We start from the raw sequence: 57,671 nt of genomic DNA, 5'->3' as shown, positions 1-57,671 counted from the left end.
GGAAGCAAGGAAAGCAGGTGAAAAGCAATGATAACAATGACAAAAAGCCGGTATATCTTATCTGACAAAGCTAACTGTACGTACTGTTACAAATGCCTCAGGAATTGCCCAGTAAAAGCTATCAGTTTCAGGCATGGTGAATCGTTTGTTATTGAAGAGGAATGTGTACTTTGTGGCACTTGCGTCAATACATGTCCGCAAAAAGCAAAGCAATACAGGAATGATATTGAAAAGTTTTTAAGTCTTGCGAGGAAACCTTTTATTTTGTCAATAGCTCCTTCTTTCTATGCTTATTTCAAAGAAGCTTTCAAGGTTTTGTCCTTGCTTAAACAATTAGGTTGTGTATACATCTCGGAAACCTCTATTGGGGCAGAATATGTGTCAGAAGAGTACGCCAAGATATTTTCACGTAGCGATAAACCTTTAATTACAACGGCGTGTCCCGTTGTTGTAGAACTCGTTGAGAAGTATTTTCCCGAATATGCGGATTATCTATTTAAAGTTAAATCTCCAGCGAGTGCTCATGCCGAGTTTTTGAAACATATGTTCGGAAATTTGCCAAAGGTTTTTGTCAGTCCGTGCATTGCGAAAAAGAAGGAACTTGAAGATGTGTTTGATGTAGTCTTGACTTTTGAAGAACTCGAAAGGGGATTAGAAAAAATCTTTCACGATGGTAATAATAATACCAAAGGGATTGACACCCTGTTAGAAAAGATGGCGGAAACCTATCCAGATTCGCCACATCCAAGCAGAGCAAGGTTTTATCCATCCTCTCGAGGAGTTGTTGATTCCGCTACTGCGTATGTTGGGGAGAATTTCCCGTACTACGTGCTTGAAGGTGTTGAAAACATAATAAATTTCTTTAAGACATTCAATGGTTTCAATGAAAAGATATTTATAGAAGCATCCGCGTGTGTCGGAGGCTGTATTAACGGTCCCACTATGAAAAGAGAAGACAACATACTATTACGGCGTTCAAGGCTACAAAACGCCATCCGTGTTTTAGAAAGTTTAAATGTAAAGAAAGTGGACAGATTTTCGGTTCCTATTGATTTGAAACATTCGTTGAAAATAAGAAAGGTGGAATACAATATACCCGAGTCAGAGATTGAACGGATTTTTGCCCAGATGGGAAAAACGAATCCCGAAAAGATATTAGACTGCACCGGATGTGGATATGAAACGTGTCGTGACAAGGCAATTGCTGTCGCCGTTGGTAAAGCAGAAAAGGAAATGTGTTTTGCATATTTAGTTGAAAAGGTTTCCTCTGTGAGTAACCTTGTTGTTGAGGAAACACCAAATGCAATTGTGATATTCAAAGATTCAAAGATTTTGTATATCAACAATTCAGCAAGAATTCTGTTTGCGAATTATACAGAAGATATGCTTATCAGTATTTGTCAAAGGGTAAAAGAAAGCTCGAATAGAATACATGAGCTTTACATTAATTCTAGAAAGGTCTATCTGTATCCAAAGGTCTTCGACTTACCAGACGATGGAGGCACAGTTGTCCTGTTTGTAGACCTTACAGAAATGGTCCAACAACGGGAACACATGAACGAGCTGAGAAGACGAACTATTGAAAAGATTGATGAAGTTTTGAACGAGCAGATGAAATTAGCTCAAAACATAGCAAGTCTACTTGGTGAATCGATAGCTGAAACAAAATCTAGGTTTGCAGAATTTAAGAAATTCCTGGGGGAAGAAAATGTTGACAAGTGATATATATTACGCACAAAAGAATAAGAGTGGAGAAGAAGTTTGCGGCGATACGATAAAATTGAAAAAGACCGAAGAAAAAACAGTTGTAAGTGTATCAGATGGACTAGGTAGCGGAATAAAGGCAAGTATACTTTCAACTTTGACCGCTTCCATGGCTACAACGATGGTACTCAACGATGTACCTATTTCTGAAGTCTTTTCATCTATTATTTCAACACTTCCAACGTGTAAAGTTCGAGGAATAAGCTACGCAACACTAGCCACTTGTTATGTTAACCATGTGAATGGAGATTGTCATATCTTTGAATACGATTTTCCTGTAGTTCTCTTTTACAGAGAAGGTGAGTTTGTTGAGCTTAAAAAGAAAGTGCACGAAATACAGGGTAGAAAAGTCCTCGAAAGCAGTATTCAAGTCAAACCTGGTGATATCGTTTTTTTGATGACAGATGGCATTTCACAGGCAGGTATGGGTAGCATTAAGTACCCATTTGGTTTTGGGGTAGATAACATTAGGAAAGAATTGAAGAATTTACTCGACAACAAGGTTGATTTGCATAGTATCACCAAACATCTTGTTAGACTTGCAGAAGCACTTGACAGAGACACAAAAGGCGATGATGCAACCGTCTGTGCTATAAAAATTAGGGAGAGAAGAAATCTGACAATCATGGTTGGACCGCCTGAAAACAAAGAGAATGACAAGATAGTTGTTGAGAAACTGATGAGTGCGGAAGGTAAAAAAGTGATTTGTGGTGGGACGACGAGTCAAATTGTTGAGAAAATACTTGGTAAAAAGGTTGAGATAGATTTCTCAAGTATATCAGAATATTCTCCACCCATAGGATATATGGAAGGTGTAGACCTTGTAACCGAAGGTATAATAACACTTTCACAGGTCTTCAGGTATTACGAAAACCAAGATTCAACTCTTGGCGTTGGTGCGCAAAAATTGATAGACCTGCTCGATGAATCTGATGTGATAACCTTTTTTGTTGGTAGGGCTATAAACCCCGCTCATCAAAATCCACTCTTTTCGCACGATATTTCACTCAAATTTAGGCTTATTCACGATATCTCTCAGATACTTGAGAAGCGTGGTAAAGTTGTTAAGATAGAGTATTATTGATTCTTCATGATACTTTTCAAAATAACAATGGAAAGAGGCTAAAAAACAGCCTCTTTTTTATTTATCGTTAAGTTGTTCGGTTACTCTCTAAAATTGCATCTTACACCAAGATTTTTACCTTTGACGAAATTTCTGTTGTTCGCGTAAATTTTAGTGAGATAATGTTGTTGTAAGTGATTAACATTCTAAACTGTAAAAGGTGGTGGAAGAAATGGATATAACATATAGGGAGATTATTGCAGGTGTGCTATTATTCACGTTTTTGTTTATACTTCTGCTGCCGACGGATTTTATGATTTCAAAGCAAAGTTCCTCCGAGGGATTAATTAAAATTCCAGTTTCAAATCCAGTTCTTAACATATTAGGTGCAAGTTTTAGTATACAGTTTGACAATGAGAAAGATGAAATTTTATACGGTCGAGGTGAGAAAATTGATATCTCTTCCAATACTGAAAGAACAGTACTAAACAAAGCCTCTGGGAGTATCATAATTGGTATTAGGGGGCTCAAGAACATTAATATTTCCGCCGCGAGCGTTCTTATATCAGGGGTCTTAGATAATGTTTTTGTTGATATTTCTTCGGTTAACGTTACATCTAAGAATCTTTTGATCAAAGGACCTGTAAAGATAAAGATTTCTACGGCAACGATTAAGGGTGAATTATACATCGATGAATTTTCGTCTGATGGAAAGGTCGAAATAATCGTTGATTCAGCATCAACAAATTTAACGGTATATGTCAAAAAGAGATACGAGAATAAAGTAACCATTCAGGGTAGAAATATCATTGTGAAAAACTGGTGATTTGACAGCAGCGGCTGTTTTTAGAGAGGGTATGTAGTGGGCGAACCTAAAGACTTTTGGAGGTGGATTGTATGAGGAAAAACGTATCTTTGGCGGTTGTTTTATGGTTGTCGCTGTTAGGTATTGTTGGGTTTGCGTTCGAGTTTGGTGGTGGTGGTCCGATAGTTGTTTACATTCCTGGTGGCACCCTATACGGACTGAAGAACATAAACATTCCGGTTGTAGACTTGCCAGAATTTACAGATGGTATAATTGCATTTGGTGGATATGGTTATGGTGGCGTTCCCGGTATGACTTACGGTGGTGGGTTCGGTTTTGGTGGAGAGAAAGAGGTCACAAAGGACGGAAAGAAGTACAAAATTGAAGTTGGCGGTGGATTTGGCGGTGGGCTCAAAAATATCTCTTTTGGTAATGTTAGCTTGCTTGCTGGCGTGTATTTTGGAAGTATTGACATAGTTCTTGGAAGAAAGGTGAATGAAAATAACACAAACGTTAGCAACCTCGAAGATGGAACCCTCGAAGGCTATCTCACCACTTCCATAGGTTACATTTCCATTGCAGCAAATCTTGCCATTGCTGTCAAAGTTACAGATTTTATGCAACTTGAAGTTGGAACAATTGCAATTGGTGGATATTCCCCAGACGGATGGCTTGTTAACGGTAAGCCTTTGCAAGGATTAACACAATACAACAATTTCTTGCTGACATACGGATTCTACGGAGGAGTTGGATTCGGATTTTGATGAGGTCTAAATCTTTGGAATTGTCACAAGTGTTAAAAGTATTGTTTGTTCGTACCTTAATTTGCACAATCTTTGCATACGTACTTCTAACGTTTGGTTTTGCTTCGACTGTGATTGAAGTTGCTAAGGAAGGTGCGCTCACACTTGAAAAGAGTGCGAGTGCACTTTTTCCATTTAACATTCTCTATTTCTACGTAGGGAGTGCACAACTTTCCAGAGCTGTAGAGCAAGAACCTTTTAATCTGGATATAAGGATAATAAGGATGGAGGCATTTTTCAGATTCATTGATACAAACCGACTTGCTCAAGACATGATTATCGAAGATGGAGAGTTTCTGTTGTTGTTGAAAGAGAAATCAAAGATAGACTTGGAAAGTGAAAAAAAGATCCTCTACATGATAACTTATGCCTATGGAATGAAAAGGAATACTGTAAAATTTGCATTTTATTTTGAAAAGCTTCAAAATATGAAAGATTCAAAGACCTACGTCGAAGATTTAAAGAAGAGGTTTCAAAACATGGTTTCTAAAAACTTCTAATTTCTTTAGAAAAGGAGAATATAAATGAAATGGAAAGTGAGTAGATCCATTTCTAAATTTATCGTAATCGAAACATCAATATTCATTCCCTACTTCTTTTTACTCAAATCAGTAGACTTCAAGGACTACTATACACCATTTGTGCTATCTTTTGTGCTGATAAACTTATGTATCTTCTTATACTCTGTCTTTTCAAAAGTCTACAGAACGGAGAAAAAAATATCTAAGATGTTGTTTTACTCCGTTATAAATATTGCATACAGCATTGTGTTAAGTGTATTTGTATCTGAGAGTATATTAAAAATTTCGTATTTCCAAAACAGTAATTTAGGAGTCAAAGACATATACTGGATAATTATCCTCTTAATATCCGTATCCGCTGCAAATTACCTCTCAGCTCTTAAGGAAAGGGTGAGAAGATTAGAATTGGAAAAGGAACTGCAAAATCTTCATATGGAACTACTGAGAGCGAAGCTAAACCCACACTTTGTATTTAATACATTCAACTTTCTTGCAGAAGCGGTCAGGCGAAATCCAGTGAGAGCAGAGGAATTCACTCTTAGAGTTTCCGATTATTACAGAGAAGTACTAAAATTTAAGAAACAGTGGTCGCTTTTTGAAGAGTTAGATTTCATAGAAAAGTACCTTGAAATACAAAAAGAAATGCTCCTACCGATTAAATTCGAATACAAAATAACAATTCAAGAGACAGTCAAAGATGCTATCATTCCTTCTGGTATTACTCAACCTGTTGTCGAAAATGCTATAAAATACGGTATTAAGATTAATTCCGGAGGAATTATAGAAATACATGCAGGCTTAGAGAATGAGAATGTACGAATCGATATACTTAACACAGGAAGCCCACAAAGAGAAATTAAACCAGAGCACTTTGGAACAGGTCTTTCTATAGTTAGTCAACAACTATCCTTTATTGAAGGTAAAATGTCGGTTAATGTGGAAAATGGTCTTACTATCTTTTCAATTCATATACCATTGATTAAATCGCATTGAAACAAAAGGGGTGGAGCAATGTTTACTTGTGGAATTGTGGAAGATGAACCCATGGCAATGGAACGAATTAAGAGACTAATCAACGAAATTGATAGTAATATTAAAATACTCTTTGAAGCATTTAATTGCGAAGAATTTATAAAAAAAGCCAATCTACTTCAACCAGATGTACTTTTTCTCGATATAAATGTTGGTGATAGACTCGTGTTTGAGGCTCTTGAGCACATAGAGTACGAACCACATATCGTATTTGTAACTGCGTACGATGAATACACGTTGAAAGCCTTCGAAGAATGTGCTATAGATTATGTGCTAAAACCTATTTCCAAAGACAGATTGAATAAAACTATTGAGAGAATATATAAACTAGGTTTGAAAAAGCAGAAACCAGAATACTACATATCTAAGCTTTCAAAACTTCCCGTGAAACACAACGATGAAATTTATCTTTTAGACACCGATGAAATTATCTATCTCGAGGCAAACAACAAAATCGTGCACATAGTAACAAAAGATAAGATATTTGAATGTACCATGCCTCTTCACGTACTACTTAAAAAACTTCCATCAAACAATTTTGTTCAAGTTCACAAAAGTTATATTATTTCCATAAAACATATTTCAAAGATAAAAAAATGGTTTCAAAATACATACATAGTACTAATGGACAACAACGATGAGATAAAAGTCTCAAGAAACTACCAGTACAACTTCTTCAAGATATTAGGTCTTAGGGAGTAATTTTGTTCCAAGCGATACTGTACAGTTGTATTTGAATTTTTCGCGCTTTGTACTGGGGGTGTATTAAAATGGAGAATGGATTATTACAGAGTGTCATACAAATCATTAATAAGGTGTTTACCAGGCTTGTTGTATTCTTTGTGCTTTCAATGACTTTAAATCTCTTACCTTCAAATTTACATGCTTGTACAATCGTATATCATAGGAATAACGACGGAACTATAATTATTGGAAAGAACAGCGATTTGGATTCACCAAAAGGCTTTTTATTGTTCATTCCGCCAAACAACGAAAAGTATGGGATGGTACTTTTGGAACAGCTGGGAGCCGATATGCCATATGAAGGTATAAACAGCTCTGGTTTGTATATCGCAATAACCGCTGTACCATTTTCCTGGAATATTCCAAATTTATTCAGACCAACGCGCATAAGTTTGCAAATACTAAGAGAAATTTTAGAAACTTCTAGCGATGTACAGTCGGCTGTAGCATTATTTAAAAAAAGGTCCATAATATTTGGAACTTTGTTTGGCAATCCGATGGTACACTATTTTTTGGCTGATAGATTTGGAAACACCGCTGTTGTTGAGTTTGTCAACAATCAACTGCACGTAATAGAAGGGGAAAACGTATTAACAAACCATTACCTGTCAGCTGATTATATCAAACCTGATAATCCAACATCTATAAGTCGCTACAAAAGAGCAAAAGCCTTACTTGAAAACTTAAAGGATGTAGAATTAACTCCGTATGATATTTTATCAATACTCCAAAATGTTAAACAGCAATCTACAGTTTGGAGCACATCATTTGTTGTTCGTAATGTATCAAACAAAGCAATTATAGAACTCTATGTAAAGGGACCAAACGAAGATGTTAAGAGCTTTAATGTGACAGCTGAATTAGAAAGAAATATGCATCTTTACAACCTGGAGACATTCGAAGAGCTCACCAACCATTCTGCTGACATAAAGGAGAATGAAACGCGGTTTTTAGTTAAAATCTCAAACAGTTATGGATATTTCTCTTCACCAACACTGACTACATTCTCGCTGCTTTTTAATTATGCAGGCTTTCCCAGAATTGGTGTGGAGTGCATTGTATCAAATCAAAGAACAGAAAATGAATCCCAAACAAAGTTATATTCTGGTATAAGTCTCGATTACCATTTTTTTGAACAATTTAATTTAGCCATCGGCATATTTTTCGAACTCACAACACCTTTAATTAACCTCCCTCTCTCTTTGCTCACTTTCGACATAGGTATTGAACCGGACAATTGGATTCCTTATAGGCCTCTACTATTTTTAAGGAGTGTGTTGGATCTTACAAAAAACATTCCTGAACTTTCTTTTTACCTCATGTTTGGAAGTGGTCTTAGATTTTAATTTTCTCAGTCGTTCTTAGTTGTCGAAAGAGGAGTTACGTTTCAAAAAAAGTAAATACTTTTTTATATTCCACTCTTTCTTTACCATTGTGAAATCATATCTGCAATGCTTAAAATAAGTATGCCTACCTTCTTAAATCAAGGCTTTTATGCATTTATATCGTGAAAAATTTCTAATCTGCCCCTTGACAGAGGCAATATTTTGTTTTATGATTTTCGTGAAAAGTATCACGAAAGAAAATTAGTTTAGCTGGATGAGTTGATACGTATTGATAAATAGATTCTATCCATTTAGCCCTGAATTTCCGTAGAACAATCTCATTTTTGTGGAGGTGTGGCGATGATTAGCAGAACCTACAGTAAAGTTGAAGAGATTTTAAAGAAGTACGAATACAAGAAAGAGATGCTCATCAAAATCTTACTCGAAGTCCAAAAAGAATACAGGCACATCCCAAAGGATGTTGTATACTACATCGGCACCGCGCTTGGTATCCCTCCTGCCAAAATCTATGGCGTTGCGACATTTTACGCCCAGTTTTCTCTAAAACCAAAGGGTGAGTACACAATTCTTATCTGTGATGGAACGGCATGTCACATGGAAGGTTCAATGAGTCTTGTAAAAGCTATAGAAGAAGAAGTAGGTATTAAGCCTGGTGAAGTTACGCCTGATTTGAAATTCAGCCTCGATAAAGTTGGTTGCCTTGGTGCATGTGCTCTTGCTCCAGCAATGGTAATAAACGATGAAGTTTATGGAAAACTGACTCCAGAACAAGTTAAAGAAATTCTGAGAAAGCTCAGAGAGAGAAAGGAGGAGGAACAATGAGCACAGTTGTTGTAAATGAACCAATATTGAAAAGTCCTCAAGAATTGCTTGATTATATAGAAAAGCTAAAAGAGAAAAGAGAAAAAAAGCTCCAAAAACCCTCCGTTTATGTATGTGTTGGAACTGGTTGTACAGCAAGTGGTTCAAGGAAGGTCTATGCGAAGTTTGTTGAAGTTGTTAAGGCAAAAGGTCTTGATGTCCAAATCGAAAAGGTTGATGACGATGATGAACCAGTAAAGAAAACAGGATGCTGTGGTCTTTGTTCACTTGGTCCGCTGGTAAAGATAATGCCATATGGCATCACATATAGTCATGTTAAAGTGGATGACGTGGAGGAAATCGTTGAGAAAACGCTTATAAAAGGTGAAGCTATTGAGCGCTTACTTCTCACAGACCCAATTACGGACAAAAAAGTAGAAAGACTGGAAGACGCTACATTTTTCAAGAATCAGACATTCTACATAATGGAAGCTGTTGGAACAAGTGAATGTGAAAGCATAGAAGATTACATGGCGCGAGGTGGTTATTCTTCACTTGCAAAAGTTCTCTCTGGGATGGATAGACTTGAGATAATAAATATGGTAAAAGCTTCTGGATTGCGTGGACGTGGTGGTGGAGGGTTCCCAACAGGTTTGAAATGGGAAGCCGCATATAAAAGCCAAGGCGATATCAAATACGTTGTTTGTAACGCGGACGAGGGTGACCCCGGAGCATTCATGAACAGAACACTTCTTGAAAGAGACCCACACTCGGTTCTCGAAGGAATGATTATCGCAGCTTATGCAATAGGTGCAAGGAAAGGTTACGCTTACATCAGGGCGGAATATCCGATTGCTGTTGATATGTTCAATAAAGCTATTGAGGATGCAAAAAGATACGGTCTTCTCGGCGAAAATATACTCGGAACGGATTTCTCATTTGAGCTTTACGTTAAAGAGGGCGCAGGTGCATTTGTTTGTGGTGAAGAGACAGCTTTGCTTGCCTCGATAGAAGGTAAACGTGGAGTTCCAAGACCAAGACCACCATATCCGGCACAAGCAGGTCTCTGGGGTAAACCAACACTTATAAACAACGTTGAAACATATGCAAACGTTCCAAAGATAATCAGGGATGGTGTTGAGAATTACAGAAAACGCGGAGTTGAGAATTCACCTGGTACGAAGATGTTCTCTGTTACTGGGCCATTAAAGTTGACGGGTATCATTGAGATTCAATTCGGTACTACGATTAGATACATTCTTGAAAATATCTGCGGTGGAACTTCAAACGGTAGAAAGATAAAAGCTATTCAGATTGGTGGACCATCGGGAGCTTGTTTGCCGGAGGAACTCTTCGACCTCCCACTTGATTACGATTCACTAATATCCGTTGGTGCAATGGTTGGCTCAGGAGGTATAGTCGCAATCACCGATGACAGATGTATGGTCGAAGTAGCAAGGTTTTTCCTAGACTTCACAAAACGCGAATCTTGTGGAAAGTGTGTTCCATGTAGAGAAGGAACAATGCAGGCTTACAATATACTCGAAAAATTCACACAAGGTAAAGCAACTTACGAAGACTTGGAAAGCCTCGAATACTTATCGGACATCATTAAGACAGCTTCTCTTTGTGGTCTTGGGAAAACAGCTCCAAACCCAATTATCAGTACCCTTAAATACTTTAGGTCAGAGTACATTGAACATATTGAGGGAAGATGTCCAAGCGGAATGTGTACTGCATTCAAGAAGTATGTAATTATACCAGAAAAATGTAAGAGCTGTAGTCTGTGTGCAAGAAGCTGTCCAAATGGCGCTATTAGCGGAGAGAGAGGAAAACCGTATGTAATTGACCAAGAAAAGTGTATCAAGTGCGGACTGTGTGTAACAAAGTGTAAGTTCGGTGCAATAGAACTTGTTGGCTGATTTGTGAGTCCTGATTGTCAGTTCGGGAGGGTGATGGAGAATGAAGATAGTAGTTAATGGCAGGGAAATAGAAATACGTGACGATGCAAGAAATGTGCTTGAAGCTCTCAGAGAAGTCGGTATCGAGATTCCAAACCTTTGTTACCTCTCAGAGACGTCGATATACGGAGCTTGTAGAATGTGTCTTGTTGAAGTCGATGGAAAAGATATAGTGACATCTTGTACATTACAACCAAGAGAAGGAATGGTAATAAAGACACATACACCAAAAATTTACGAGTTGAGAAAAGGTATACTTCAACTTCTGCTTGCATCTCACGACGGTGATTGTACAACATGTGAGATGAACGGAAAGTGTAAGTTACAAAAATATGCACAAGAGTTTGGGTTGACTAATAACAGATTTGAAAAGATTTCAAAGAAGACAATTACAGATACATCATCAGTTATTGTCAGAGATAATTCAAAGTGTATCCTTTGCGGAGATTGTGTGAGAGCATGTGATGAAATCCAGTCAATTGCTGCTATAGATTTCGCTTACAGAGGATTCGAAGCTCAGGTTGTTCCATCCTTTGAAGAGAAGCTAGAAAACACAGAATGTGTCCTTTGTGGCCAATGTGTTGCATATTGTCCAACAGGCGCATTAGCAATTAGAAACGATGTTGATAAAGTCTACAAGGCTATCGAAGACGGAAAATATGTAATTGGTATGGTAGCACCTGCAGTGAGGGCATCTCTACAAGAGGAATTCGGCTTGGAAGATGATGTAGCTGCAGCAGGTAGGATGGTCTCCCTACTGAAGATGATAGGATTTAAGAAGGTCTTTGACGTTGCGTTTGCCGCTGACCTCGTTACCTATGAAGAAGCACATGAATTCATTGAAAGATTGGAAAAAGGAGAAAAATTGCCACAATTCACATCTTGTTGTCCCGGATGGGTTAAATTCGCTGAACAATACTATCCAGAATATCTGGATAATTTATCAAGTGTGAAATCACCACAGATGGCACTTGGAGCAATAATTAAGAGGTTCTACGCGAAGGAAATAGGTGTCGATCCAAAAGATATCGTGCTCGTTTCAATAATGCCATGTACAGCTAAGAAGTTTGAAGCAGAAAGAGAAGAATTTAACGGTGATGTTGATATTGTTCTCACAACGAGAGAAGTTGTAAAGATAATTAAATCCACGGGAATTGATATAAGAATGGTAGAGCCTGAACCATTTGACAGACCGTTTGGACTTTCATCACAATCTGGTCTGAGCTTTGGTAAGAGTGGAGGAGTACTTGGAAGCGTTGTGAATGTCATTAACGAGATAATTGGAATAAAGAGCATAGAAACAAAACAAATTTCCGAAGGTGTTAGACTAACGACCATTGAACTTAGCAACGGTAAGGTCGTAAAAGGTATGGCGGTCTTCGGACTTGGAAACACCAGAAAAATTATTGATTCAATAAGAGCGGGAGAACTGGATGTAGATATTGTCGAAGTTATGGCGTGCAATTACGGTTGTATTGGTGGTGGCGGACAACCATATCCAAATGATTTTAGAACCAGAGAAAAGAGAGCAAGGATACTCAGAGAAGTTCAAAGTATCGATGTACTAATTTCACCAACAGAAAACTTCCACATGCTTCAACTGTATGAAAAATATCTCAATAAACCCCTTAGTCACGAGGCACATGAGGTAATTCACACACATTACAAACACAGAAGGAGAGTTCAAGAAGAAGAAATCGACATATTACCTCTTCCAGAAGAAGCCGAGGACAAAGTCAAGGTAAGTGTATGCTTGGGTACGTCTTGCTACTCAAAGGGTTCATATGAAATTCTTGAAAAGCTCATTTCAGTCGCAAACAAGGAAGAATGGGCAAGGAACTTAGAAATTAAAGGAACGTTCTGCGTAGAAAAATGTGGAAAAGCACCAAACGTCGTGGTAAATGATATAATAGTGTCCGAGGCAACAATCGAAAAGGTAAAAGAGGTGGCTTTGAATGAACTTAGAAGAACGAAAGGGGATTCTTCGGTTTCCAAAAGCAACGTTTGAACGTCTGAAACTATATCACGCACTTTTGAGCCAGCTTCTTGTTGAAGGAAAGCAGTATGTGTTGTCCGAAGAAATTGCAGAGTTACTTCGCATCACTCCAGAGCAAGTGAGGAAAGACTTTTCTTTCCTCGAGACTAAAGGAAAGCCAAAGGTAGGTTACGTGATTAAGGAATTACTCAATGAACTGGATGAGCTTTTTGGAACAGGGGTAGACGAGAACATTATAATCATCGGAGCAGGGCATCTTGGAAGTGCGCTTGCGAATTACAAGGGGTTCAAAAATATAGGCATAAGGGTCGCAGCAATATTCGATAACGATCCAAATAAGATAGGAACAATGGTTGGCGAACTTATGGTGCTTCCGTTAAAAGACTTGTCGAGGGTCATTCGAAGATTTAGAGTGAAGATTGCAGCTATCTGTGTTCCAGAAAATGCTGCACAGCAAGTTGCCGATTTACTGGTAAGCCATGGAATAAAGGCTCTCTGGAACTTTTCTACAAGGATATTGGATGTACCAGAAGATATAATTGTGCAAAATGAGGATATAACAAGGGGATTGCTTGGACTGAAACATATGCTAGCAGAAAAAGAAAGGCTAAAGGCTGAAAATGTAAACAAAACACAAAATCTCGCGTCTAAATGATAATTAAATAGTTTTCAAGCAGTTTTTAACCTTCGAACATTCGAACAATAATGCGCCACGCGCATATATATAGTGAGGAACGACCTCACAACGGCCAGCACACCTTCCCACCCCGGTTACCAAACCGGGGACTTTTTTTTTTACAAAAGAAAAGTGCCGGGTTATCCCGGCATTTTCCGTTGTTTTTCGTTAGTTTAATGCTCAGAAGTTCAAAGTTCTATTCCATACACCTTAGAGTATTTTTCTTTCACGTATCTAACAAATGGTTCATAAGATAGTGGCTTACCGGTTACCATCTTGATTAATTCAGCAGGTTCATACATCTTCCCTTTCGTGTGAATCTTTTCTCGCAGAAAGTCTTTAATAACGTCAAACTCACCTTTTGAAACTACACCATCAAAGTCAATTTCTTCTTTTAACTTCTCGAATATTTGGGCGGCATAGAGATTGCCAAGTGCGTACGTTGGGAAGTAACCAAAGTTTCCACCATACCAATGCGGGTCTTGCATACAACCAAGTGTGTTATTCGGAACCTCCAAGCCCATATAATCTTTAAATAGTTCAGCCCACTTATCTGGTATATCTTTTACATTCAACTCACCGTTGATTAATGCACGTTCAATTTCGAATCTTATGATTATATGTAAATTGTACGTTACCTCATCAGCTTCCGTTCTAATGTAGGACCTTTGGACTCTGTTTACTGCTCTCCAAAGCTCTTCAACCGTATACTCTTTCATTTCTGGAATAATTTCCACAAACTTTTGATATATTCCTTTCCAAAATGCCAGGCTCCTGCCCACTATATTCTCCCAAAATCGGGATTGACTTTCATCAAAACCATAAGAAGCGCTGCTACCTATTGGTAAACCGTAAAATTCTGCCGGAATGGAGAGCGCATACAACGCATGCCCAAATTCGTGAATGGTTGAATAGATAGAGTTCCTCATGTCGTTCACAATATACCTTGTTGTTATACGAACATCGTTTAGACCTATGGGATTTGTGAATGGATGGGTTGATACGTCTAACCTACCCTTGTTGAAGTCGTACTTAAGGTAATGCAATAACCAAATACTAAATTCCTTTTGTTTTTCAGCACTGATTTCTCTATCAAACGGGTCTTCTGCTTTTGGTAGGCTCTCTATTTTCTTAAGAACTTCGAGAATAAAGGTCTTAACACTGCTAAATATCTGTTCCACGTCGCTTGCTTTCATACCAGGTTCATAGAGGTCTAGCAAAGCGTTGTATGGTTCTTCTTCGTAACCTAAAATTTCTGCATACTTTCTAGATAGTTCTACAAGTTTTTCAAGCAGGGGTCTTACTTCTTCAAAATCCCCTTTTGATTTTGCAATTTCCCATTTTTGCTCAAGCATTGTTGATGTCATCATTATCCCCTGAAAGAGTTCAGGAGGTACTTTTTTATACTTGTAATACTCCTTCTTCCCCACAGAAACTATCTTTTCTTCTATTTCATTTTGGGGTTGAGCTCTTTCTAAAAGTGTGCCAAGAGCATCATCAATCATGGCTTTGAAAGCATAAGTACCTATCTCGGATAAAACCTCTGCCCTGTAGGGACCTGCATCTTTTGGCATGTAAGTCTGCATATCCCAGTAAAGCAAAGAAGCTGCACTGGAATACTTTGCAACACGTCTGTAGTAATTCTTTAGCTCTTCCATACAAACTCCCCCTAACTTTTTCAAAAACTGTTATCAAAGTACAAATTCAAAATCAATGCTGCTCAATCTGTAATGCAAAGCTTCACTAACAGCTTTTGCATCGACAATATCGTCACCGTTGAGGTCAGCGATGGTTCTTGAAACTTTCAAGATTTTATCTATAGCCCTTCCTGAAAGCCTGTGTTTTGTGACAAAAAGTTTCAAAATTTCCTCTGCTTTGTCGTCTAGTTTAATATATTTCTCAACCATTTTGTGAGTCAACTTTGCATTTAGCTTTATGTTCTCTTCTTTGTATCTATGCAGCTGTTTTTCTCGTGCTTTCATTACCCTTTCACGAATTTGCGCGCTTGATTCCCCGTCCGTTTGTAAAGTTTTTCCACGTATCTCTTCGTAAGACACTCTAGGAACCTGGATTTGGATATCTATTCTGTCAAGTATGGGACCTGATATATTTTTCCAGTATTTTCTGATTTCATAAGGAGAACACTTGCAAGCTATTTCTTTGTCTCCGTAGTAACCACATGGACACGGATTCATTGCCGCAATTAATTGAAAGTTGGCAGGAAAGATATGCGTTGCCTTTGAGCGAGAAACAGTAACCACGCCGTCTTCAAGAGGTTCACGGAGCGCTTCCAAAACATCCCTCCGAAATTCGGGAAGTTCATCCAAGAACAATACGCCATTGTGAGCAAGCGTTACCTCTCCAGGTTTGACATTGGTACCTCCGCCAATTATAGCCACCGCACTTGAAGTATGGTGAGGACTTCTGAAGGGTCTTTTAGTTATAAGTTTTGAATCCAACAAACCAATGGCACTATATATCTTTGAAGTTTCGATGATTTCCTGTTCACTCATAGGTGGCAGTATCGTTGGAAATCTTCGAGCAAACATTGTTTTTCCCGTGCCCGGTGGTCCAACCATCAAAACATTATGCCCACCACTTGCTGCAACTTCTAAAGCTCGTTTTGGAACTAAATGCCCACGGATATCAGAAAAGTCTACTTCATGGTTTTCAGTATCAAAGCTTGGTGTTTCATACTTGACCTGGGGAAAATTTCCTGTCTTTATTGCTTGGACTGCCTCGTAGAGATTCTTAAATGGTAGGAATTTTGCTTTAGTAGCTGCAGCTTCAGGGATATTATCCGAAGGGATGATAAAGGTAATCAAAGGATTTTGAAATTCCAACAATATAGGAAGGACACCTTTAACTCTTTTGACACTTCCATCTAAACCCAGCTCTCCAATAACAATTGCGTTGAATGGAGGTATGTGTTTTGCAGCTCCTAAAATAGCTAACGCTATTGCAAAATCTAAAAAGGTGCCTTCTTTTTTAACATCTCCAGGTGCTAAGTTAACAGTGATAAGTCCATCAGGCATAGAAACATTGGAATTTTTGAAAGCACTGAGAATCCTTTGCTTGCTCTCTTTAACTGCGGTGTCTGGTAGTCCAACAATGTTGATGTCTCTTTTTACACTTCGTGCATTTATGTCCACCTCCACGTTTACCAAAAGCGGAGTTATACCCACAATAACTGCCGACTTCGTGCTGAAAAACATCTCCCTATCCCCCTTGTTCCTTCATTAACTCGTAGACCCTTTGAGCGATTCTTGCGGTTAACCCCCAAATAACATAGTTTTCGTACTTATAAAAGGTGACCTTATAAACCCCTCGCTTCCAGTTGTATTCTCTTCCAAAAGGTATGAGATGATACGGAAAGTCTTCATGCGGTTTGAGCTCCACATCAACATAACCAGTGGAGTAGGGTTTTTCAAAGTGTTCAAGTGGGACTAAAAAGGTTTCCTTCACCTCACTTGTGTTTATACAAAGTTCACGTAGGTCTACAGAAACAACAAAAGGGTATATGACCGAATTGAAAGGTGTTATAAGCGGTTCCACTTCAAAAAGCAACTGAACAGTCTGAAGCCCGATCTCTTCCTTAAGCTCCCTTAAGGCTGCTTCATATGGCTGTTCATTTTCTTCAATGTGCCCACCTGGAAACGACACTTCTAACGGCTGTGGAATGTTTTCTGACCTAACTTCAAAAAGAATTTTATGCTCATACACGGGAACACATACTGCATAGTAATTGAACTCACCAAGGAAACGTTTCAAAAACTCACCTCTGCCTTTCGAAAATCGTTCTTAAAAATTTTGGTGGATTTATTTAACGGCAGAATTCCAGTTCATCGGATTTCCGTAAAGACTGTTCCAGTATCCAGACGGCGTATCGTTAACATAATAGCATCTCACTTCCTTACCAAAAACAAATAAATATCCATTGCTTAAACTTATGTATTTCCCATTTGGAACAGTATCCGTGAACAAAACCTTCTTAGTATTTTTATCAATAACTTGAAATTTGCCGTTTGAATCTATAAGGTAGAGCCTTTCTTTTCCCAAAACAGCGTCGGTAATTTCGGCCGAAATAGTCAAGAAATTGGTTCGCCCTTTAAAAATATCTGTGCTGTCTTTCATAGGTATGAATTCATAAGGATTACCGTATTCATCTATAAGCGAAAACCCTACCTGTTTGCTGATGTAAGGTGTTTCAGAGTATATCGGTAAGTTTTTAGGTTTCCCTGCAAAACTATCTACGCTTTTATCCCTCCAAAGGTTTCCAGCACCATCGACAACATAAACTTTCCCAGCAAGGGAAACCGATGGCGGTATTGAAGGATAGGTCCCTACTTTGTAAGAGCTTCTTATAACACCTGTCTTATCTTCGTCTTTGATAATGTAAAGTGTTCCTTTGTCAGTAACCACATAAAGTAAATATCCATCCCAAGCAGGGCCGTAAGCAATATCACTGTCAAGTGAAAGCTTCCAGGCAAGCGTTCCATCTTCCTTCAATGCATAGATGGTATCATCCCAAGACCCAACGTAAATATGATTACCAACTGTAATATGCCCAGTTATTACAAAGTTGGTTCGGTATGACCACACTATTTTTCCACCATCAATTGCGATAACCGTTCCCTTCGTTGTAGGCACATATGAAACAGTCCCTTTTACAGCAGGTTTGCCAGAAATGGAATCATTTAAGACTACTTTCCATACAAGTTCGTATAACTTTGGAATTTTTGGTTGCTGTTGAGGTTCCGAAGGCTTTACAATAGTCGTTTCTTCTTTTTTTTGTGGTTCTTCATCAGCTTGCTTTTGCGAAGTCGAAGGTGTAGTTGATTGTTGCGTCGGAAGTGGAGGCTGGACCGTTACTGTGTCTTGAACTATATTCTCTTCTTTCTCATCAGTGTAAACAGGAACAAGAGATTTTACAGTAAATTTCAGCTCTTTTTGTACAAGGTCTGCTGTAATCAATAAATTTCCAGAATACAGGTACCTTCCATCTGTAAAAAGTGCCCCTTTGTATGGAAAAGTAGTGCTCAACCTTGCCGAACCTCGGTAGAGGTAAATCTTACTTCCGTCACTAAAAACATGATAACCTGCAAAGTAAACGTAATCTGAAAACTTCGGGTAGACTCTCTCAAGCTTCACAAACCTAACGTTTGAAATATTAAAAAGTTGCGTTTGCGAGCCAAAAACTGCCATGTATTGTTCGGAAATCTTAAAGAAAGCAGCATCTGTTGGGACGGACCATACAACGTTGCCAGCGTAGTAACATACTATTTGGTTACTTTCGATTCCAATTATGTAATCTGATACAACGTAAATGCTCTTCATCTTTGATGATACTGTTCCTATACTTGTTGCTGAACCTTTTTCTATCTTGTATACTTTCGAGTTTGATAATACGTAGTTAATCCCTACACGCTGGGCATTTTTAATGTCTATTTTAGTCTTCCCATCAAGAGAGTAAATACCATCGGTTGTTACATAGTAATACTGCGTACCATCGAAGAGCACATCCAATGCTGATACACTCCTAAGAACATTACCAGCTTCATCGACAATACCTGAAGTTGTAACAATAAGAGCCCCGGAAAATAGTAATGTAGCAAACAAAAAAGATAATGGAATAACTGCCAGTAAATTCCTTCGCACAGCGTTATACCCCCTGATAGTCTCTATGATACTGCCTGCAAATTTCGTTTAGTTATTTATAGGTGAAACCTGTAGAATCAAGAACTTTAGATACATCGTTTCAAGAATATTGTAAACTTGAGGATGGTCAACAGGCTGGCCACCTCTGTAAATTAACCTCAGAAGAACTTTAGCGTCGATTGCAGCATCAACCAAAATAGACTCAAATTCACCCTGGGATACAACCTGCGTACAGGAAGCTGTTGCAAGTAAACCCTCACTTTTCAGTAGTTTCATGCTTCTATAGTTAATTTCTTTATACCCCTTAAATGCTGCATCACGACTTGAGGCACTCTTAGCAAAAGACGGAGGGTCAAGAACTACTATATCGTATTTTTTCGATTTTTCATAACTGGATTTCAAGTAATCAAAAGCATTTGCAACGACAAAGTCCGTTCTATCTTTATCAAAACCGTTTAATTTTGCAATCTCTTTTGCTACGTCAATCGCACGCTCCGAATAATCCACAAAAGTCACATGCTTCGCTCCACCACTAAGTAAGTGCATTCCAAAATTTCCGGTATACGAAAAGCAATCGAGACAAATCTTGTCATGAGCAAACTCTCTGAGTTTCCTCGCATTCTCACGCTGGTCTAAGAATGCCCCTGTCTTCTGTCCCTTTGTATCAGCCAAGAACTTTATCCCGTTTATCTCAAATGGTATGAGTTCTGGGCCAGAACCGTAGATCCAACCTGAGAATTCTTCAAGACCTTCTTTCCTAACTGCACTTCCCTCGGTTCTTTCAAATATACCTGTCGGGGAGAAAATTTCAATGAGAACATCCAAAATGAGGTTTTTAAGCTTGTTTATTCCAAGTGTATTAAATTGAACTGTGAGATATTCGTTGAACTTATCCACAATGAGTCCAGGTAATCCGTCAGCTTCACCAAAGATAACCCTGTAGGCATTCTCTCTTGTGATACTGTATCTATTTCTCATTGCTTGCAAGATTCTATTCTTTATAAATTCCCGGTTAATATCCACCGGTTTTCTTGAGAGCAATCTAACCGTTATCTTGGATTTTGTGTTAATGTATCCAATCCCAAAAAACTGGTTTGCGAAAGTGTATACAAGGACTATATCTCCATCCTCAAAATTGCCCTCTATCTTTTCAATTTCGTTATCGTAGACCCACGGATGTCCGTTAAATACACGACGCTTTATGTCTTTCTTTAAAATAACTTTCGCATTTCTGTTACCCACCGCCTAATTCACCTCTTAGCATGTCTTATAACCGTCACGTACGGTTAAATTATAGCATAGATTTCACTTTTCTCAATCGTGTTAGTATTTTGAAAAAAATTAAGTAAACTCTCGGTATTAAATGGTCTAAACGATAAAACGTTATAAGATTCTTATAGCAAGCTATTTCGGGATTTTCTACAGTGGGGTCCTGAGGCTTATAATTTTGTTGAAAAATGTCCTAGAATAAAACTTTTCGTGGAAAAAACTCAACACTCTGGGGAAGGGGAGTGGCTGCAACATGCGGATAAAGGAACATCCTATTCTTAGTGTTCCAAGTGAGAAAACTTACTTAACGTTCTACTTTGAAGGGCGAGTTGTTTACGCAACCTCTGAAGATACGATTGCAAGTGCTCTCATTGCAAACGGCTTTGATGTGTTCGGGTTCACAGAGCACAAGCATCCTCGAGGATTCTTCTGTGCTATAGGTAAGTGTTCAGCCTGCCTCGTGGAAGTTGACGGGATTCCTAACGTTCGTGCTTGTATAACTCCCGTAAGAGAAGGTATGCAGGTCAAAATGCAGGTTGGAAGGGGGAAACCGAAATGGTAAGACACGTCAAAGCACTTGTTGTCGGTTCAGGACCAGCTGGATTAACCGGAGCAATAGCTATTGCAGAATCTGTTGGTGATGGTAAAGATGTGGTAATTATAGACGAAGGAATCGAACCTGGTGGTCAACTTCCAAAGCAAACACACAAATTCTTTGGTCACGAAGGATTTTATGCCTCAGTAAGGGGGTTTGAAATTGGAAACTTACTTGTCAAAAAGGTTAAAAGTCTTGGAGTTGAAATAATACAGCAAGCAACAGTAACAGGTATATATGAAGACGTAATAACCGTTTATGATAGAGTAAACAACATTGTGAATGAGTATTTAGCAGATTATCTGCTAATCGCGACGGGCGCAACGGAAAAATTTCTAGCATTCAAGAATAATACACTACCAGGTGTTTATGGAGCGGGCGCTGTTCAAACACTTATGAACCAATACAAAGTTCTCCCAGGTCAATCGTTTCTTATAGTCGGTGCAGGTAATATAGGACTTATCGTTGCATATCAGTTAGTCCAAGCAGGTGCAGAAGTGAAGGCTATTGTTGAAGCTTCATCACGTGTTGGCGGATACGCTGTTCACGCGAATAAGGTCAAAAGACTTGGGATACCAATATTGCTTAGGCATACGATTCTTGAGGCGATAGGGAAAGACAAAGTCCGAGGTGCAGTTGTAGCCGAAATCGATGAAAGATTTAAACCTATACCGGGAACGGAAAAGGAATTTGTTGTTGATGCCATATGCTTGGCTGTTGGTTTGCAACCAAATGTTGAGCTTGTTGCTCAAACTGGCGCAAAGCTTGTTTACATACCCGAACTAGGAGGGTATGTGCCTTTGCGTGACGAGAATATGAGAACAACCGTACACAACGTATTTGTTGCTGGAGACCTGGCTGGAATAGAAGAAGCAACAACTGCTATGATTGAAGGCTACATTGCCGGTTACAATATTGCGCAGGAATTAACAGGAAAATCTTTTAAAGAAAAGATTGAAAAAATGAAGAAAGAACTCGAAGAATTTAGAAGAGGACCTTTCTCCAAAAAGGTTAGAGACGGACTAAAAAAGATGGGAATTGTGTTTCCTGAAGGTGGATACAGGGAAGAACAACAAGTTGACAAAGGACCCATGGGAAAATTAAGGGCAGTTATAGAGTGTCCGCAAGCTATACCTTGCAATCCATGTGAAACGTCTTGTCCAACAGGAGCCATAAATGTCGGTGGTAATATTAATGGCATCCCTCAAATAGATTATACCAAGTGCATCGGCTGTGGTGTCTGTGTTATGAAATGCCCGGGTCTTGCGATATTTATGATTCAGGAGAAGGATGAGTACTCTCTCGTTGGTATCCCATATGAGCTACTCCCAATACCCAGCAATGGAACAAAGGTGAAACTTCTGGACAGAGAAGGTAAGGATGTTACAGATGGAGAAGTAGACCACGTGGCTCTAAACAACAAGGGAAAAACACACATAGTCTTTCTCAAGGTACCAAAAGGATTCGAAGATGTAGTTAGAAGCTTCCGAATACTTGCTAAGTCAGAGGAATTTATCTGTAGATGCGAGGAAATAACAAAAGAAGATATCGAAAGAGTTATCGACATGGGCATTACAGATTACGAAGAGCTCAGGAGAGTATTAAGAATAGGTATGGGACCGTGTGGTGGAAAGACCTGTAGGACTTTAACTTTACAAATTCTCTCAGAGAAGACAGGTAGACCTGTTTCTGAAATAGAACTTGGTGCGTACCGCCCTCCAACAATGCCAACTCCATTTGAAGCTGTGGTTAAGTCCGTATTGACTGAGAACAGTGAGGTTTCTGAGAACATACCAGGGGGTGTCAAAGATGAGTGAGGTTAAAAAGTATGATATATGCATAATAGGTGGAGGTATAACGGGAACTGCGTTGGGGTATTTCTTGTGCAAACTTGGAAAAACTTCCGTTGCAATATTCGAAAAATCGTATCTTTCATCAGGGTCAACGGGTAGATGTGCGGGCGGAATTAGACAACAATGGTCAACCAGACCAAATGTGCGTTTAGCAATGAGAAGTGTTAAATTATTCGAAAGATTCAAAGAAGACGTCGGTATGGATATAGAATATAAACAGGGTGGATATTTGGTGCTCTCATACATCGAAGAGGAAGCTGAACAATTTGAAAAGAACGTTAAAATGCAACGTGAAGAAGGACTTAACGTAGAAATTCTCACTCCTAAACAGGTCTCTGAAAGATACCCGTACATAAACACCGAAGGTTTGGTTATGGCTACGTTTTGTCAAACGGATGGTCATGCCAACCCGCACAAAGCCGTTATTGGTTATGCACAAGCAATTAGAAGAATGGGTGGACATATATATACCTACACAGAAGTAAAGAATATTGATGTTGCAAACGGGAAAGTTATAGGTATCGATACGACAGCTGGGTACTTTGCCTGTGATATAGTTGTCAATGCTTCTGGACCTTGGTCAAATGAGGTTTCAAAACTTGTCGGCGTTGACCTTATGACTGAGAGTTACAGACATCAAATTTTGGTGACAGAGCCACTAGAAAACTTCTTCCCAATGATGGCGATAAGCTTTTCCGGTAATTTTTACATGCGTCAAACCCTCCATGGGCAATTCATAATGGGCCAAGGTGATAAAGATGAAAAACCAGGCCTCAACTTCAATGTCACGTACAAATTTGAAAAAGAACTAGCAAGTAAAATGGTTAAGATTTTTCCATTCCTAAAAAATGTCAGGATAATACGACACTGGAGCGGGATGTACAACATGTCACCTGATGCTCAGCCGATAATTGGTGCAAGCGAAAAGGTAAAAGGATATTATTACGCGGTAGGCTATTCAGGCCATGGTTTCATGGTAGCACCCGCCGTTGGTGAAGCGCTTGCAGAATTGATAGTATTTGGGAAGACACTACACACTGATATTTCCTACCTTGACATAAAAAGATTCGAAGGGCAGGTTTTGGAAAGAGAGAAAAACGTGGTATAATTTAAGTAGTATTAGAAAATAAGAAAAGCATTCTGGTTTCGAGGGGCGCTGGTAGTGAAATGGACAAGAAAGTCCTTATAGTTGACGACAGTAAATTTTGGAGGATGGTTCTTCAAAGCATCTTAGAGAAATTAGGAGTAAAACAAATAATCGTAGCTGAAGATGGAACAAAAGGTATAGAAATTGCCTTAAAAGAATTACCTGATATAATCATTACCGACTACAATATGCCCGGAATATCAGGTCTTCAAATGTGCCTTTATCTGAGGTCGATACCCGCGTTTAAAAACGCGGGTATCGCTGTTTTAACTGGTTCTGACGATGTGATAAATGAATTCTGGGCTGAGCATAGCGGTGCGGACAAATTTATCTCGAAACTGCTTTCGAAAGAAGTACTTGAAAAGGAACTTCAAAGATTTCTTTCTGGTGATTACTCTTCCTCCAAATCAAAAGAGATGTTTTACGCAACGAGTATCTATGATGTTCTTGAACAAAAGATGCGAAAAGAAATACTGAATAGAGAGATACTTTCTCTCATTCAATTCGCTAGAGATGAACTGTACGTCATCCAGCAGCTCAAGAATCTTTTAGAATTCTTCTCTCGTTTTACTGGGCTGACTTTCCTTCTTTTATCACCAGTTGAGGGACGAATTTACAATTTTGGCTTGCCGTTAAGCAAGATGATGAGTAAAGAAAAACTTCTGAGTTCGCTCGAAAAACCCTTAGAGCCTTCCAATTGGTCTTACTTTGGTAATTTCGGTTCAGAATTCAACGTAGACGGTTTGGAAACCGTTGTTATCAAATATCAAGAGAGTGAGATAGGATTAATCGCATACGCAAATCCATCAGATAAGTGGAGTCTAAACAAAGTTCTAAATGAAGCTAACGAAAGCATATCACTTCTTTTTAATACAATGAATATTTTCAGGGAACTCAAGGTGGCATCCACCGTTGACGGTTTGACAGGACTATTCAATAAGAAGGAGTTACTGAGATTCCTTGAAGAAACGCATAACCTGGCCAAAATAAACAAAACGATATATTACGTTGCAATGTTCGATGTCGACAACTTTAAGAAGGTGAACGATACATACGGACATATAGTAGGAGACGAAGTGTTAAAGGGTGTCGCTACGGTTCTCAAAGAGGAAACAACAGGAAAAGGTATAGCAGGGAGGTATGGTGGAGAAGAATTCTGTCTTATCATAACAAAAGTGTCAAACACCGACGAAGTCGTTGAGCTAATTGAGAAGATATTAGATAGGGTTAGAAACACTCAATTCCCGCACGGTAAATGCACTGTTTCTTGTGGTGTTGTGAGTTCGGAAGGATATGAATCCCCGACAGAGGTATTGAAAGCGGCGGACGACTTATTGTATATTTCGAAAAAAACTGGAAAAGACAAAGCAAGTTATATGTTCCTTCCAAAAAACAACGTTCTGGTCAGCCAAGTAGAACATCAAGAGCAGACATGATTAGAAAACCGAATATAAGAAAGTAAGTAGATAGCCGCTCATTTCCACGTAAATGTGTCTCAGGTATCACCTCATCGCTCACAACAAACACCATAGCACCTGCTGCAAATGCCAACATATATGGCAAAAGTTTCTTGCTAATTAATATCAATCCAGCACCAAATATTCCACCGAGAACTTCAACAGCTCCTGTAAGCAAAGTAACCAATAACGAAAACGGAGTTGAATATCCCGCGTTCATTAACGCAACCATTGTAGCAGCACCTTCTGGAATATTCTGTGTCCCAATAGCTATAGCAACACTTAAGGCTTGTGGTGTGTACCCACTTATCCCAACCGCCATACCTTCCGGGAAGTTATGAATTGTTATAGCTATCACAAAGAGCCATATCTTTGATAGTTTCTTAATATCTGCTCCTTCATGACCCTTCAAAAAATGTTCATGTGGTGAATATTTATCCATTAAGTCTACGAGAACAGCACCAAGCAAGAAACCCACGGCGAAGCGCAAAATTCCACCGATTTCAAGCGAAGGCCCCGCTAAACTAAAAGCACTCGCTGCAAGCATTATGCCTGCAGCCATACCCATTAAGGAATCTATAACCTTTTCCCCAAGGTGTTTATGAAATAACAACAGTGGTATTGCACCAAGCATAGTTGAAAGCCCAGCTAGTGTACTGAGAATTGTCCCCTTTAAGAATTCTTGAGCTTCAATAATACTGATACCCCCAACTTCTGGTATTATTAATTGCTTAACCTTTAAGTATTCTAACACAAAGTACAAAATTAAACAATATATTTACCTCGATTCAAATGTTTTGCTCCACTGCAAGATTAGGGTCATAAGCTTCATCCGGTGCCTTGATTAGGAAAACAATGATTACAATTGTAGAAATGATATTCACTGCTAAGAAGAACCAAAAAGCATCAATTTTGTCAAGAAGATACCCATACAATGCAGATGAAATTGGAACACTTCCCATCGCCAAAAGTGACAAAACGGAAAAAACTCTTGAGCGCAGCTCAGATGGAACTAACATTTGAAGATTAGCGTTAATAGGGATGTTGACCAATACATTGAAGAAGCTAACAACAACTGTACCAGTAGCGAACAGTATATACAATGTTCCCTTGCCAAGTCCAAAATAGGGCATAATAAATATAGAAAAAAGTACCGCAAATGTTTGTTCAAGTAATAGCCCCCTAGATATTAGAAATTTGGAGCTAAATTTATGAAGAAAGAACATAATCGCTATGTTTCCCAATAACGCCCCTATTGTTCCAAGTACTTGTAACGTACCAAATTGTGTTGCGGAAAATTTTAGTATTGTTCGAAGAATATACGGGAATACAACACTAAAAACAGGTGACATAAGAAAGTTTATAACTATAGCGAAAGTAAATAAAAACTTTAAACCTCGGTTTTTAACAACAAATTTGATTCCCTCAGAGAGCTCACCAACAAAATTGACTCTTCCTTCTCGTGGACGATGATTATAAATAATGAACATTTCACTAACTCCTGATAATATGTACAATATTGCTGTCATAAGAAGGACATTAGTCAATCCATAGTAACCATATAACATAGAGCCTACTATTGGTCCAACTATGTTTGCAACACTATTTGCCATGGCATTTAACGATGTTGCTCTTTTGAGATTTTCTTTCCTCACAACATCTCCAAACATAGCACCAGTGGGTCCATCAAAAAGTCCGTCACAGAACGAGAGGATCGCTCTAAACACAAGAAGTACCCCAACACTCATCTTGTTATTAGTAGCAATAAGCCATAAAGTAAATAACAAGAATCCCCTCAGTTCATCAAGAATGACCATAATAGTCTTTCTGTTTAGCCTATCTCCGATTACTCCTCCAATAGGTGTTGCAAACAATCGTGGTAATATTCCAAGAACAGTGAATATTCCCATCATTGTTCCCGAACCGGTTTTATCTAAAATATACAACGGCATAGCAACAAGTAAAGCCGCAGCTCCCAAAATAGATTCGAATCGTCCACTAATTATCAACGCTAAATTCCGTTTCTCATACTTGTACAGCTCCTCTACCATAAACTCACCCCCCTTCTTTTACACTTTTTGTCATCAGGCAAAAATATTTTATATCTTTCAAATATTTTTGTCAATAGGTTAAATAATTTTGTGTGAAAAAACAATTCGGAAAGCGAATGAATTTGTGGTATAATTTTAAATACACACACTCGAAGCGTGATAGTGTTAACTTGTAGTGATGAAATAGCGCAATTATGAAAAATGCGTCGGAAAAAGTCTTTCAGTAGTGAAAACTTAGATTCACACATGTTTTTACAAAGTAATACCACTCGGGCAGGAAAGCATTGAGTTATTCATTTTGGGGAACCTCCTTTGTCAAGAGATGGTTGGGTGGTGTCCCCTCTTTAAAGGATAATGCGGTTTTTGGAAAGTTTCAATACTTTTAGTTAACATTATCGAAGCGTGGATAGTGTTAACTTGTAGTGATGAAAGAGTGTAAGTGTGAAAGAATGAGATTGATATTACCATTGTGCGTTTTCCAAAGATTCTTCACTACACAAAATCCTTGAATATATTTCGCTAAATTCTTCGTATTCTTCAGCCCTCGCTTGAGTCGGAAAAAGTCTTTCAACAATGAAAACTTGGATTCACATTGATTGTTTTTACCGAGCGGTACCACTACGTGATTGATATTTCTGAACAACAGCTTTACTGCACTTTCATATGCACCAAGTCCATCAGTAATAAGTTCAATGTTTCTAGGTTTTGAATTACCAAAGAACTTCTCGAGCAATACTTTGACTTGTCCCATATCACGATACTTTGAGACATGCCAACAAAGAATTAAGTTAGTTTCGTGATCAACTAATAGCCAAACATAGTACTTTTGTTCTTTGAACACAAGAACAGTTTCATCAGCATGAACTGAGAAAACATTTTCGATGGTAAATGTTGGAAAAAGTACAGAGAATAAAGTACACAATTTAATAACCCATTTATATATGGTGACATGAGATACTTTGATATTAAGAGAATGAGCAAGAGAGCGATAAGACATATTGTGTTTCATATACAAAACGAAAGCTTTTAAGATGAAAAATAGAGGAAAACGGAAATATTTAAATTTCTCAGGAATAAGGGTGACTGGTTCGGGGAGGTTAAAAGGTACTCTATCTTTGGTACGACAAGCTCTACAACGGAAGACAACGAAAGAGCGACGGACTTTGTAAATTTGCATAGCTTTACCACAAGAAGTGCATTTGGGATAAGGGAAAGAGAAGTTTTTGCGTTTGTGAGAATGGGAAAGTTTGAAAGAATGATGGCAGAGTTTGCAAAGGAATTGTTGGTTACCGTATTTGTCATGACCGTTTTTGTATAAGCTGGTGGAACCGCATTTTGGACAAGAGAGCGTTGAGTTGTTCATATCGGGATACCTCCTTTGTCGAGAGTTGGTTGGGGGGTGTCCCCTCTTTATAAGGATAATGCGGTTTTTGGAAAGTTTCAATACTTTTAGTTAACATTATCGAAGCGTGATAGGGGGGTATTCGCGTGAAACGTAGATTATTTGACCATAGTGAACTAATCGAGTTATGTGAAGTCCCTGGTATATCCGGTAGGGAAGAACGTGTAAGAGAGAAAATCTCTGTTATGTTAGGTGTAGAGAAATCTGAGCTGAGGACTGACAAGATTGGGAATTTAATCTTTGAGAAGAAAGGTCTGTCCAATGAAAAAGAGATACTCTTAATGGCACATATGGACGAGATAGGTTTTTATGTTTCCTCACTTAGGGCAGATGGAAAATTGGAAGTAAGGAACGTTGGAGGAATTATTGAAGAAACTTTACCTGGTTCTTTCGTTCAAGTGTTTACAAAAACTGGAGTAATTGACGGCGTAATTGGTGCAGTTCCTCCTCATCTTAAAGCAGACGGAGTTTCTTTTGAAAAGGTTGTAGATGTCGGTGCTAAAAATAGGGATGAAATCTTAGAGTTGGGAATTGATGTTATGGATTATGTAGTCTTTAGGAAAACTTATGCATTATTGAACAATGATTATCTGGCAATGAGGAGCTTAGATGACAGGTTTGGTTGTTTTACACTTATTGAAGTCTCACGTAATCTGAATCCACGTTCAAAAGTTATCTTTGCCTGGACAGTACAAGAGGAAGTTGGGCTTCGTGGTGCAAAGGCTCTTGCGAATCAATATATTCCTGATTTAGCGATTGCGATAGATTCTTTTGCATGCTGTAGCAAGCAAAATGCCCACATAGAACTTGGGAAAGGACCGGTGGTAAGGGCTTTCGATAATAGCTCCATATCCAGCTATGAGATTACCAAATTCATTGTCTCATTGGCGCATAAGGAAGGAATACCAATACAAATTGGTGTAACTGGTGGCGGCAACGATGCGAGCGTTTTCGTTGAGAAAGGTGTGCCTATGGTTGCTCTGAGTGTTCCCGTGAGATACTTACACTCACAAGTTGAAATGATTAACTTGAATGATTTAGAAAACCTTATCAAATTGCTCACGAAATTCTTGGAGGTGTTCTGAGTGGTTGAATTGTTGTTGTTTTTGGGAGGGATTTTTTCAGGAGTAGTCAATGTTCTTGCGGGTGGTGGTTCTTTTCTAACGCTTCCAATACTCGGTTTGTATGGTCTAAGTCCAACCGTAGCTAATGGAACCAATAGGATAGGTATACTTTTACAAAACATCTCAGCAACATGGCGCTTTCTGGCTAAAAGAGAATTGGAACTGAAAAATGCTATTTTTATAACTATTCCAACGATAATGGGTGCTATATTGGGTACATCAATAGTCCTGAGCCTTCCTGAGAAGTTAGTTAAGCTGAGTGTTGGAATTATATTTATCATTATGTCTTACTTTGTATTGTTTACACCTAAGGTGTGGGAAGAGGGAAGGAGAAAGAAATCAAACAGAACCATCAGTTTTGCGGTTTTCTTCCTTATAGGAATCTACGGCGGATATATCCAAGCAGGGGTTGGATTTTTCTTAATCTATGCCTTAACACTTTTGGAAGGTTACGATGTGAGAAAGGCAAATGCAATGAAGATATTCCTGACACTCATTTTTACGGTTTTCTCACTGACTTTGTTTTCTTTTAGGAACAAGGTCGAATTTGTGCCAGGGTTAATTCTTGGTGCCGGTTCGTTTGTTGGAGGATACATCGGCTCTTATTTGAACACACGGGTAAATAAGAAGGTTATAAGGTATGTTGTAGCTGGAATGATGATATTTTCAGCCATGAACTATATTTTTTCTTAACGTATTAAAACAACAGCCCTGGTTTTAGCTATGAAACGTTTGATTCTCACCAGGGCTGTTGTTTTAATCTTTTGTCGATTTCATCTATTATCTTTTTGAGTTTTTTAGCTTCCTTGTAATCTTCTCTTCTCAGAGCCTTTTTTAATTTATGATTAAGTAACGTTAACCGTCGCTTTTGAATGTCGGTGACCACCTTGCCGTAAATGTTTGAATCTTTTGGGAACATCGTTAACTGAATGGTGCTAGGTTGTTCTGAATACAAAAACTCCAGGGAAAAAACAAATTTCCTGTTCTTCGCCGGAGATTCTTCCATAAGATTTTTGTGTGACAATATGGTTTGCAAGCCAGCACGTGTATATCGCTCAACTTCGTACTTTAGTAACTCTTTAACACAAGTCTTACAATACGATATCTTCTTTATCGTACCATCAACGTAAACATTTTGATGTATTTCCGCCTTGTTGCCACATCTGATACACTTTTCGTTTTCCAATTTATCACCTTCTCAAATTTTTCAAGTATTTGTTTATAATCTTTCGACGCTTGCACGCTAGTCGACTTGGACTGAATTGTATTTGTTCATTGCTTTATCAATGCCTTCAGAAACAATCGTTTCTATTGCTTGCAGTGTTAAGTCAATAACCTTACGTAGCTTTTCAAACTCTTCCGACGAGAAATCTGAAAGAACGTAATCCGCAGCATCAACTTCTTTTGGTTTCGGTCCAATGCCTATCCTTATTCTTGGAAAATTTTGACCGATGTACGATATTATTGATTTAATCCCGTTATGCCCGCCTGCACTACCATCTTTGCGGATTCTAATTCTTCCCAATGGTAAATCGAGGTCGTCATACACTACTATTATATCATCATGTGGTAAGTATTTAAATACCTCTCCACTCAAATTCATATAAGTCAAAGGTTTGACCAACCTTACCTTCTGCCCAGAAATGTTGATATCTGAATAAAGATAATTAGGTCCAGACTTCCACGACTTACTTAATCTATCTAAAACCATGAATCCAACGTTGTGGCGAGTATTTGCATAATTTTCACCCGGGTTTCCCAACCCTATTATTATCAACGTTAGTACCTCCCTTACTTTGTAATCCGGATATCCGAGTATAACACCAAACTAACGAAAAGTCCCCCTGCGGGGGACTTTTCACAATGGACTTTGAAAGTGAATTATTTTTCTTCCTCTTCTTCTTTCTTACCTTTCTTAAGAACTTCAGGTTCAGACGTCTCGGCTGTTGTAGTTTCTTCTACTTCAAGTCCCCTTGGCACAACTATTGTTATCAAAACATCTTCTGGTTCCATATCAATTTTAACGCCCTCAGGAAGCTTTACGTCTTTAACCCTCAATGAATCCCCAAGGTCTAAGTTTGTCACATCTATTTCTATCGTCTCAGGTATTCTATCAGGCAGTGCTTCGACTACAACTTCGTGGTGGAGAACTTCTAAAATTCCACCTTTTTCAACACCTATCGCCTTACCGACGATGTGTAGTGGAACGTTAATCTTCATCTTGTGGTGAGCTTCTGGGATGTAAAAGTCAATATGCCTAACTTCGTCTGTAACTTTGTCGTATTGGACCATTTTTATGAACGCCATATGTTTGAGAACTTCTTTTCCGTTTTCATCTTTCACAACAAGTGTTAGTGGTGTCGACTCCGTGACTTCTTTGAACAACTTTAAGAAGCTGTTCTTTTCCAAAGCCAAGCTAACTGGTTTATCGACTCCAGGTCCGTACGCAATAGCGGGTATAACACCTTGTGCTCTCAATCTTCTAACTGCGCGCTTTTTACCAACTATAGACCTCAGCTGCGCGTTAACTACGTGCTCCATGTCAACTCCTCCTTCTTTTTTATTTTTAAGGTTTATATTATCTTTTTATTTTTTCCCTCAACCGGGTTAGATTTATTTGAAGAGTATACTGACAGAGAGATTCTTTCTAACCCTAATTATCGCTTCCCCAAGCAAAGGTGCCACAGAAACAACATGGAACTTGTTAGGTAGACTCTGATGATATATTGTATCACTAATATAAATCTTTTCAATACTCGAGTTCTCAATTCTTTCGACTGCACCAGATGAGAGAACCGGATGTGTTATACAAGCAATAACTCTCTTTGCACCTGCGTTCTTTACAGCATTTGCACCTTCAACCAAGGAACGTGCAGTGTCAACTATATCATCTACGATAATCGCTGTCTTATCCTTAACATCGCCGATTATGTTAAGAATTTCAGCTACATTGTCTTTTGGACGCCTTTTGTCAAGTATTGCAAGAGGGAGGCCCACCCTTTCTGCTATTTGTCTTGCTCGTTTGACACCACCTACATCTGGTGAAACGATAACGGCATCGTCGTTCAGTATTCCATCTTTGCTTAATGTCTCAAGAAACACAGGAAAGCTCCAAAGATTGTCAACAGGAATATCAAAGAATCCTTGGACCTGTTCGGCATGTAAGTCAACAGTCATCACACGAGTTGCTCCTGCGACTGTGAGCAAATTTGCAACAAGCTTCGCTGTAATTGGGTCTCTACCTTTTGCCTTTCTATCCTGCCTTGCATAACCGTAGTAAGGAATTACAACTGCAATGCTATTGGCAGAAGCCCGTTTAAATGCATCTATCATAACCAATAATTCCATTAGATTTTCGTTAACCGGTGGGCAAGTAGGCTGAATAACAAAGACATCGTGACCACGGACTGTTTCCTCTATACGAACGTTGATTTCACCATCCGCAAACCTTCCGACTGTAATGTCTCCAAGTCTCATGCCAATGTAGCTAGCAACCTTTTCTGCCAAGACCTTGTTCGCATTACCCGTGAAAATCTTCATTTCATTCCTTGTGATTTGCATTCTTCATGGCCTCCCTTTTCAGCTTTGCCCAGTCTTCTTTAATAACTTGTCTCGCTCTCCCAAGTGCCAAAGCATCATCAGGCACGTCTTCCGTGATAACTGAGCCTGCACCTACAATTGCTCCTTTACCTATTTTAACAGGAGCAACGAGCGAAGAATTACTACCTATAAATGCGTTATCGCCAATAAATGTTTGATACTTTTTGTAACCATCGTAGTTGCAGGTAATAGTTCCAGCTCCAATGTTAACATCCTCACCAACTGTTGCATCACCCAGGTAAGTAAGGTGCTGTGCCTTTGAGTTCTTTCCTATCGTAGATTTCTTCGTTTCCACGAAGTTTCCAATTTTTACATTCTCCCTCAAAATTGTTCCTTCTCTCAACCGTGAGAACGGTCCCACAGATACGTTATCTTCTATAACTGCTCCTTCAACTTCTGAACGTACCACTTTGACATTGTTACCGAGTATTGAATTCTTTATTCGGGTATATGGTCCTATCTCGCAGTCTTCACCAATTGTGATTTCTCCTTCTAAAATTGTAAATGGGTGAATTACCGTGTCAATACCGATTTTCACATCCGGTCCTATAAAAGTTGAAGCTGGATCCACTATCGTAACTCCTGAGAGCATCAACTCTTTTAAAATTCTATCCCTTGCAACAGCCTCAAGTTGAGAAAGCTGAACTCTATCATTTACACCAAATACTTGTACGGGGTCATTTAACAACACTGTTTCAACATTATTTGCCATTCCAATTAAATCTGTCAAGTAATACTCGCCCTGCGCATTGTTGTTGGAGAGTTTATCTATATTATCCAGCAAGAATTTTCCGGAAAATACGTAAATTCCACTGTTGACTTCCTTTATCCTTAGTTGTTCTTCATTAGCATCCTTATGCTCGACAATTCTAATCTTCCCATTTTCCCTAACAATTCTTCCATAACCGGTAGGGTCATCCGCAATGAACGTCAAAACTGTAACATCTGCTCTGGCATTTGTGTGGGTCTCTAAAAGTCTTTGAATTGTTTCCTCCTTTAGAAGAGGTACGTCACCGTAGAGTATCAGCACATCGTCGCTTGGTGATATAAACTCTTTAGCGCACATTACCGCATGTCCTGTTCCAAGTTGTGGCTCTTGAAGGTATGTTTTAACATCTACTGGGAGGTACGACTTCACAACCTCCGCCTTGTGGCCAACCACAACACCTACTTCTCCAAATTTCCTTCCCAAGTCCACAACCCAGTTTATCATCGGCTTGCCAAGTATCTTGTGGACTACTTTTGGATATTTTGACTTCATCCTTTTGCCCAATCCAGCTGCAAGAATGAGCACCTTCATATTCTGAACCTCCAAAATCGTTTTTTATTATCCATCTAATCATTTTTGATTTCTTCACTGTTATTCTTCGAATTTTTCTGTAAGGAGTACTCTCTAAAAATAACCGGAATGAGAATAAGTCCGAGCAGGTATCCTTTAACGCCAAATTTATGGGCTCCTATCGCACCTATACCCATTCCGGTCAGCAACATCATTGGAATGAGACTATACCAAGTCTTGAGTATGTCATAGAAAATTGCAAAAAACGTTCCATAAACAACGAAATTCAGCCCATCTAAACTATATGGTCGAAACTTGCCAAATATGGCTATCGCACCAATCAGAAGAAGATTTAACCCTGCTAAGGACTCCGCGCGGTCGTTTTTTCTAAACGAAAAGTATAATCCTACAAATATGAGTGAAAAGTAACTGGGATTTCTTGTTAAATAGAACGAAGCTATAGAAGCTACTATGGAAAGTATCAAAGCCATCATAGGATATCACTCCATCTGATAGAAGATAGAAGTAACATGTTAAGAAATATAAGGGGCGCAAAGCGCCCCTAAGAGTTGAAGATTATTAGCTTCTGTATTTAATACTTGCCTGAGCAGCTGCAAGTCTAGCAACTGGGATTCTGTATGGTGATGCGCTGACGTAGTCAAGTTTTGTTGTGGCAAAGAATTCGATGGATTTTGGATCTCCACCGTGTTCACCACAGACTCCACATTTGAGCGTTGGCTTTACTTCCTTACCTTTTTCCGTAGCTAATTTGACGAGCTGACCAACACCTTGTGTATCAATGTGTTTGAATGGGTCGTGTTCAAGTATGCCTTTTTCAAGGTATTCTGGCAAGAACTTTCCAACGTCATCTCTGCTGAATCCGAATGTCATCTGTGTGAGGTCGTTTGTACCAAAGCTAAAGAAGTCAGCTTCCTGAGCAATCTGGTCTGCTGTAACCGCTGCTCTTGGAACCTCTATCATTGTTCCAACAAGGTACTTGAGGTCAACGCCGTGTTCTTTAATGAGTGCGTCTGCTGTTTCCATAACAACTTGTTTGATGTATTTAAGTTCGTTGACATGGCCTACAAGAGGAATCATTATTTCCGGAACAACTTCGATACCTTCTTCTTTCTTAAGCTCAATGGCTGCAAGAATTATTGCTTTTGTTTGCATTACAGCAATTTCTGGGTATGTGATGACAAGCCTTACGCCCCTGTGTCCGAGCATTGGGTTAAGCTCGTGGAGTTGTTCAACAACTTTCTTGAGCTCTTCAACGGTAATACCTATTTGCTGAGCAACTTCTGCCATCTGCTCTTCTTCTTGTGGCAAGAATTCGTGTAGTGGTGGGTCGATAAGTCTTATTGTAACTGGGTAACCCTTCATTTCTCTGAACAGACCTTTGAAATCTTCTTTTTGGAGTGGAAGAAGTTCTGCAAGAGCTGCTTCTCTTTCTTCCTTTGTTCTTGCGACTATCATTCTTCTAACCTTTGGTATTCTGTCTTTTTCAAAGAACATATGCTCAGTTCTGCAGAGTCCGATACCTTCTGCTCCAAATTCTCTTGCAACTTTTGCGTCTCTTGGAACGTCAGCATTTGCCCTAACGCCAAGTTTTCTGAATTCGTCTGCCCATGAGAGTAGTTCGGCAACTGGTCCTTCGAGCCCTTGTGGTTTGACTGTCGTTATCTTTCCAAGGAACACTTCACCAGTGGTTCCATCTATCGACAACCATTCGCCTTCTTTAACAATTACGTCGCCAACTTTGAGATAGCCTTCTTCTTCATTAACGTAAATGCTTTCCGCACCAACTACTGCTGGTTTACCAAGACCTCTTGCAACAACTGCAGCGTGAGATGTCATACCACCGCGTGCTGTTAGTATACCCTCGGCTGCATTCATACCACCAACGTCTTCTGGACTTGTCTCCGGTCTAACAAGGAGAACTTTTTCTCCTGTTTTTGCTGCTTCTTCCGCTTTATGTGCATCGAAGTAAACTTTACCTGTTGCAGCACCTGGAGATGCTGGAAGACCTTTTGCAATTACTTTTGCATTCTTTCTTTCTTTCTCATCAAATTTCGGATGGAGCACTCTTTCAATATCGGATGGCTGGACTCTCAAAACAGCGGTCTTCTTATCGATGAGCCCTTCGTGAACCATGTCAACAGCTATCTTTATCGCAGCCTGGCTCGTTCTCTTTGCGCTTCTTGTCTGGAGTATGTATAGTTTTCCTTTTTCAACAGTGAATTCGATGTCCTGCATATCTTTGAAGTATCTTTCAAGTCTGTCCATTATTTGGATAAGTTCTTCGTAAGCTTGCGGAATCATTTCTTTCATTTTTTCAAGAGGATATGGAGTTCTTATACCAGCAACAACGTCTTCACCTTGTGCATTTGGTAAGAATTCTCCGTAGTATACTTTTTCTCCAGTGTTCGGGTCTCTTGTGAAACAAACACCCGTACCACTGTCGTCACCCATGTTACCAAAGACCATAGCGACGATGTTGACAGCTGTTCCAAGCAGCTGACCTTCTTTGATGCCATGAATTTCTCTGTATTTGATAGCCCTATCACTCATCCATGACCAAATAACAGCTTCAATTGCTGCCCACAATTGTTTGTAGACATCCTGTGGGAACTCTTTTCCATGTTTTTTGTAAATTTCTTTGTAGATTTCTACAAGTTTTTTGAGGTCTTCTGCATCAAGCTCTGTGTCAAGCTTTACACCTTTTTGTGCCTTCATTTCGGCAAGTGCATTTTCGAAATCTGCATGTGGAATCCCAAGAGCAGTATCACCGAACATCTGAAGGAATCTTCTGTAAGAGTCGTATGCGAATCTTTCGTTGTTTGTCATTTCGACAAGACCATTAACCGTTTCGTCATTAAGACCAAGGTTGAGGATTGTGTCCATCATGCCAGGCATTGAAATAGCAGCACCTGATCTAACAGAAACAAGAAGTGGCTTTTTGGGATCTCCAAACCCCTTTCCTGTTACTTCCTCTAACCTTTTCATTGCTGCATCAACTTGCTCTTTCAAATCCTCTGGATACGTTCTGTTGTTGTCGTAGTAATATTTACAAACTTCTGCAGAAATAGTAAAGCCTGGAGGGACTGGAACTCCGGCGTTCGTCATTTCAGCAAGGTTTGCACCTTTACCACCCAGTATGTCTTTCATCTGGGCGTTACCTTCAGCCTGCCCGTTGGCAAAGAAGTAGACCCACTTTTTACCCATTTTCACACCTCCACATCGAAAAATTTAGAAAAGTACCTGTATAATTGTACCATACTTTTCCTATTTGTCGTATACACACTGTGATAAATTGTTTTTTTCTTTTATGTTAATTTCTTCAAAAAGCTTCTGTTTTATAACAGTGAGCATCACACGAATTTTTATTTAAACGGAAAATTGATGTATAATTACTTAGAATAGTGTGATAGAGAATTACAGGATGGTGGAGCTTGTGGAAAGAAGTATAATGATAAATATTCTCAAAACCTTGTTGATAGGAATTGTCGCATTCTATTTGTTAACTTATCTTTCATCCTCGAGTATTGTCAAGACGATTTCATCAGATGTTAGAAAAATCAACATCGATTCGGTTCAGGTTGCATACAGAGAATTAGGTCAAAGCTATTCGAAAGCTGTGGTATTTTTGCATGGATTCGGAGGGTCATCTTACGACTGGAAGGAGATAATGGATGAACTCTCTGACTCTTACTACTGCATAGCATTCGATATACCACCCTTTGGTTTGTCTGAAAAGGCACCAGATTTTGATTACTCGGACGAGTCAATCGTAAGGCTTATAATGAACTCATTGAATCATCTTGGCATAAATCGTTTCATTTTAGTCGGTCATTCTATGGGGGGCTATTTGTCATTAGCAATAGCAAGTCTTTTCCCAGCAAGAGTGGAAAAACTCATTTTGTTCGATGCAGCGTATATGAATAATTCCGAAACTTTAAATGGTTCTAAACCTCCTTTTGAGTTGGAAAACGAGAACCAGACTAAACTTTACCAAATATTTTTGGACATAGGTCTAAAAACATATCCTTTGGTTAAATTCCTTTACCTAACATCTCTTTCAACTGGTACCATTCTTAACACAAAGCATTTTGAATGTATTTTTGCGCAAAACTATTTTTTACCGGCAGAAGTGCTAATTAAATTCACTAAAGACAAAACCTTCCAGAAACCTGTAAACATTGACCTTTCTAATATAGTTGCAAAAACACTTATCATTTATGGCGAAAAGGACAACATAACTCCTCCATCAATTGGTAAATACTTATCTCAGAACATAAAGGATTCTCAATTTGTACTGATTCCAAACGAAGGTCACATGCCCCTAGCAAATAAATTGGCATTAGAGAAAGTAAAAGCGTTTTTGAAAGGAGAATAGAAAAAAGTGCGACCCCACCAGTATGGGGTCACGACGTATTTTTGATACCAAAAAAGATGAGAGATTCCAGAGAGGAGGAATTCCAAGTGTGATTAAAGTTCCATCCCGCCGTCGATAATTATCACCTGTCCATTTATGTATGTCCCATCCAGGACCAAGAATTTTACGAGCTTTGCTACTTCCTCTGGTTTTCCAAATCGTCTCATAGAGATTTTTTCGAGCGCTGTTTTTTTAACTTCTTCGGGCAACTTTTCCGTCATAGGTGTTTCAATAAAGCCTGGTGCTATGGCATTTACCCGAACGTTTTTTCTTCCAAATTCCTTTGCCAAGGACTTTGTTAAGCCTATCAATCCTGCTTTTGATGCAGCGTAGTTCGCCTGCCCAATGTTACCTTCTAATCCTACGACGGAGGAGATATTAACTATAACACCTTCATTCCTCACAATTTCTCTTATCGTCGCTTTAACCATATTGAACGCACCTGTTAGGTTTGTGTTTATCACACTGTCCCATTCTTCATAAGTCATTCGATACACTAAATTGTCTTTCGTTATTCCCGCGTTGTTGACAAGTATATCTATCCTCCCAAACTTTTGCGCCGCATCTTTAACTGCACTTTCAACAGCACTTCTATCGGTAATATCAAGGATGTATTCGTGATAAAGTTGGGCATCAATATTCTCAGCTGAAGGTGTGTAATTGAATCCAACGACAATACATCCTTCTTCGATAAATTCTTTTGTTATCGCTTTCCCAATCCCTCCTGACGCGCCTGTGATGATTGCAACCTTTCCATCAAGTCTGCCCATACTCTTTCCCCCTCATAACCTTGTCAACTTTCAAAGCAACGAGATTAGCCAAAAACAACTTGGCAAAGTCAATTAACACAAAAGGTATGACTCCTACTATAAAAGCTTTTCTATAACTGCCTATATGCAGCCCTAAAACAATCCAACCGATGATGTAAACTACGACAAGACCGACAATTCCGGATAAAACAGTATTGAATTTCCTTCTTAGTTGCGCAATTAAAAAAGCACTTATCGGAAAAGCCCACAAATAACCCGATGTAGGTCCTACCAAATGAGCGATACCACCAGAAAAGTTTGCGAATACAGGAAGACCTAATGCTCCAAGTGTCAAATAAAGCAGCATAGAGGTCATAGCTTCAAAAGGACTCAACAGAAAACCAGAAAGGAAAACAAAAAACATCTGCAATGTTATAGGTACATTCCCAACAGGAATCGCAATCTGTGCTCCAACTGCTGTTAATGCTGCAAACAAAGCAGTATTAGCTATTTTCCTTAATTTGTTAATCTTAGCACCCTTATTGTTCTTACCTTCCACCGGTAACTCCCTCCGTCAGATTTCTGGTTTCGATCAATGTTGAAAAATGTTTGGCATTGAGTTTGGCCTTCTTCAACATGGAAGTCAATACATTTTTTGGTCCAACTTCTACAAACTCGTTAACACCAAGAGTAATCATCCTATCAATTGATTGTTTCCAATATACAGGTCCACTAATTTGCTCAAGAACGTAATGTTTTATCTGCTCAGGGTCCGTTATTTCTCGGGCTACACTGTTCATAACAATTGGATATTTTGGCTGTTTAAATTTTATATGCTCAACTTCTGCAGCCATTTTTTCTCTTGCACTCTCCAAAAATGGTGTATGGAACGGGCCAGATACTTTTAGTTCGAGTGCTCTCCTTCCATTTTCAGTCAGATATTTTACAAAACTCTTTATACTTTCACTTTTTCCACTTACAACCGTTTGTTCTTCGGAGTTGTAATTAGCTACATAAAGACCTTCGAATTTGCGAACGAGTTCTTCTATTTCCTCTATTGACACACCTATGACCGCTGCCATGCTACCTTCTCCAGGCTTCATTGCTTGTGATATATACTCTCCTCTTTTTCTTACTAGATATATACCAGTTTCAAAGTCATAGACCCCCGCCACAGCAAGTGCTGTGTACTCACCTAAGCTGTGACCGGCGACAAAGTCAGGTTCTCTAAAATACTTTCTCAGCTCAGTAAATGCCACGTAACTTGCCAAGTATATAGCTGGCTGAGCATTTTCGGTAAGTTTTAAAACCTCCTCGTCACCATCCATGATTTCTATCAAGTCAAAACCTAAAACATCATTTGCAACTTTTGCATAGTTATCCCACGACTCATACTTGGAAAAGTCACTTGCCATTCCGCTGTACTGTGAACCTTGTCCCGGAAAAATGTAAGCAAGTTTCATGAAAAATCACCCCCACTTAGACTCGATTTCCAGAAGTTTTTGCTTATTTGCTTCCTTATTCCTTATTTTAAAAGTTTACAAAGTCCTTGAATTGTTGCATAGAACTCATTAACACTGTCTGTAATTATTTCCTTCACGGACTTAATCTCGTTTATCAACCCTACACATTGACCTGCCATGAACGAACCTTCTTCAATATTACCATCAACCACCGCCTTTCTTAAGCTTCCAACCAAGACTTCTTCAGCTTCCTGAAGATTCTTTGTTTCTAACTCTTTCACTTTTTTCGCGAACCTTGTCTCAATTACCCTAGCAGGATGCCCAAGTCTAGCTCCTGTGATTACAGTATCTCGTATAGATGATTTTAGAATAAGCTTTTTGAAATTCTCATGTGTGTCTGCTTCAGTGGATGCGATGAACCTTGTTCCCATCTGGATTCCCTCAGCCCCTAGAGCAAACATTGCAGCCATGGATTTTCCATCGGCTATTCCCCCGGCGGCGATTACCGGTATTTTCACAGCCCTACATACTGCATTAACCAGTACTAACGTGGTAACCTCGCCGATATGGCCTCCGGATTCCATACCTTCCGCGATAACAGCATCTGCTCCTATACGTTCCATTATCCTTGCCATATTATCTGAAGCAACAACAGGTAAGACCTTTATCTTAGCTTCTTTCAATCTTGACATATACTTCGAAGGATTACCAGCTCCAAATGTCACAACAGGTACTTTTTCTTCTATAACTAAATCGACCAGCTCATCAGCATAAGGTGATACTAGTATAATGTTGACTCCGAAAGGTTTATCTGTTAAATTACGGATGGTTTCAATAGCCTCTTTTAGCTGCGCTCTGTTCATCGCACCGGAACCTATAACTCCCAGTCCCCCAGCATTTGAGACCGCTGCCGCTAGTTTTGGAGTCCCAGCCCACGACATACCTCCCATGATAATTGGGTATTCGATATTCAACAACTGACAAATTCGATTGTTTTCCTTGAAGTTCATCTTCCATCCGCCTCGCTTTGTAGTTTATCCTCAACGGCTGACGATGAATCATTGCCTTCGCCTTTTTTTACCCCCACCATCAATTTTGCTTTTGCGACCAGTTGACCATCGACTTTGGCTTTCCCGTCAACAATTACTATAGGTCCTTTCTTATCTAGCACTCTAACTTCGTATATCAGCTCACAGTTAGGTCTAACTTCTTTCTTAAACCTTGCTTCATCTATGCCAATGAAGATGGGAATTGAATTTCTTTCCACATTCTCCAATAACAAAACTCCAGCAGTTTGAGCAAGACCTTCGATAATGTAAACTCCCGGATATATTGGATAGCCTGGAAAGTGTCCTTTGAATACAGGTTCATCTTCGCTAACGTTTTTCTTTGCGATGATGTAGTCCTCTCCTTGTTCAATCACCTCGTCAACCAAAAGTATAGGGTCTCTGTGTGGCAAGATTTTTAGAATTTCTTCTTTTCCTTTTAGCGTTTTCTTTTCATTCATATCTTCCCACCACCAACGAAGCATTGTGTCCACCAAAACCGAAAGAGTTCTTAATGAAATTCCGTATTTTTACTCCTTCAACAGTAGTTCGTGGGATGTTGAAATAATCAGGTCCATCCAATTCTTCCAAATTCGGCATTCCGTGAACAAATCCTTCGTTCATTTGAATGATGGAAGCTATTGTCTCGACAACACCTGCAGCACCTAATAAATGTCCCGTTAATGTCTTTGTTGAGTTGACATAAATATCTTTGACCCTTTCACCAAAAACATTTTCTATAGCTTTTAACTCTACTTCATCGCCTGCGGGAGTACTTGTTGCATGGCAACTCACAAAGTCAATTTCGTTAATCGAAAGTCCCGCATCCTCAACTGCCATTTTCATTACTTTTGTTGACCCCCTTGCTTCAGGGTCCGGAGCACTAAAATGGTATGCATCATCATTCATCGCATAACCCTTTATTTCGGCTATAATTTTTGCACCACGTGCCCTAGCAAACTCTTCGCTCTCCAATATTAAAACTCCGGCTCCTTCACCCATTACAAATCCATCTCTTGCCTTATCAAAAGGTCTAGATGCCTTTTTGGGTTCGTTGTTTCTTGTTGAAAGTGCTCGCATAGACGCAAATCCAGCGATGGGAAGTGGTGCGATAGTAGCTTCTGAACCACCTACAATTGCAACATCCGCATAGCCGTGCCGAATTAGCATGGCACCTAATGCTATTGAATGAACAGATGTTGCACAAGCGCTTACAGGAGCAAAGTTTGGACCTTTTAATCCAAATTCCATTGCTATAACACCACTTGCCATGTTTATAAGAATCATCGGAATCAAGAACGGACTAACTCTATCCGGACCTTTCTCTTTCATCACTTCGTTTTGTTCTGCAAGTGTCAAGAATCCTCCCATACCCGATGAAACCAGCACTGCAACTCTTTCCTCAATCCCATTGAAATCTAACCCACTCATGGTCACTGCTTGTCTCGCAGCTGCAACGGCGAACTGACTGAACCTATCAAGACGCTTGGCAAGTTTTCTGTCCATATATTCTTCAGGTTTAAAATCCCTTACTTCGGCAGCAATTTGTACTGGAAAGTTCGAGGCATCAAAAGATGTTATCTTGTCAATACCAATATTCATCTTTCTCAAATTTTGAGAAAATGTTTCCAAACAACATCCAATTGGAGAAACAACACCTATTCCGGTAACTACAACTCTTCTTTTCAAAACCTCCACCCCCATTTTCGTTTGATAACCCTCTTTTGAAGGACTAAATCTCTACTTTTTCACCAATCACCACTCCAAAAGCTTCTGGTCCTACATGGGCAGCGATTGCTGCACCGATATTGGAAATTCCAAGTACAGCTTTTTCATCAAAACTTGCAATCAATTTGTCCAAATAGCTTTTCATACTCTCGATAGTAAAACCACCGATAATAGAGTAGTGCCCTCCAATATCTTTTTGATTTACAAAGTCTTGTGCTATCTTTACCATAGAAGAGACTCCAGATTCCAACGTCCTCACTGTTCCCAAGGTATTAACTTCACCTTCGTTGTCTGTTGTAAGGATAGGTTTTATGTTAAGTAGTTTCCCAAAGAAAGCCTTTGCCTTTCCTATGCGACCGCCTCTATATAGATATTCAAGCGTTGGGACGAAGAAAACAAGCTGCGAGTTCTCAACTGCTTTGTCAATATCCTTTTGGGTTAGGTTACCATTTTTTCGCAAAAATTCCATTGCCTTCAAAATAATGTATCCTTGCTTTATGGAAGCAGTTTTTGAGTCTAAAACCACAATATTTTTGGTTCCGAGCGAATTGGCAACACTTTGAACAAGGTCATAAGTGTTACTTAGCTTTGAAGAAATCGTTATAACATATACTTTCTCACTACGTTCAGATGCTTCTTTTAGAACTCTCTCCACAACGTTGGGTTTGGGTAGAGAGGTTGTGGCAACCTCACCTTGTAGTTCCATTCGGTAAAGCTCTTCGGGTTTCAGTGTAACTTTGTCCTCATATTCTTCGTTACGTACATACACTCTGAGCGGCAGGATTTTCAATTCAAAAGGCAAATTCATATCTGCTGGTAAATCACATCCAGAATCTGTTACAAAAGTAATCATTGTATCGCTCCTCTCTGGCTTATGTGGTAGTTCCTTCAGGAAGAATTATACTACATACAACAAAATTAGTCAATATAAAACTTTTTGAGTGCTTCTAACATTATTATTGACAAAAAACAATTATTGTGGTATATTAACTTGTGTCAAATTTGGAGGTGTTTTTTACTTAGTATCAGTTAAACTATCAAGTCAAAAGGGGGAATGGTTATGGATTTGGAAAAGAGAGTGTGCGAAATCGTAGCAGAACAACTTGGGTTGGATATCTCGGAAGTTACACCAGATAAGAACTTAATGGAAGACCTGGGTGCTGATTCTCTCGATGTCGTAGATTTAGTTATGGCTTTTGAAGATGAGTTTGGTGTGAAGATAAGCGATCAAGATTTGTCGAAAATAAAAACGGTGAAGGATGTTGTGGAAGCAATAAGACTTCGTTCATAATCCAAAATTCAAAAGCAGAACTAACAAGCTTTAATAAGAAATAGTAATGGCTTTACGAGGCCCTGGCGTAGCTCAGGGTCTTTGTTTTTTATAATTCTTTTATGGAAAGTCATAAAATATTTTGCATAGAAACTTCTTTTTGTCTGGTATAATTGAATTGCCTGTATATAGAGTAACCTACCATGGAGAGTGATAACGATTGAAAATACTTGGTCATAGAGGGATACCTGTGCTGTACAAGGAAAACACACTACAATCGCTATTTGCACCATTCTCGTTTGGAGCTGATGGGATAGAAACAGATGTTAGATTGACAAAAGATGGTGTCCCCGTTTTAATCCACGACGAGACCTTGACTAATTTCTGTGGCACAGATGTTAGGGTTAGGGATTTAACACTTGCCGAGTTAAGAGAATACAAAAGTGATGGTGAAACAGTTCCGACACTTGAGGAATTTCTCAAATTCGCACCTAGAAACAAATGTTTAAATATTGAAATCAAGGAATACGAAGCGGGTGAATTGTCGGTGTTGATTTGTAGGAAATTTTACGAAGGGGAAATCATATTCAGCTCTTTCAACCATCACTTAATCAATGAATTGAAAGAAAAGTACAATGGTTTAAAATTTGGCTACCTTTTTGACGAACAACACACAAGTATGAGTGACGAGGAAATATTTGCGCTATTTGACAAAAATACTTACAGTGCACATTTACCTGTAGTTGGTTTGCTTTACTTTCCTGAACGCTTGCTAAACATTATTAAGGAATTGAAGAGAAGAGAAATCAAAATAGTACTGTGGACGGTCAATGATAAAAATGACATCGCAAGGATTTCTGAATATGTGGATTACATTATAACAGATGATGTGAGAATTTTCCTGTAAGTTTATTCGAACGTTTGAAAAATCACTTAAGGAGGTTGCGTGATGCACAAACTCACAATGCTTTTAATAAGTATGCTCGCAGTCATATTCATTTGGTTTAATTACACCTCGGCAACGGTGGGTTTCGTCTATAATCCCACAACAAACGCTGCTGAGTTTCTGAGCTTAAAGAACCATAAAGTAAATTTTATCGCCTCCAATATCGACAGTGATTTAGAAAAATTTTTTGGATATCTCTCAAGTCGAGGTGCTAAATTCGTCATAGGTCCCTCTATGTCAGTTGATGGTAAAAAAGTCCTTCCTTATCTCAAAAAATACGACATTTTGGCACTCTCCCCTACAATCAGTTCCACAGAATTGCTGAAATCCGGTTATATTTTCTCACTTACGCCGTCAAATAAATCTATTGTTGAGGCATTTCGAGAATATTTGGAGAAGTTTGGATGCAGTAACCTTTTGTTAGTGCTTGACGATTCAAATAGAGAATATAGCGACGAGTTTAAAGACCTTTTAAGTTACTTCCCAGGAGATTTTGTTTATTACCAAGAGTTATCTTCCATCAAAAATGTGCCTGTTGAAAATTACGACACTGCTGTTCTCACAACTGTAGAAAAAGATTCCTTTGAAATAATAAAGTTTTTGAGGACAAAAAATACGAACATTAGAATTTTTGCCACGGAAGCTTCTTTCAGTAAGGAGTTTTTGAAACTTGGAGGGATTTTTTTACAAGGAGTATATTTCCTAGTTCCCAAAATGTATTCAACGGAAGGAGTTGAATTGGCAATGATTGATAATTGGGTTGGCTTTATTCAAAACCACAGGTTTTTAACTACTCAACAATTCCGTCGTTTTATAAATACACATATCGTCAAAGTAGACAATAGCTATGTTTATTTCACTAAAGAAGGGGTCAAAAAAGACATTATACTCTACGTTGTTCAAGATGGGGAACTCAAGGAGGTTCAGTGAAGTGAATAAAACAAGAAGGCTTGGCTCTATTGTCAACGGAGTAGTCGCCGTGGTTTTTATTGTCTTCTTAGCTACTTTTTTTATCAGACTTGATAAAGAAGGTACAATATATTTAAACGATTTTTCCGAAATGCTTGACAGTTACATTGAAAATCACATTGGTGTTGTTGTGAAATTACCTAAAGATTTGATAATTGGCGGCTTGGACTATTCTCAGCATCTGAAGATAGGTCCCAATTCTTATTTGAAAGGCATATTTTTCAAAGGTTATTCACTTAAGTACGTTTATAAAGAGAAAGATAACCTGTTCTTACTGGAAATACCAATCTCATTGATAAGGTTCCCAACACGTGAATTCAAAATCATTGTTGAAGCAGATGGTAGAGTTGTTTATTCACCTGAAAAAGGATTGATTGGCAGTTTAGCTAGTGGTAGTTTTAATAATCTTCCAAGCTTCCTAACAAAATACAAAACAACAAAATACAAATTTAACGTAAGAACTTCGCCAAATCCAGAGTTTTTGATTTCAAGCATTTTGTTCAGTTTTCTTTGGGGGTTGGTCCCTTGGGTAGCATTAGTGACTTTGAACAACATTTATTCAAGCAAGGAAGAAGACCTTGAAAAATCTGCATCGGCATTGCAGAGTATAATTTCTGATATGATTCTTAGGGTAGAAACTGGTGAATATGTAGAGTACAAACCAATTGAAACAAAACACGAACCTTTGTTAAAAGTTCAAAATGCTATCCACAATCTTTTCTCACGGTATACGGAAGCAATAGCTGGATTTAAATCAACAACCGAGGAACTGGAAAATACAATGGCACAAATAGAAGAAATGCAATCAGCTTTGGAAGAGAGAAATTTCCTTTTGATAAATACACTTGCTGAAACTGTTGAACTCAAGGACGTAGGCACCGGAGAACATTCAAAAAAGGTTATGCAGCTAGCACTTGCATTAGCGACAAAACTCAACATAACAGACCCAGAAGAACTCAACGCAATAAAATATGGGGCGATACTTCATGACGTAGGGAAAATCGGTATACCCGACCAGATACTTTTGAAACCTGGGAAGCTTAGCGCGGAAGAGTTTGAAATAATGAAAACCCATACCATATTAGGAGAAAGGGTCGTTCTGCAAATTCCAGGATGGGAACTCGTGGCAGATGTTGTCCGGCATCATCATGAGAATATCGATGGAAGTGGCTATCCTGACGGCCTTTCGAAAGGTACATTGAGTCTCAGAGCACAAATAGTTGCTTTAGTCGATGTTTTCACCGCATTGACGGAAGATAGACCTTACAGAAACGCTTTAAGTCCTTTGGAAGCACTTGAATTAATGAAAAGCATGGTTGGAACAAAATTTGACGAAGAGTTGTTTGAAAAATTCAAAGAAGTTGTTTTGAACCATTTGGAGTTTCCCGGTCTCTCTAAAGATGTGACCGAATCAGAGAAAATAAGAAATTCAGAGGGTGGTTATTCAGCATGAAATCTCAGAAGTTGCCTCTTTTGCTCGCTACTATCTTCTGCATTCTGTTCGTCACCACCTATCTTTACAACGTAAACCTCATTAAGCAACTCCAAAGGCTCCAAAAGATAGCAAAAGCTTATGAATTATACGTGTCTGACAGTAAAGACTTTTCCAAATACATTGAGGATAATAACCTAAAGGAACTGACTTACCTTGTTGAAAAACAGATAAAATCGCAAGTGAGAACCAAAATAGACATGGCAAAGCTTGCGTTCAGAAGTGGCAATTACGCTGAGACTGTTGACTTACTTAGGGAAATTAAGGATATTGAAAACCCCTGGCTTGATGAGGTATACTTTTATCTGGGCTCCGCACTGTACAAAATTGGGGAAAGTGAGAGTGCAAAATTTTACTTATCTTCGTTTTTGGACAATTTTAAGTATTCTATATACCGTAAGGAAGCACTTGTGATGCTACACAAAATTTCTGATGGTGACCTGAAGGAAAAAGTCGAAGAAATTTTAAATAAAATGGAAAAATCCAAAGAATAAGAATCGGAGGAAAGAAAATGGTTCTTAGAGATGTTCAAAGCGAATACGATTTAAGAAACGTATATCTAAAAAGAGTAGGGGTGAAGGGTGTCAGGTATCCCATTGTGGTTCTCGATAAGACAAATGGCTCGCAATCAACAATAGCAACGATAAATATGTACGTAGACCTCCCACAAAACTATCGGGGCACACACATGAGTAGGTTTATCGAAGTTCTAAACGAGTACCACTTAGAGATAAATCCTAAACGTGTGAAAGATATCTTATACAAACTTAAGAGCGTTTTAAATGCTAAGAGAGCAGTCATAGAGGTTGAATTCCCTTACTTTATTAAAAAACAGGCACCTGTAACAAAGAGCGAAAGTTATCTTGAATATAGCTGCACTTTTGAAGCTGAAATCTTCGATAGCAGGTTTGATTTTCTAACTTCGGTTGTAGTTCCAATCCACACGCTATGTCCATGCTCAAAAGAAATCAGTGAGAGAGGTGCTCACAACCAGAGGGCTATATGCAAAGTATCTTACGAAAGTAAGGAAATGATATGGATAGAAGACATCGTAGAGATTGTGGAAAAATCGGCAAGTGCACCTATATTCACTTTACTTAAAAGACCCGACGAGAAGTATGTAACAGAGCTCGCCTACGACAATCCAAAATTCGTAGAAGATGTAGCAAGGGATGTTGCACTCGAGTTGAAAAAGTATGATAAAATTAAATGGTACAGAGTAGAAGTAGAGAGCTTTGAATCGATACATGCACACAATGCCTATGCCTGCGTAACAAGTGATGAACTGCAAGGATAAAGACAAGCGTTTACAAGAAGGTGATTATATGGATGAGCAAAAAATCAACAAGATACTAACATATATGGGATTTGCAGCTAGAGCGAATAAGATTGCCTTTGGAAAGGATATGTTAAAGGAATATCTAAGCGATAAAAGGATAAGTAAAAAGGTGTTAGTTGTAGCGAAAGATGCGGGGGAAAGGGTTAAGAAAGATTTGAGGATAAGATGCGATATAAACAAAGTTCCTTACATTGAAATCGCTGATAAAAAAACGCTGGCAAAAGCTGTTGGAAAAACTAATTTGTCAGCAGTGGGAATTCTCGATGAAAATCTTGCGGAAGCAATTATTAAGGTGGTTCAAGCCGAGTAAAATGTCTTCAGAATGAGATTTCCGCCTTCCAAGGGGGTAAAAACTATGGAAGAGAGAATAGTTACTCTTGCGGAGTTTCCACTTATAGATTTCGTTGAGTTAGTAAACATGGTCTTTTCCGATTATGTGATTCCAATCAACTGGAACGTCCTATCGTTTAAAATGGACGCTAGAGAAAACTCTATTTCCTTCAGTGATTCCTTTGTATTCATCAAGGATAACGAACCTGTTGGCTTTATTCTTGTTGCAATACGTGGAAATAGAGCAAGAATAGACGCTATGGGTGTTGTGCCAAACGAACGTGGAAAAGGGTTGGCAGATAGAATACTGAAACATACATTTAGGCATTTGAAGATGAAAAACATCGAACAGGTAACACTCGAAGTTGCAGCTTCAGACGAGCGAGCGGTGAGATTCTATGACAAAAACGGATTCAGAAAGTTGAGAAGTCTTGACACCTTTGTTCTAGAGAATCCCCAAGAGTATGATATCCACTACTCTGCCCTTCAGACCGACAACAGATTGGTTTACTCAATCGCACTTAGTAACGAGATAAATATACCAAGAAAAGTAAATTGGCAGCGCGAACCAATAACGTTGATGTTGTCTGACGGAAGATACAACTTAGTTAGATTACACTACAAAAACATCGAAGGATACTTGGTGTGGGGCAAGACAGATGAAAATTCTTCTTATATAGTCGACTGTGCACCAAGGTCTCCAGTACCTGAGGATTGGGATTTGGTTGTAAAAGTTTGCGTCGATTATATAGCAAAGAATACAAGGCCATCAATAATATCTGTGGTTGCCGTAGCTGAAGATGATTTATTACATAGTGCACTAGAAAAGAATGGTTTCAAAATATTGTTGACACAATACGAAATGATTAGGAAGTTGTAACTGTTGCTCTTTTTCCTGGCTAAACTAATAGACCCTAGTAAACCTTAGACAAAACTGTCCCTGGGTAAAAGAACGATAATATAGTAATGTAATCCCATCCATAATCCTTTGCAAGAAAGTTTACAGCCACTTGGCTCATACCTATTCCGTGACCAAATCCCCCTCCGTAGAGCACTACCTTTTCCGCATAACCGTAATCGTTTTTAACAACATCTACGGTAAAGAAGGAACTAGGAAGAGAAGAGAAATCAGACCTGACTATACCGTTGCGTAATACCACCTTTTTTCCTTGCGGTGAGAATAATTTCAGTACTTGCTCGTCTGATATTTTATACAGCCCTTTATTTGTTTCCACGATTACCTCTTTGACATACTTTCCAGGGGTTCTTCGAGTGACATAAACGTTAATAATTCTTTCTTGTTGTATATCTGAAAAATCTCCGTAGTGTTGGATACTTTCCTGACTTATGTCTTGAAATTGTTGTGTTGTGCTCACTTGAACTTGTATCTCAGGTAAAGTACTCATAATTTCAAAGAAATCGTTTTCTACTTTTGTGATATTCGTATTCGCTGTCTCGGATGAAAGTCTTGGTTTTAAAATAAGGTTAACAAAGTCAGTTAATAACTCAGTAGGTTTGTATTTGGATTTTAAAATTTCAGCATTCGCAAGGTTCAATGTCGTTACACCCTTAAGAGATTTGAGAATTCGTAACAGTTCTTCGGGAGAGTACTCAACCTTCCAACGAAAATAACCGTTGATAGCTTCTGGAAAACCTAAATCTCTTAATAACGAAAAATTCCAATTTTTTAGAAAATTAAGCAGTGCCATTTCATCATCAAGTGAAAGTGGCATTTCAGTTCCAAAAGACATTATCTTTGGTGTCAAATAAATTATTTTTGATGTAAAAACGTCCGCAGGATCCATGAGATAACCACCTGATACTGCAAAATAAAATGTTTCCGCTGGTTTGCCCCGATACACAAGGATTTCACCTTCTGTCTCCATAACAGCTTTAGAAGCTTTCTCATTAGGTTTCTGGAAGTTGTAAGCTTGAAAGTTGGTAGAATCATCAATATTCGCACCAAGTCTTGCATATCTTCTGTCAGATAGAATTTTGCTCAAAGTATAAGTTCGAGATGCTACTGCTTGAGCTTTTAATGCTTCAGGATGATAGGTGCTCGGCATTTCACTTGATACAACGCTTTTTAGATATTCTTCTATTGATAAATCATTGATTATGCTAAGCCTCCCATTATTGTCTATGATTATTTCAAAGGTTCCAGAGTATTTATTTTTGCCCTTTTCAGCAATTTCTATTGATGAATCCTTAGACAGCGGTCTTATATAAAAACGCGAGCTTTTTTGAAAAGGTCCAATTATCCCGTCTGCAGTTTCAACACTGAGTCCTTCAGAACTATTTTGAAATCGGACAACGCACCCAGACTGTATTTTCATAACTTGGTAATACGTATTGTCAAAAACAAAAAGCAAATAATCCTGGTGAGGTTTCACAGCAACCTGCTCGAAACCACTCGACAGCAACCCACCAACAGAAGTCTGTTTTGAACTCAATAGAACACGAACTCTAGAAGGAAAGTTTTCTTCGTAGCTAATGCTCGTTATTTCACCATCCTCAAACACGAGATACAAGTCACAAATTCCCGGAAATAGTACATTTGACCAACTTGAATTATTCTTTCCGTTGATTGATAGACTTTTTGACAGCTTGTATTTACCTTCTCGCTCAAAAATAACTTCGCGTGTGTTAATATCAAAGGCTATTAATTTTGATACTTTTGCTAAATTCTTTGATAAAGTAAGAGTTTCTTTTTTGAAGGAAACCATCAAAGGGTAAAATCGGCCAGGTTGGATTTTTAGCTCCGTAGTAGAAAGTAATGCTTTTGTAGAATTAGAAGTAACGTTGTTCTCTGCTACTATGTCAACTTTGTAACTACCTGGAGTTATATCAATCATTAATGGAAAGATACTAACGTCAAGTAGTTCATTAAATACTACTCTTGATGAATCCTTGGAAGTAATCAAAATTCTTTTTCCTTTAAGCTCATCTACATCGTTAATGTCTAGTGTAATAAGCATCTTCGACATGACAGGTTTAAGAAGAATTTCTATGTCCTGAGTTAAAGAACTGTAGTCTACTGTAGCTGTAGCCACACCTTTGAAATAAGTATCTTTTCCAACCATTACGGATGCGCTAATTTCATATAGTCCTTGCTGTGAAACTTCTAAACTTAGAACAGTAGAAGTTGAGGAAATTGTTGCAGAATAATCCCCACCAAAGATAGAAATTTCATAAACATAAGAAAGTTCAGCACCGGCGATTTTCAAATTGTTTATCAGCGCATCACTTTCAAAGTCCATCGGGAATTTTAATGAGATATTGAGCGTAAAACTTTCTTGGCTAAAAGTGAGGACATTAAATAGTGATGGTAACAAAACAATTGTCAAAAAGTAAAACAGTTTATTCAAAATTCCACCTCTCTGCAAATTTCCTCACTTGACATCAAACTTTGGTTACGATGGTTTTTAAAATAGCAAGATAATGAAACAGGCTTCCAAATAGAACAAAAATATGCCATATCATGTGGTGAAATTTGAATTTTCTCCAGACGTAGAATACAGTACCAAACGTATACATTATACCACCAGATATCAATAGCAGTACGACATCAGAATCAATACGACTAGTCAAAGGTTTAAAGATTAGAACAACCATCCAACCCATTAATATGTAAAATATTGTAGATAGGAAAACAAATTTTCTCACAAAAAACACTTTGAATATGATACCAAGAACTGTCAAAAGCCATACAATGATAAGGAATACCCTCCCTAGGGTTTCCCTTATTGAAAGTAACAAAAAAGGTGTGTAGCTACCAGCTATAAGTACATAAATCGCTGAATGGTCCAAAATTTCAAAAACATGCTTGGCTGTTTTGTGTTGAAGCGCGTGGTAGAACATAGAACTTATATACAACAAAAACAAAGAAAGTCCGTAAATCACAGCAGAAATTATCTTTGCAACACCACCTTGAACTGATGCAATCACTATCAAAACAGTGGTCCCCGCAACGCTTAACAAAGCTCCGATGCCGTGCGTTATAGAATTTGCTATCTCTTCCCCTAAAGAATACTTTTCAATATTATCTTTGTCTTTCATGTTGTGACCTCCGCACTCGAATTTGTATATACTATTAGCAACTCAACAACAAGGCCATTGGAAAAACCATAATCCCAATGGCCCTTTGGAATAGCCACTGATTTTATACATTCAAAAAGTAAAAATCTCAAACATTCTCGTTTTCTGTTATAACATCAACAACCTTGACATTAACACTTTCTACAATCATACCAGTTATTTCTTCTACTTTTGACTTCACGTGACACGCGACATTGTTAGAAAATTCCAGGAAATTCGAGCCAAACTTTGCCGGCACTTGTATTGTGAACCTTACTCTCTCTTTCTCTTCGTCTTCCGACAGTTGAAGCTTTTCAACAATGACGTTACTCTTTTTGAAACTAATTGCCTTTTCAGCATCTTCTAATCCAAAAAACTCGCAGACACTTCTGTAAACTATCTCTTGATAAACATTAGCATTAATCTCTATTCTTCCCATATAAATGCCTCCTTCTTCAAGGGAAAAATCACTTAACTTCCGTCACGTGCATGTTGACCTCTACATTTTCCAACGCAAGGTGTTTTCTAAATGATTCTATTATTTTTTCTTTCACCATAGCAAAAGTTTCTGGAATGTTTATACCATAACCAATAGCAACATAAAGGTCTACTGTAACACCTTCTCCGTTTTCGTTAATAACAACGTTGGACTCTTCTGACGAAAATACGTTTAGGAACTTCTGTAACCAGTTCTTTGCTGCAACGCTCAACCTATCTGAAAGTTCGGTTAAAGCATGGTAGACTATTTTCTTTAATGCTTTTTCAGTTATCTCAATTTCCCCACACGTTCCTTGAAATTTCATCATACTCACCTCCAAAAAAAGATCAGTTTCTGTTAAAATTAAATAACTAAGCCCAGCATAAGTTAAATTTTTGTAGTGAATTCCTCCAGAGTTGCCTTTATTTATGGTTGTTATTTATCTTATTTTATGAGCCATGGGAAGAAATAATGCAAGAAAAACAGTCCAATCAAGATGAATCCTAAAGTTCTGTGGTATACTATCCACTTTTTACCAAACTTGTTTTTGAACAAGAAACCTAAAAATGCAAAAAGTATACCCATCCAAAGAATAAGACCCGTGTGTAATTTTATCGTTCCCAAAGCAAAGTAACCATGGATAAATCCGATAATTAATAAGGCAATACCTGTGTAAATATGAGCACTCTTTAGAAACTTAAGAATTGGTGGAAACCAGTTCGGTTTCTTTGGAAGATACTTGTAAGCTCTTCTCATAACAAAAAGAGATATTTGTAAAAACAAAAGTATAGCACTTGTTGTTCCCAATACTTTGTAAACCATCTATTTCCAACTCCGCTTAAGTTATCTTCAGTTCAGCCTAAATCCCACAAGCAACCACTCTTTGCGATGTTGACCATCGTAAATCGTTCCTGCTTTTATTCCTTGTGCATTTTTGGACACATCATACACAATGTCTTCTACAATGACAAAAGGTTTACCTTCTTTTCCATTGAATTTCGAGATGGTTTTCTCGTTGAAAACATACAGTCCAATAGGATACAACTTGCTGAGCAAATTAACGTGTCCTTGAAGCGAGAGTATTTCACTCGTGAGATCTACTCCCATATCATGACCATAATGCTCACCACCTGTAAATTTACGGGACTGGGTGGCATCATAGATGATACCGTAAACAGAAACGTAGATTTTCTTTTGTTGCTTTCCGTCGTATTTAATCAGCTCATCTGGGGTGAAAACGAGAACACCGTAGGATGGGAACGATTTTATTTTAGAAATGCCATGTGGTGAGAGTTTTAAGATGTCGTAAGTCAAATCCTGACCAGCAACGTGCTGATTTTTATGTGTTCCTCCTGCCCATGATTTTGAAGCAGAAAGATCGTAAACTATCCCGTTAACAGCAACCATTATAGGTGCGTTTTTTCCATTGTACTTCGAAAGTTCAGAAATCGTAACACCAAGAAATCCAACAATCTTATCATTTGTAAGAAGTTTTGAATCTACCTCTGATAACGTGACAAATTTTTTAGCTGGTGCGGAAGTTCCAAGGTTATATACAACACCTTCCACAGAAACCCATCCCGAAGTCTTCTGCAAAGTTTCAGAGGAAATTATTTTGTATTCTCCTTTGAACTTCTGAATGTCAAAAAACTTATCAAGATGCCCCGCAAACAGAAAACCTGTAAAGATAGCTATGCTTAGTAACACAAAAATCAGTCTGTACTTACTCATACTTCCACCTCCTAGTTGAATGTTGATAAACCTTGGACTTATTCTAACAAAAAAAGACTTAGAAATCCGGTTAAACTTTGAATTTCTTAGGTTAAACTTTGAATTTCTTAAATTTAAAGTAGCATAGTTATCATCGTGTTATATATTATACCATACAGCACGGAATATACCAAATATAACTAAGTCACTTAGAACAGGCTAATTAGAGCTAATACTACTTTAAATGTAAAAAATTCAATATTTCTAAAATACCATTGACAAGAAACTCTGCTTTTTAAAACATTGTCCCAAAGTTTCAAATAGATAATGTTAGACATTGTTAAAACCATGGTATAATTTTAGTGGTTTTGATTACGAATCCAGATGTTATCAAGCTATTATCTTCAGTTATGCCATAACTTCCATAGAAAGGGGGCGATGTGAGAATGGGTTCCACAGGTCTTATAAAGTTCCAGAAACAACCCATGATGAGAAAGATGCTCTATGCACTCACACCTATTTTGTTGTTCTCCATCTTTGCATATGGATTGCGCGTTATTTTGTTAGGATTCTGGGTTTTTCTCACTGCTATCTTTGTCGAATATCTCTTTGAAAGACGTAAGAATAAGCCTGTAAGCGAGGCAGTTCTGGTAACAGCCATGTTGTTTTTGCTTTCTTTACCACCTTCTGTC

At 38.5% G+C, this 57,671-nt stretch carries 57 protein-coding genes (2 of these 57 cut by a window edge); 29 read left to right on the top strand and 28 right to left on the bottom strand.

What is annotated here, in order from left to right:
* From JM64_RS02725 to JM64_RS02665, 13 genes are all read left to right on the top strand, one after another.
* Window positions 1–21, top strand: partial view of a (2Fe-2S) ferredoxin domain-containing protein gene (locus JM64_RS02725; RefSeq protein WP_064011397.1) — the end only. The gene continues 267 nt to the left of window position 1, outside the view; only the last 21 of its 288 coding nucleotides appear in the window; its start codon lies off the left edge, out of view; the stop codon is at window positions 19–21.
* A 6-nt stretch (window positions 22–27) separates the two neighbouring features.
* Window positions 28–1,722: a [Fe-Fe] hydrogenase large subunit C-terminal domain-containing protein gene (locus JM64_RS02720; protein WP_231882431.1), complete on the top strand. Its 1,695-nt coding sequence runs from the start codon at window positions 28–30 to the stop codon at window positions 1,720–1,722.
* Window positions 1,709–2,848 (top strand): SpoIIE family protein phosphatase, encoded by a 1,140-nt coding sequence (locus tag JM64_RS02715; RefSeq protein ID WP_064011396.1) that lies wholly within the window; start codon window positions 1,709–1,711, stop codon window positions 2,846–2,848. Before JM64_RS02720 ends, JM64_RS02715 begins: the two co-directional genes overlap by 14 nt.
* A gap of 211 nt (window positions 2,849–3,059) precedes the next feature.
* Complete coding sequence (locus tag JM64_RS02710; protein WP_064011395.1) at window positions 3,060–3,653, top strand: hypothetical protein; 594 nt, start codon at window positions 3,060–3,062, stop codon at window positions 3,651–3,653.
* 71 nt (window positions 3,654–3,724) lie between these two features.
* Window positions 3,725–4,396 carry a hypothetical protein gene (locus JM64_RS02705; protein ID WP_064011394.1) on the top strand — a complete coding sequence of 224 codons (672 nt, stop codon included), beginning with the start codon at window positions 3,725–3,727 and terminating at the stop codon, window positions 4,394–4,396.
* Window positions 4,397–4,410: 14 nt separating this feature from the next.
* On the top strand, window positions 4,411–4,935 hold the full coding sequence (locus JM64_RS02700; protein ID WP_064011393.1) for a hypothetical protein: 525 nt from the start codon (window positions 4,411–4,413) through the stop codon (window positions 4,933–4,935).
* Between the two features lie 24 nt (window positions 4,936–4,959).
* Window positions 4,960–5,949, top strand: a complete 990-nt coding sequence (locus JM64_RS02695; RefSeq protein ID WP_064011392.1) for a sensor histidine kinase — start codon at window positions 4,960–4,962, stop codon at window positions 5,947–5,949.
* A gap of 18 nt (window positions 5,950–5,967) precedes the next feature.
* Complete coding sequence (locus tag JM64_RS02690; RefSeq protein WP_064011391.1) at window positions 5,968–6,690, top strand: LytR/AlgR family response regulator transcription factor; 723 nt, start codon at window positions 5,968–5,970, stop codon at window positions 6,688–6,690.
* Between the two features lie 68 nt (window positions 6,691–6,758).
* Window positions 6,759–8,078, top strand: coding sequence for a carcinine hydrolase/isopenicillin-N N-acyltransferase family protein (locus tag JM64_RS02685; protein ID WP_064011390.1), 1,320 nt, complete (start codon window positions 6,759–6,761; stop codon window positions 8,076–8,078).
* A gap of 339 nt (window positions 8,079–8,417) precedes the next feature.
* Window positions 8,418–8,900, top strand: coding sequence for an NADH-quinone oxidoreductase subunit NuoE (gene nuoE / locus JM64_RS02680; RefSeq protein WP_156487880.1), 483 nt, complete (start codon window positions 8,418–8,420; stop codon window positions 8,898–8,900).
* Complete coding sequence (locus JM64_RS02675) at window positions 8,897–10,801, top strand: NADH-ubiquinone oxidoreductase-F iron-sulfur binding region domain-containing protein (RefSeq protein WP_409417947.1); 1,905 nt, start codon at window positions 8,897–8,899, stop codon at window positions 10,799–10,801. Before nuoE ends, JM64_RS02675 begins: the two co-directional genes overlap by 4 nt.
* Window positions 10,802–10,841: 40 nt before the next feature.
* A complete protein-coding gene (locus JM64_RS02670) occupies window positions 10,842–12,848 on the top strand; it encodes a [FeFe] hydrogenase, group A (protein WP_064011389.1) in 2,007 nt (668 codons plus the stop codon).
* Entirely contained in the window at window positions 12,796–13,491 is a 696-nt protein-coding gene (locus JM64_RS02665) for a redox-sensing transcriptional repressor Rex (protein ID WP_064011388.1), read from the top strand. The genes JM64_RS02670 and JM64_RS02665 overlap by 53 nt, the downstream gene beginning before the upstream one ends.
* A gap of 209 nt (window positions 13,492–13,700) precedes the next feature.
* On the opposite strand, the gene JM64_RS02660 is transcribed toward JM64_RS02665, so the two are convergent.
* From JM64_RS02660 to JM64_RS02640, 5 genes are read right to left on the bottom strand one after another with little or no spacing between them, the layout of a single operon-like run.
* Window positions 13,701–15,170 carry a carboxypeptidase M32 gene (locus tag JM64_RS02660; RefSeq protein WP_064011387.1) on the bottom strand — a complete coding sequence of 490 codons (1,470 nt, stop codon included), beginning with the start codon at window positions 15,168–15,170 and terminating at the stop codon, window positions 13,701–13,703.
* A gap of 33 nt (window positions 15,171–15,203) precedes the next feature.
* Window positions 15,204–16,727 (bottom strand): YifB family Mg chelatase-like AAA ATPase, encoded by a 1,524-nt coding sequence (locus JM64_RS02655; RefSeq protein WP_064011386.1) that lies wholly within the window; start codon window positions 16,725–16,727, stop codon window positions 15,204–15,206.
* A gap of 4 nt (window positions 16,728–16,731) precedes the next feature.
* Window positions 16,732–17,283 carry an NUDIX hydrolase gene (locus JM64_RS02650; protein WP_064011385.1) on the bottom strand — a complete coding sequence of 184 codons (552 nt, stop codon included), beginning with the start codon at window positions 17,281–17,283 and terminating at the stop codon, window positions 16,732–16,734.
* Between the two features lie 48 nt (window positions 17,284–17,331).
* Window positions 17,332–19,170, bottom strand: coding sequence for an outer membrane protein assembly factor BamB family protein (locus JM64_RS02645; RefSeq protein ID WP_064011384.1), 1,839 nt, complete (start codon window positions 19,168–19,170; stop codon window positions 17,332–17,334).
* A 48-nt stretch (window positions 19,171–19,218) separates the two neighbouring features.
* Window positions 19,219–20,412: a class I SAM-dependent rRNA methyltransferase gene (locus JM64_RS02640; protein WP_064011383.1), complete on the bottom strand. Its 1,194-nt coding sequence runs from the start codon at window positions 20,410–20,412 to the stop codon at window positions 19,219–19,221.
* Between the two features lie 280 nt (window positions 20,413–20,692).
* Between JM64_RS02640 and JM64_RS02635 the strand changes: the two genes are divergently transcribed.
* From JM64_RS02635 to JM64_RS02620, 4 genes are read left to right on the top strand one after another with little or no spacing between them, the layout of a single operon-like run.
* Window positions 20,693–21,001 carry a (2Fe-2S)-binding protein gene (locus tag JM64_RS02635; RefSeq protein ID WP_064011382.1) on the top strand — a complete coding sequence of 103 codons (309 nt, stop codon included), beginning with the start codon at window positions 20,693–20,695 and terminating at the stop codon, window positions 20,999–21,001.
* Window positions 20,995–22,851 carry an FAD-dependent oxidoreductase gene (locus JM64_RS02630; RefSeq protein WP_064011381.1) on the top strand — a complete coding sequence of 619 codons (1,857 nt, stop codon included), beginning with the start codon at window positions 20,995–20,997 and terminating at the stop codon, window positions 22,849–22,851. The genes JM64_RS02635 and JM64_RS02630 overlap by 7 nt, the downstream gene beginning before the upstream one ends.
* The gene (locus JM64_RS02625) at window positions 22,844–23,995 is read left to right on the top strand and encodes an NAD(P)/FAD-dependent oxidoreductase (protein WP_064011380.1); all 1,152 of its coding nucleotides are present in this window, start codon (window positions 22,844–22,846) and stop codon (window positions 23,993–23,995) included. The genes JM64_RS02630 and JM64_RS02625 overlap by 8 nt, the downstream gene beginning before the upstream one ends.
* A gap of 59 nt (window positions 23,996–24,054) precedes the next feature.
* Complete coding sequence (locus tag JM64_RS02620; protein WP_064011379.1) at window positions 24,055–25,470, top strand: GGDEF domain-containing response regulator; 1,416 nt, start codon at window positions 24,055–24,057, stop codon at window positions 25,468–25,470.
* Here JM64_RS02620 and JM64_RS02615 read toward each other — a convergent pair.
* The 3 genes from JM64_RS02615 to JM64_RS09950 form a co-directional block, all read right to left on the bottom strand.
* Window positions 25,439–26,125: a ZIP family metal transporter gene (locus JM64_RS02615; protein WP_064012467.1), complete on the bottom strand. Its 687-nt coding sequence runs from the start codon at window positions 26,123–26,125 to the stop codon at window positions 25,439–25,441. The two genes, JM64_RS02620 and JM64_RS02615, sit on opposite strands and share 32 nt — an antisense overlap.
* Window positions 26,126–26,279: 154 nt before the next feature.
* Complete coding sequence (locus JM64_RS02610) at window positions 26,280–27,542, bottom strand: MFS transporter (protein ID WP_064011378.1); 1,263 nt, start codon at window positions 27,540–27,542, stop codon at window positions 26,280–26,282.
* Between the two features lie 412 nt (window positions 27,543–27,954).
* Entirely contained in the window at window positions 27,955–28,905 is a 951-nt protein-coding gene (locus JM64_RS09950; RefSeq protein ID WP_064011377.1) for a DDE-type integrase/transposase/recombinase, read from the bottom strand.
* Between the two features lie 125 nt (window positions 28,906–29,030).
* Here JM64_RS09950 and JM64_RS02600 point away from each other — a divergent pair, with 125 nt between their 5' ends.
* Both JM64_RS02600 and JM64_RS02595 read left to right on the top strand, forming a co-directional pair.
* Window positions 29,031–30,029, top strand: a complete 999-nt coding sequence (locus JM64_RS02600; RefSeq protein WP_064011376.1) for a M42 family metallopeptidase — start codon at window positions 29,031–29,033, stop codon at window positions 30,027–30,029.
* Window positions 30,030–30,761: a sulfite exporter TauE/SafE family protein gene (locus JM64_RS02595; protein ID WP_064011375.1), complete on the top strand. Its 732-nt coding sequence runs from the start codon at window positions 30,030–30,032 to the stop codon at window positions 30,759–30,761.
* A gap of 46 nt (window positions 30,762–30,807) precedes the next feature.
* On the opposite strand, the gene JM64_RS02590 is transcribed toward JM64_RS02595, so the two are convergent.
* The 7 genes from JM64_RS02590 to ppdK all read right to left on the bottom strand — a co-directional run bounded on the left by JM64_RS02590 (window position 30,808) and on the right by ppdK (window position 38,172).
* A complete protein-coding gene (locus JM64_RS02590) occupies window positions 30,808–31,254 on the bottom strand; it encodes a hypothetical protein (RefSeq protein WP_064011374.1) in 447 nt (148 codons plus the stop codon).
* Window positions 31,255–31,311: 57 nt separating this feature from the next.
* A complete protein-coding gene (gene pth, locus JM64_RS02585) occupies window positions 31,312–31,845 on the bottom strand; it encodes an aminoacyl-tRNA hydrolase (protein WP_064011373.1) in 534 nt (177 codons plus the stop codon).
* Between the two features lie 104 nt (window positions 31,846–31,949).
* Entirely contained in the window at window positions 31,950–32,609 is a 660-nt protein-coding gene (locus JM64_RS02580) for a 50S ribosomal protein L25 (RefSeq protein WP_064011372.1), read from the bottom strand.
* 72 nt (window positions 32,610–32,681) lie between these two features.
* Window positions 32,682–33,629, bottom strand: a complete 948-nt coding sequence (locus JM64_RS02575) for a ribose-phosphate pyrophosphokinase (RefSeq protein WP_064011371.1) — start codon at window positions 33,627–33,629, stop codon at window positions 32,682–32,684.
* The gene (gene glmU / locus JM64_RS02570; protein WP_064011370.1) at window positions 33,610–34,968 is read right to left on the bottom strand and encodes a bifunctional UDP-N-acetylglucosamine diphosphorylase/glucosamine-1-phosphate N-acetyltransferase GlmU; all 1,359 of its coding nucleotides are present in this window, start codon (window positions 34,966–34,968) and stop codon (window positions 33,610–33,612) included. The genes JM64_RS02575 and glmU overlap by 20 nt, the downstream gene beginning before the upstream one ends.
* Window positions 34,969–35,003: 35 nt before the next feature.
* A complete protein-coding gene (locus JM64_RS02565; protein ID WP_064011369.1) occupies window positions 35,004–35,441 on the bottom strand; it encodes a hypothetical protein in 438 nt (145 codons plus the stop codon).
* A gap of 85 nt (window positions 35,442–35,526) precedes the next feature.
* The gene (gene ppdK / locus JM64_RS02560) at window positions 35,527–38,172 is read right to left on the bottom strand and encodes a pyruvate, phosphate dikinase (protein ID WP_064011368.1); all 2,646 of its coding nucleotides are present in this window, start codon (window positions 38,170–38,172) and stop codon (window positions 35,527–35,529) included.
* 229 nt (window positions 38,173–38,401) lie between these two features.
* Between ppdK and JM64_RS02555 the strand changes: the two genes are divergently transcribed.
* The gene (locus tag JM64_RS02555; protein ID WP_197473450.1) at window positions 38,402–39,343 is read left to right on the top strand and encodes an alpha/beta fold hydrolase; all 942 of its coding nucleotides are present in this window, start codon (window positions 38,402–38,404) and stop codon (window positions 39,341–39,343) included.
* A 92-nt stretch (window positions 39,344–39,435) separates the two neighbouring features.
* On the opposite strand, the gene fabG is transcribed toward JM64_RS02555, so the two are convergent.
* The 7 genes from fabG to JM64_RS02520 all read right to left on the bottom strand — a co-directional run bounded on the left by fabG (window position 39,436) and on the right by JM64_RS02520 (window position 45,221).
* Window positions 39,436–40,152, bottom strand: a complete 717-nt coding sequence (gene fabG / locus JM64_RS02550; protein ID WP_064011366.1) for a 3-oxoacyl-ACP reductase FabG — start codon at window positions 40,150–40,152, stop codon at window positions 39,436–39,438.
* Entirely contained in the window at window positions 40,139–40,690 is a 552-nt protein-coding gene (locus JM64_RS02545; RefSeq protein WP_082868254.1) for a biotin transporter BioY, read from the bottom strand. Before JM64_RS02545 ends, fabG begins: the two co-directional genes overlap by 14 nt.
* On the bottom strand, window positions 40,680–41,594 hold the full coding sequence (gene fabD / locus JM64_RS02540) for an ACP S-malonyltransferase (protein ID WP_064011365.1): 915 nt from the start codon (window positions 41,592–41,594) through the stop codon (window positions 40,680–40,682). Before fabD ends, JM64_RS02545 begins: the two co-directional genes overlap by 11 nt.
* Window positions 41,595–41,656: 62 nt before the next feature.
* The gene (gene fabK / locus JM64_RS02535; protein WP_064011364.1) at window positions 41,657–42,604 is read right to left on the bottom strand and encodes an enoyl-[acyl-carrier-protein] reductase FabK; all 948 of its coding nucleotides are present in this window, start codon (window positions 42,602–42,604) and stop codon (window positions 41,657–41,659) included.
* Window positions 42,601–43,101 (bottom strand): 3-hydroxyacyl-ACP dehydratase FabZ, encoded by a 501-nt coding sequence (gene fabZ, locus JM64_RS02530; RefSeq protein ID WP_082868253.1) that lies wholly within the window; start codon window positions 43,099–43,101, stop codon window positions 42,601–42,603. The genes fabK and fabZ overlap by 4 nt, the downstream gene beginning before the upstream one ends.
* The gene (gene fabF, locus JM64_RS02525) at window positions 43,094–44,344 is read right to left on the bottom strand and encodes a beta-ketoacyl-ACP synthase II (RefSeq protein ID WP_064011362.1); all 1,251 of its coding nucleotides are present in this window, start codon (window positions 44,342–44,344) and stop codon (window positions 43,094–43,096) included. Before fabF ends, fabZ begins: the two co-directional genes overlap by 8 nt.
* Window positions 44,345–44,372: 28 nt before the next feature.
* Window positions 44,373–45,221: a DegV family protein gene (locus JM64_RS02520; protein WP_064011361.1), complete on the bottom strand. Its 849-nt coding sequence runs from the start codon at window positions 45,219–45,221 to the stop codon at window positions 44,373–44,375.
* A gap of 207 nt (window positions 45,222–45,428) precedes the next feature.
* Between JM64_RS02520 and acpP the strand changes: the two genes are divergently transcribed.
* From acpP to JM64_RS02480, 8 genes are all read left to right on the top strand, one after another.
* Window positions 45,429–45,659 (top strand): acyl carrier protein, encoded by a 231-nt coding sequence (acpP, locus tag JM64_RS02515; protein ID WP_014451447.1) that lies wholly within the window; start codon window positions 45,429–45,431, stop codon window positions 45,657–45,659.
* Between the two features lie 199 nt (window positions 45,660–45,858).
* Window positions 45,859–46,545: a glycerophosphodiester phosphodiesterase family protein gene (locus tag JM64_RS02510; RefSeq protein WP_064011360.1), complete on the top strand. Its 687-nt coding sequence runs from the start codon at window positions 45,859–45,861 to the stop codon at window positions 46,543–46,545.
* Between the two features lie 42 nt (window positions 46,546–46,587).
* Window positions 46,588–47,514: an ABC transporter substrate-binding protein gene (locus JM64_RS02505; protein ID WP_064011359.1), complete on the top strand. Its 927-nt coding sequence runs from the start codon at window positions 46,588–46,590 to the stop codon at window positions 47,512–47,514.
* A 1-nt stretch (window position 47,515) separates the two neighbouring features.
* Entirely contained in the window at window positions 47,516–49,006 is a 1,491-nt protein-coding gene (locus tag JM64_RS02500; protein ID WP_064011358.1) for an HD-GYP domain-containing protein, read from the top strand.
* A complete protein-coding gene (locus JM64_RS02495; RefSeq protein ID WP_064011357.1) occupies window positions 49,003–49,539 on the top strand; it encodes a tetratricopeptide repeat protein in 537 nt (178 codons plus the stop codon). Before JM64_RS02500 ends, JM64_RS02495 begins: the two co-directional genes overlap by 4 nt.
* A 17-nt stretch (window positions 49,540–49,556) precedes the next feature.
* A complete protein-coding gene (gene folE2 / locus JM64_RS02490) occupies window positions 49,557–50,342 on the top strand; it encodes a GTP cyclohydrolase FolE2 (protein ID WP_064011356.1) in 786 nt (261 codons plus the stop codon).
* 28 nt (window positions 50,343–50,370) lie between these two features.
* Window positions 50,371–50,694 carry a L7Ae/L30e/S12e/Gadd45 family ribosomal protein gene (locus JM64_RS02485; RefSeq protein ID WP_064011355.1) on the top strand — a complete coding sequence of 108 codons (324 nt, stop codon included), beginning with the start codon at window positions 50,371–50,373 and terminating at the stop codon, window positions 50,692–50,694.
* A gap of 45 nt (window positions 50,695–50,739) precedes the next feature.
* Window positions 50,740–51,594 carry a GNAT family N-acetyltransferase gene (locus JM64_RS02480; RefSeq protein ID WP_064011354.1) on the top strand — a complete coding sequence of 285 codons (855 nt, stop codon included), beginning with the start codon at window positions 50,740–50,742 and terminating at the stop codon, window positions 51,592–51,594.
* A 34-nt stretch (window positions 51,595–51,628) separates the two neighbouring features.
* Here the strand turns inward: JM64_RS02480 and JM64_RS02475 are convergent, their stop codons facing one another.
* From JM64_RS02475 to JM64_RS02450, 6 genes are all read right to left on the bottom strand, one after another.
* Window positions 51,629–54,082 (bottom strand): SpoIID/LytB domain-containing protein, encoded by a 2,454-nt coding sequence (locus tag JM64_RS02475; RefSeq protein ID WP_064011353.1) that lies wholly within the window; start codon window positions 54,080–54,082, stop codon window positions 51,629–51,631.
* Window positions 54,083–54,116: 34 nt separating this feature from the next.
* The gene (gene trhA / locus JM64_RS02470; RefSeq protein WP_064011352.1) at window positions 54,117–54,773 is read right to left on the bottom strand and encodes a PAQR family membrane homeostasis protein TrhA; all 657 of its coding nucleotides are present in this window, start codon (window positions 54,771–54,773) and stop codon (window positions 54,117–54,119) included.
* A gap of 127 nt (window positions 54,774–54,900) precedes the next feature.
* Window positions 54,901–55,230: an Asp23/Gls24 family envelope stress response protein gene (locus JM64_RS02465; protein ID WP_064011351.1), complete on the bottom strand. Its 330-nt coding sequence runs from the start codon at window positions 55,228–55,230 to the stop codon at window positions 54,901–54,903.
* A gap of 28 nt (window positions 55,231–55,258) precedes the next feature.
* Entirely contained in the window at window positions 55,259–55,594 is a 336-nt protein-coding gene (locus JM64_RS02460; RefSeq protein ID WP_064011350.1) for an Asp23/Gls24 family envelope stress response protein, read from the bottom strand.
* Window positions 55,595–55,713: 119 nt separating this feature from the next.
* Window positions 55,714–56,091 (bottom strand): hypothetical protein, encoded by a 378-nt coding sequence (locus JM64_RS02455; RefSeq protein ID WP_064011349.1) that lies wholly within the window; start codon window positions 56,089–56,091, stop codon window positions 55,714–55,716.
* A 27-nt stretch (window positions 56,092–56,118) separates the two neighbouring features.
* Entirely contained in the window at window positions 56,119–57,000 is an 882-nt protein-coding gene (locus JM64_RS02450; RefSeq protein ID WP_064011348.1) for a cytochrome b5 domain-containing protein, read from the bottom strand.
* 425 nt (window positions 57,001–57,425) lie between these two features.
* Here JM64_RS02450 and JM64_RS02445 point away from each other — a divergent pair, with 425 nt between their 5' ends.
* Window positions 57,426–57,671, top strand: the 5' end (the start) of a protein-coding gene (locus JM64_RS02445; protein WP_064011347.1) for an RnfABCDGE type electron transport complex subunit D. It continues 711 nt past the right edge of the window; the window shows 246 of its 957 coding nt (coding positions 1–246); it begins with the start codon at window positions 57,426–57,428; its stop codon lies beyond the right edge, outside the window.

The sequence above is a fragment of the Fervidobacterium pennivorans genome, assembly GCF_001644665.1.
In the GTDB taxonomy this organism is placed as follows: Bacteria; Thermotogota; Thermotogae; order Thermotogales; family Fervidobacteriaceae; genus Fervidobacterium; species Fervidobacterium ngatamarikiense.
The sequence above is the reverse complement of the archived record's forward strand: the minus strand, read 5'-3'. Positions and strand labels throughout refer to the sequence as shown.

Excerpts from the sequence above, each read along its gene's own strand:
- JM64_RS02620 (WP_064011379.1), top strand. The coding sequence starts at position 24,055 with ATGGACAAGAAAGTCCTTATAGTTGACGACAGTAAATTTTGGAGGATG.
- glmU (WP_064011370.1), bottom strand. The coding sequence starts at position 34,968 with ATGAAGGTGCTCATTCTTGCAGCTGGATTGGGCAAAAGGATGAAGTCA.
- JM64_RS02630 (WP_064011381.1), top strand. The coding sequence starts at position 20,995 with ATGGTAAGACACGTCAAAGCACTTGTTGTCGGTTCAGGACCAGCTGGA.
- JM64_RS02625 (WP_064011380.1), top strand. The coding sequence starts at position 22,844 with ATGAGTGAGGTTAAAAAGTATGATATATGCATAATAGGTGGAGGTATA.
- JM64_RS02705 (WP_064011394.1), top strand. The coding sequence starts at position 3,725 with ATGAGGAAAAACGTATCTTTGGCGGTTGTTTTATGGTTGTCGCTGTTA.
- JM64_RS02660 (WP_064011387.1), bottom strand. The coding sequence starts at position 15,170 with ATGGAAGAGCTAAAGAATTACTACAGACGTGTTGCAAAGTATTCCAGT.
- JM64_RS02615 (WP_064012467.1), bottom strand. The coding sequence starts at position 26,125 with ATGCTTGGTGCAATACCACTGTTGTTATTTCATAAACACCTTGGGGAA.
- JM64_RS02610 (WP_064011378.1), bottom strand. The coding sequence starts at position 27,542 with ATGGTAGAGGAGCTGTACAAGTATGAGAAACGGAATTTAGCGTTGATA.
- JM64_RS02480 (WP_064011354.1), top strand. The coding sequence starts at position 50,740 with ATGGAAGAGAGAATAGTTACTCTTGCGGAGTTTCCACTTATAGATTTC.
- JM64_RS02690 (WP_064011391.1), top strand. The coding sequence starts at position 5,968 with ATGTTTACTTGTGGAATTGTGGAAGATGAACCCATGGCAATGGAACGA.
- JM64_RS02580 (WP_064011372.1), bottom strand. The coding sequence starts at position 32,609 with ATGGAGCACGTAGTTAACGCGCAGCTGAGGTCTATAGTTGGTAAAAAG.
- JM64_RS02655 (WP_064011386.1), bottom strand. The coding sequence starts at position 16,727 with ATGTTTTTCAGCACGAAGTCGGCAGTTATTGTGGGTATAACTCCGCTT.
- JM64_RS02710 (WP_064011395.1), top strand. The coding sequence starts at position 3,060 with ATGGATATAACATATAGGGAGATTATTGCAGGTGTGCTATTATTCACG.
- fabD (WP_064011365.1), bottom strand. The coding sequence starts at position 41,594 with ATGAAACTTGCTTACATTTTTCCGGGACAAGGTTCACAGTACAGCGGA.
- JM64_RS02455 (WP_064011349.1), bottom strand. The coding sequence starts at position 56,091 with ATGGTTTACAAAGTATTGGGAACAACAAGTGCTATACTTTTGTTTTTA.
- JM64_RS02665 (WP_064011388.1), top strand. The coding sequence starts at position 12,796 with ATGAACTTAGAAGAACGAAAGGGGATTCTTCGGTTTCCAAAAGCAACG.
- folE2 (WP_064011356.1), top strand. The coding sequence starts at position 49,557 with ATGGTTCTTAGAGATGTTCAAAGCGAATACGATTTAAGAAACGTATAT.
- fabK (WP_064011364.1), bottom strand. The coding sequence starts at position 42,604 with ATGAACTTCAAGGAAAACAATCGAATTTGTCAGTTGTTGAATATCGAA.
- fabF (WP_064011362.1), bottom strand. The coding sequence starts at position 44,344 with ATGGGGGTGGAGGTTTTGAAAAGAAGAGTTGTAGTTACCGGAATAGGT.
- JM64_RS02520 (WP_064011361.1), bottom strand. The coding sequence starts at position 45,221 with ATGATTACTTTTGTAACAGATTCTGGATGTGATTTACCAGCAGATATG.
- fabZ (WP_082868253.1), bottom strand. The coding sequence starts at position 43,101 with ATGAATGAAAAGAAAACGCTAAAAGGAAAAGAAGAAATTCTAAAAATC.
- JM64_RS02495 (WP_064011357.1), top strand. The coding sequence starts at position 49,003 with ATGAAATCTCAGAAGTTGCCTCTTTTGCTCGCTACTATCTTCTGCATT.
- JM64_RS02460 (WP_064011350.1), bottom strand. The coding sequence starts at position 55,594 with ATGAAATTTCAAGGAACGTGTGGGGAAATTGAGATAACTGAAAAAGCA.
- JM64_RS02635 (WP_064011382.1), top strand. The coding sequence starts at position 20,693 with ATGCGGATAAAGGAACATCCTATTCTTAGTGTTCCAAGTGAGAAAACT.
- JM64_RS02450 (WP_064011348.1), bottom strand. The coding sequence starts at position 57,000 with ATGAGTAAGTACAGACTGATTTTTGTGTTACTAAGCATAGCTATCTTT.
- JM64_RS02575 (WP_064011371.1), bottom strand. The coding sequence starts at position 33,629 with ATGCAAATCACAAGGAATGAAATGAAGATTTTCACGGGTAATGCGAAC.
- nuoE (WP_156487880.1), top strand. The coding sequence starts at position 8,418 with ATGATTAGCAGAACCTACAGTAAAGTTGAAGAGATTTTAAAGAAGTAC.
- trhA (WP_064011352.1), bottom strand. The coding sequence starts at position 54,773 with ATGAAAGACAAAGATAATATTGAAAAGTATTCTTTAGGGGAAGAGATA.
- JM64_RS09950 (WP_064011377.1), bottom strand. The coding sequence starts at position 28,905 with ATGAACAACTCAACGCTCTCTTGTCCAAAATGCGGTTCCACCAGCTTA.
- ppdK (WP_064011368.1), bottom strand. The coding sequence starts at position 38,172 with ATGGGTAAAAAGTGGGTCTACTTCTTTGCCAACGGGCAGGCTGAAGGT.
- fabG (WP_064011366.1), bottom strand. The coding sequence starts at position 40,152 with ATGGGCAGACTTGATGGAAAGGTTGCAATCATCACAGGCGCGTCAGGA.
- JM64_RS02720 (WP_231882431.1), top strand. The coding sequence starts at position 28 with ATGATAACAATGACAAAAAGCCGGTATATCTTATCTGACAAAGCTAAC.
- JM64_RS02465 (WP_064011351.1), bottom strand. The coding sequence starts at position 55,230 with ATGGGAAGAATAGAGATTAATGCTAATGTTTATCAAGAGATAGTTTAC.
- JM64_RS02565 (WP_064011369.1), bottom strand. The coding sequence starts at position 35,441 with ATGATGGCTTTGATACTTTCCATAGTAGCTTCTATAGCTTCGTTCTAT.
- acpP (WP_014451447.1), top strand. The coding sequence starts at position 45,429 with ATGGATTTGGAAAAGAGAGTGTGCGAAATCGTAGCAGAACAACTTGGG.
- JM64_RS02715 (WP_064011396.1), top strand. The coding sequence starts at position 1,709 with ATGTTGACAAGTGATATATATTACGCACAAAAGAATAAGAGTGGAGAA.
- JM64_RS02670 (WP_064011389.1), top strand. The coding sequence starts at position 10,842 with ATGAAGATAGTAGTTAATGGCAGGGAAATAGAAATACGTGACGATGCA.
- JM64_RS02685 (WP_064011390.1), top strand. The coding sequence starts at position 6,759 with ATGGAGAATGGATTATTACAGAGTGTCATACAAATCATTAATAAGGTG.
- JM64_RS02485 (WP_064011355.1), top strand. The coding sequence starts at position 50,371 with ATGGATGAGCAAAAAATCAACAAGATACTAACATATATGGGATTTGCA.
- JM64_RS02505 (WP_064011359.1), top strand. The coding sequence starts at position 46,588 with ATGCACAAACTCACAATGCTTTTAATAAGTATGCTCGCAGTCATATTC.
- JM64_RS02675 (WP_409417947.1), top strand. The coding sequence starts at position 8,897 with ATGAGCACAGTTGTTGTAAATGAACCAATATTGAAAAGTCCTCAAGAA.
- JM64_RS02695 (WP_064011392.1), top strand. The coding sequence starts at position 4,960 with ATGAAATGGAAAGTGAGTAGATCCATTTCTAAATTTATCGTAATCGAA.